Origin of the sequence: Pseudarthrobacter sp. R1, from assembly GCF_024494415.1 — a bacterium.
Classification (GTDB): domain Bacteria; phylum Actinomycetota; class Actinomycetes; order Actinomycetales; family Micrococcaceae; genus Arthrobacter.
The window spans coordinates 658,758-716,428 of record NZ_JAMKFI010000008.1; the positions used below are offsets into that span (position 1 = coordinate 658,758).

Sequence of the window (57,671 nt, forward strand, 5' to 3'; positions counted from 1 at the left end):
GTTCCCCTTCCACACCGGGAAATGCGGCGCCATCACGGCCCAAGCCTTGTCAGAAATTTCTTGCCTCGCTGCCATAAATCAAGCCTGACGGAAATCAGCCCTCAAAGGGTTTAGCAACACACCCTAGGCACGGACCTCCGGGGATCAGCGAAAACCGATCCTGGTGTGACATTGAACACTTCTACGTGCTGTAGAACTTGCTGGTTTCGACTTGGCGGGTACGAAGGGGCAAACTTGTAACCATGAGCCACACTTCTGCCGAATCTGTCACTAAAACCGAAGAATCAGCCGAGCAGTTTTTCACCCTCTGGACGGTCTTCAAGCGGTCAGAGGCGCTGGTCCGCAGCGCCGCTGCTGCCACGGACTTCGAGGCCCTGCTGGAACGGTTGGCCCAGGCCGGCGTGACGCACCGCGGCAGTTACGACGTTTCCGCCATGCGGGCAGATGCGGACGTGATGGTGTGGCTCCACGGGCCCAAACCCGAAGCCCTGCAGCAGGCAATCCGGGACATCCGCCGCAGCACCCTCTTCGCCGGGACCGAGATTGTCTGGTCCGCCATGGGCGTGCACCGCGAGGCTGAGTTCGCCAAGAACCACACCCCTGCCTACTCCCGCGGCGTTGCACCGGCAGAGTGGCTGTGCGTCTACCCGTTTGTCCGCTCCTACGAGTGGTACATCCTGCCCGAGGCCGAGCGCGGCAAGATGCTCCGCGACCACGGCCTGCTGGGCCGGGACTTCCCGCAGGTCATTTCCAATACTGTCTCCTCCTTCGCCCTCGGTGACTGGGAATGGATCCTGGGCCTGGAGGCGCCTGAGCTCGTGGACCTGGTGGACCTCATGCGCCACCTTCGCGCCACCGAAGCACGCAACCACGTCCGGGAAGAGATCCCGTTCTATACCGGTCGCCGCATCTCCGCGGAAGAAGTTGCAGAGGTGCTGGCATGAGCCCCCTCGAAGCACGCGATCCCGCCAGTGCGGTGGCCATTAACCCTGTGACAGAAGCCGGCCGCATGGCCCCCAAGAATTACGACGCCGTCCTCCTCGCCTCCTTCGGCGGCCCGGAAGGCCAGGAGGACGTCATTCCGTTCCTCCGCAACGTGACCCGCGGGCGCGGGATCCCGGACGAGCGGCTTGAGGAAGTCTCCCACCACTACCGTGCCAACGGCGGCATCAGCCCCATCAACCAGCAGAACCGCGAGCTGAAGGCGGCACTCGAGGCCGAGCTCGGCGCCCGGGGCATTGACCTTCCCGTGCTGTGGGGCAACCGCAACTGGGCCCCGTACATCCCGCAGACCCTGCAGGACGCGTACGACGCCGGGCACCGCCGCCTGCTGATGGTCACCACGAGTGCCTACTCCTGTTACTCCAGCTGCCGCCAGTACCGCGAAGACATTGGCATGGCGCTGACGGAGACCGGCCTGGACGGCCGGCTGGAAGTGGACAAGGTGCGCCAGTACTTCGACCACCCCGGCTTCGTGGAGCCCTTCATCGAGGGCACCGCCGCGGGCCTCGCGGAGGTCCGGGAAAAACTGGCAGCTGCAGGCACACCCGACGCGCCCGTCCAGATCCTGTTTGCCACGCACTCCATCCCGACCCGTGACGCAGACGCGGCAGGCCGGTCCGAGGGCGAACCCCGCGAATTCGAAGAGGGCTCCGCGTACGTTGCCCAGCACCTGGCCACCGCGGCCGCCGTCATCCAGCGGGTGGAAGAGGAATCAGGCCTTACCGCCCCCTGGTCGCTGGTGTACCAGTCCCGTTCCGGGGCCCCGCACGTGCCGTGGCTCGAGCCGGACATCAACGACGCCATTCAAGAGCTTGCGGGCAAGGGCGTCAAGGGAATCGTTATTGTGCCCCTCGGCTTCGTGAGCGACCACATGGAGGTTGTCTGGGACCTGGACACGGAAGCCCTGGAAACCTGCGCCAACCTGGGACTTGCAGCCACCCGCGTCCCCACTCCCGGCACCCACCGCACATTCGTCAACGGTCTGGTGGACCTGATCTCCGAGCGGACCGTGGCCAACAACATCAGCGACCGCCCGGCAGTGACCGCCCTTGGCCCCTGGTACGACGTCTGCCGCCCGGGATGCTGCGCGAACTTCCGTGGCGAGAAGCCAACCATCGCGGGGGCGGACACCACCGTGGGTACCGGCCATGATCCTTATCCGGCCGACGCGGCGGCCAACCAGCCAGGCACGGCCGGGGGAGCGCCGCAGCAGTGACAGTCCGCATCGGAACCCGCGCCAGCAAGCTGGCACTCACCCAGACGCAGCAAACCGCTGACCGGCTGGCCGCCGTCGGAGGCTTCCCGGTGGAACTCGTCCACATCAGGACCGACGGCGACGTCCTCACCGGCTCGTTGTCACAAATGGGCGGCACGGGCGTTTTTGTCGCCGCACTGCGCGATGCGCTGCTGCGCAATGAGTGCGACGTGGCCATCCATTCGCTCAAGGACCTGCCCACCGGCGCGGCAGTAGGCCTTAGCCTTGCCGCCACACCAAAGCGGGTGGACGTCCGCGATGTCCTCTGCGCCCGGGACGGGCTCAAACTTGCCGACCTCCCCTCCGGCGCCACCGTGGGGACCGGCTCGCCCCGCCGTGCGGCCCAACTGCGCACCGCCCGGCCTGACCTTGAAATCGTGGATATCCGCGGCAACGTTGACACCCGCCTGGGCAGGGTGCCCGGACTTCCGGGGAACGCGACGGACCAGGTGGTTGCGGGCAAGTCCTGCGACCTTGATGCCGTGGTTCTCGCGGCGGCAGGCCTGGAACGCATCGGCCGGCTGGATGCCGTCAGCGAGTTTCTCGAAACTGACGTTATGCTGCCCGCTGCCGGGCAGGGATCCCTCGCCATCGAATGCCGCACGGCCGACGCCCCGCCCAGGCCGGGCTCCGCAGAGGGTTCCAAGGATGTCCTTGCGCAGGCACTGGCCGCGCTGGACGATCCGGACACCCGGCTTGCCGTTACGGCTGAGCGGGCCCTGCTGGCCCGGCTCGAAGCCGGCTGCGCTGCACCGGTGGGCGCGTACGCCTTCCGGAAGGGCAGCATGCTCCACCTGGAAGCCGTGGTCTGCGCCGTGGACGGCACCGCTTCAGTCCGGGACAAGCGGGCAACCGACGGACTCACGGAAGTAGGGGCCACCCTGCTGGGCATCGAACTCGCCGAAGTCCTCCTCGCCGCAGGTGCCGCCGATATCGCAGACCTGCAGGCTTCCTGAGCCGGCCATGGGACTGCCTTTCCGCCGTGTCCAGGACCGCCCTCTTGGGGAGGGGTAGGGGTGGCGGACAGCACCGCCAAGGGAGCAACCGGGTCCGGGAGCGGGAAGCTGCTTAAAGGGGCCCGGGTACTGATTACCCGCAGCCCGGAACGCTCACTGCCCCTGGTAGCGGCACTTGAGGAGGCCGGCGCCGAGGCGCTCCTGCTGCCGCTGATCGACTTCGAACGTGCCGCGGACCAGCACTCCCTGGACGTGGCCTGCGATGCGCTCGGTGCCGGCGCGTTTGACTGGTTGATTATCAGCAGCGCAACCACGGTCCATGTGCTCACCGCCAAGGCAGCCGAACGGGGCCTCACGCTGCGCCAGTGGATTCCCGCCGCCACCCGGATCGCTGCGATCGGACCGGCCTGCCGGCGTCTCGTCGAAGCCGCCGGCCTGCCGGTGGATCTGATGCCCAGGGACGAACAGTCCGCTTCGGGACTGCTCGCGGTATGGCCCGCCAACACCGGCAAGGTACTTCTTCCCCAGGCGGACATCGCGCCGGGAAGACTCGCCGAAGGGCTGACGGCGGCAGGCAGCACCGTCACGGCAGTGACCGCCTACCGCACCGTGGACTATCCCGCGGCAGCGGAGCGCAGACTGGCCATACCGCTGGAGGATGCGGGACCTGGGCTGGGCACGCCGTCGTACTCCCTGCTGGCACCGGAAGCAGCCGCCGCCGAAATCGCGGCCGGGCGGATCCAGGCAGTAGTGGCCGCCTCGCCCAGCGCCGTCCGGCGAATCCGTGCGCTCTCGCCGCTGCACGGCTGCCGCCTGGTGGCGATCGGAAGGTCGACGGCGGCACAGGCCGCCGCCCTCGGCCTGCCTGTGGCTGCAATCGCCGGCGAGCCCACGCCACAAGGGCTGGTGGCCGCCGTCGAAACGGCACTTGGCACCGGTGGGAATTCCGGCCGGCAACCACCCTGACCTGCCGGAAAACCGCCAGCCGGAACTTCCGCCCACCCCTCGAACCCTTCCCAAGGACAAGACCATGACTTTTCCGAGCGACCGCCCCCGCCGCCTCCGCACCACTCCGGCCATGCGCCGGCTGACCGCTGAAACCCGGCTCGCGCCGGCCGAGCTGATCCTCCCGGCCTTCATGCGGGAAGGCCTCACCGAGCCCCACCCGATTACGTCGATGCCCGGAGTTGTCCAGCACACCACGGAGACGCTCAAGCGGGCTGCGGCAGAAGCTGTAGAGCTCGGCCTGGGCGGCATCATGCTGTTCGGCATCCCGGAGACCCGGGACGCCGAGGGCACCGCCTCCCTTGACCCCGACGGTGTCCTGAACAAGGCCATCCGGGATGTCCGCTCGGAGGTTGGCGACGACCTGGTGGTCATGAGCGATGTTTGCCTGGATGAATTCACCGACCACGGGCACTGCGGCGTACTGGACGCCGAGGGCTATGTGGACAACGACCGCACCGTTGAGATCTACGCCCGGATAGCAGTGGCCCAGGCCGACGCCGGTGCCCACATGCTGGGTCCGTCCGGCATGATGGACGGCCAGGTTGCCGCCATCCGCGCTGCCCTGGACCAGGCAGGGCACACCAGTACGTCCGTTATTGCCTACGCGGCGAAGTACGCCTCGGCCTTCTACGGCCCGTTCCGGGAAGCCGTCGATTCCCAGCTCAAGGGGGACCGGCGCACGTACCAGATGGACGCGGGCAACCGCACCGAAGCCCTTCGCGAGGTTGAACTGGACCTCGCCGAAGGGGCAGACGTGGTGATGGTGAAGCCGGCCATGAGCTACCTGGACATCCTCGCCGACGTGGCGGCGATGAGCCCGGTCCCCGTGGCGGCCTACCAGATCTCGGGGGAGTACGCCATGATCGAGGCTGCCGCCGCGAACGGCTGGATCGACCGGCGTGCGGCCATCACCGAATCCGTGCTCGGCATCCGCCGCGCCGGCGCCCACATGGTGCTGACGTACTGGGCAGCTGAACTGGCCGGCTGGCTGAAGGAGTCCCGATGAGCGAAATCCCGCCCCTTCCCACGGCCCCGGTGGCCGCGGACCGGATCCTGATCGGGCTGAACACCTTCGGCGACGTCGGCGAGAACCCGGACGGCAGCCCGCAGCCGCACGCCCAGGTGCTGCGCCAGCTGCTCGAACAGGCTGAGCTGGCGGACGCCGTCGGACTTCACGCCTTTGGTGTGGGCGAGCACCACCGGAAGGACTACGCGGTATCCGCGCCCGAGGTTTTCCTCGCTGCCGCTGCCGCCCGCACCACCAGGATCCGCCTCGGCTCCGCGGTCACGGTCCTGAGTTCGGATGATCCCATCCGGGTTTTCCAGCGGTTCTCCACCGTGGATGCCCTCTCGAACGGCCGCGCCGAGGTGATGCTGGGCCGGGGCTCCTTTGTTGAGTCCTTCCCGCTGTTCGGCTTGGACCTCGCAGACTATGAGGTCCTGTTTGAAGAGAAGCTGGAGCTGTTCGACAAGGTACGGGCGCAGAAGCCGGTGCACTGGGAAGGCCGCACCAGGCCGGCCCTTTCCGGCCTGAGCGTCTACCCGCCCCTGGAACGCCACCTGCTGCCCACCTGGATCGGCGTCGGGGGGACACCCGAATCGGTGCTTCGCTGCGCGCAGTACGGCTATCCGATCATCCTCGCGATTATCGGGGGGCAGCCGCGCTCGTTCCGGCCACTCGTGGACCTGTACCGGGAAGCCATCTCCAAGTACGGCCACCCGATGCAGCAGGTTGCCACCCATTCGCCCGGTCATGTGGCAGATACCGACGAACAGGCCCGGGAGGAACTCTTCCCGCACTGGCTGAAACTGCGAAACAAACTTGGGGCCGAGCGCGGCTGGGGACCTGCCGGAAGGGGGGAGTTCGATGCCCTGTGCGCTCCCGAGGGCGCCCTGTACGTAGGATCGCCGGAAACCGTGGCCCGGAAGATTGTCCTGCTCAAGCAGAACCTGGGCGTGGACCGCTTTGACCTCAAGTACAGCAACGGCCCCTTGCCGCACTCGGCCATGATGCGCTCCATTGAGCTCCTGGGGATGGCGGTGGCGCCCCGGGTGGCGGAATTGCTCGCATCTGAAGCGCCGGCTAACTGAGAGAATGGGAACCATGACTTCCAGCAATCCTCGCAACGAGGCACTATTCGACCGCGCCCGCCAGCTGATGCCGGGCGGAGTCAATTCTCCCGTGAGGGCCTTCGGGTCCGTGGGCGGGACTCCGCGCTTTATGGTTTCCGCCAAAGGCCCGTACCTGACGGACGCCGACGGCAAGGAATACGTGGACCTGGTCTGCTCCTGGGGCCCGGCGTTGCTGGGCCACGCACACCCGGCCGTGCTGGAGGCCGTTCACGCGGCCGTGGACCGCGGCCTTTCCTTTGGCGCCTCCACCCCTGACGAGGCGAACCTGGCGGCGATGGTCCAGGAACGTGTGCCGGCGGTCGAGCGGCTCCGGATGGTCTCCACCGGCACCGAGGCCACCATGACAGCCGTCCGCCTGGCCCGCGGCTTCACCGGCCGGAACCTGATCATCAAATTCGCGGGCTGCTACCACGGGCATCTGGACAGCCTCCTCGCGTCGGCGGGTTCGGGCGTGGCAACGCTCGCCCTGCCAGGCTCGGCTGGCGTCACCGAGGCCACCACAGCCGAAACCCTGGTGCTGCCGTATAACGACCTCACCGCCGTGAAGGAAGCCTTCGCCGCCCACGGACCCAACATCGCCGCCGTCATCACTGAAGCGGCGCCGGCCAACATGGGTGTGGTAACACCGGAGGACGGCTTCAACCTTGGCCTGTCCCGCATCACCCGCGAACACGGGGCGCTGCTCATCGTGGACGAGGTGCTCACCGGGTTCCGCACCGGCTACTCCGGGTACTGGGGCCTCACCGGCGGAGCACCGGACGCCGCTGAACCGTGGACGCCGGACCTGCTCACCTTCGGCAAGGTCATTGGCGGGGGAATGCCGACGGCGGCCCTCGGCGGACGTGCCGACATCATGGATCATCTTGCCCCCACCGGTCCGGTGTACCAGGCCGGGACGCTCTCCGGGAACCCGGTGGCGATGGCTGCGGGTGTTGCCACCCTGACGCACGCCACCCGGGACGTCTACTCCTTCATCGACGTCCGCTCGCTGGAGCTCTCCTCCGCCCTGTCCACCGCACTGGACGCCGCCGGGGTGGACCACTCAATCCAGTTCGCCGGGAACCTTTTCTCGGTGGCGTTCGGCACCTCGGCCAACGGCGTGCACAATTACGCCGACGCCCTGGCGCAGGAAAGCTTCCGCTACGCGCCGTTCTTCCACTCCATGCTGGAGTCGGGCGTCTACCTGCCGCCGTCTGTCTTCGAGGCCTGGTTCCTGTCCGCCGCGCACGACGACACAGCCATGAACCGCATCTTCGATGCGCTTCCGGCCGCAGCCAAGGCGGCAGCAGCCGCACAAGGCTAGTTCCGCCGTCGGGCGTTTCTTTTCCCGCTGGACATAAAAAATCCCCGGTTGCATGATGCAACCGGGGATTTCTTTGTGTGCCTATGCCAGGAGTTACAGAACGTCCGAGAGGAAGTTCTTCAGGCGGTCCGTGGCGGGGTCGCTGAAGATCTGCTGGGGAGGACCGGATTCCACCACAACGCCGGCGTCCATAAACGTCACCGTATCTGACACATTGCGGGAGAAGCCCATCTCGTGGGTCACCACCACCATGGTCATGCCGCCCTTCGCGAGGTCCGTCATGAGCGCCAGGACTCCCTTGACGAGCTCGGGATCCAGAGCGGACGTGGCCTCGTCAAAAAACATGACTTCCGGCTTCATGGCAAGTGCCCGCGCTATCGCCACGCGCTGCTGCTGGCCACCGGAAAGGTTTGCCGGGCGGGCGTCGGCCTTGTGTTTCAGGCCCACCAGGTCCAGCTGCTCCAGGGCCTCGGCGCGGGCCTGTTCCTGCGGCAGCTTACGCAGCTTCCTCAGGGCCAGGGACACGTTGTCCACCACCGTTTTGTGCGGAAACAGGTTGAACTGCTGGAACACCATGCCGATCCGCTGCCGGAGCTCGTCAGGGTTGTCCTTCAGGACCGAGCGGCCATCCAGGAGGATGTCGCCCTGGTCGGGCTCGATCAGCCGGTTCATCACGCGCAGCAGTGTGGACTTACCGGACCCCGAAGGGCCGATGACCGAGGCAGTGGTTCCCTTCTCCACGTGCAGGTCGATGCCGCGGAGAACGTGGTTGTGCCCAAACGATAGGTGCAGGTTCTTGCCGGTCAGGGTTCCGGACGCGAATTCCGTCATGCCTGTGCCCCCTTGCCGATAGGTGCTGCCAGCTCATCCGGTTCCTTCTTTTCCGGCTTGCCGGTACGGAGCCGGTTGTCGATGAAGTTCACGAAGTGGGTGAGCGGAACGGTCAGGATCAGATACAGCACACCTGCGGCCACCAGCGGAGAGAGATTGCCGGTGTTGGCCATGGCGTCATTTCCGATCCGGAAGATCTCCCGGTCCGAGGCAGCCAGGCCAAGCATGAACACCAGCGAGGAATCCTTCAACAGCGAGATGAACTGGTTCACCAGTGCGGGAAGGACCCGGCGGATGCCCTGCGGCACCACCACCAGGCGCATGGAACTGCCGTAGCTGAAGCCCAGCGCCCGGGATGCCTCCAACTGCCCCTTCTCCACGCTCTGGATGCCCGAACGGAAGATTTCACCGATGTAGGCTGCCGCGATGAGCGTCAAGGCCAGGATGCCCAGGGGGTACGGGTTCCGGGACCCGGTGATTTCCCGGGCGATGGGACTGAGCCCGATGCCGATGACCAGGATCACCAGGATGGCAGGGAGTCCACGGAAGATATCGGTGTAGATGCGCGCCACCCAGCGGGCCCCGGCGTTGCGGGAGATCCCCATCATTGCCAGGGCCAGCCCCAGCAGGGAACCCAGGACGCCGGAGGCCACAGCCAATATCAGGGTGTTGGGCAAACCGACCATAAGCAGGGCGGGAATGACTTTAGCCATTTCCTCCCAGTTGAAGAAGGTGTCAGCCAGTTGATCCAAGAGATCCATAGACTTTGCGGCTCAATCAGCTCTGGGGAACCGTGGCGGCCTTGCTGCCCGGCTTCCAGTCGCTGGGCATCTCGCGGTCCGGGTACCACTCCTTGGTCAGCTTGGACCAGGTTCCGTCAGCGATAACGGCGTCCAGGCCGGAATTCAACGCGTCGATCAGCGGCTGGTTGTCCTTGGCGACGGCGTAGGCAGTGAAGTTCTGCGTGTTGACGACGGACTCGGCGATGACGGTGCCGTCGCCTTCCTTCACCTGACCGGTGGCCTGCTGGGACGGGGCGACCCACGCGTCAACCTGGCCGTTGCGCACGTTGGCGTACACCGTGGCGTAATCCGGGAAACGGATCGGCTCAAGCTTCAGGGTGTTGGTGACATAGTCGTCCTGGACGGTGCCCTGGACGACGCCGATGCGGAGGTCGCCCGTGAGGTCAGCGAAGCCCTTGACGTCGCTGTCGGTCTTGGCAACGACTGCCATGAACCCGAAGTCGTAGCCGTTGGTGAATCCGACGTTCTGGCGGCGGGCGTCCGTGGTAGAGATGGAGGAGGAGCCGACGTCGAACTGCTTGGTGGAAACCTGGGAGAGGAGTGCCGAGAAGTCCGTGGCAACGAATTCGACCTCAAGGCCGAGCTTGCCGGCGATGGCGCGCAGCAGTTCGTTGTCGTAGCCGGTGAACTTGCCCGAAGGGTCAATGAAGATGTTCGGCGGGGCGTCCGAGAGGGTGCCCACCTCGAGCTTGCCTTCAGTGTTGAGGCCGAGCTTGGACTTGTCGATCTGATCGACCGGGGTGACGTCGGCGGTGGTGTACTTGTCCAGCGTCTGCTGGTCACTGCCGGCGAGTGCATCCGTGGGCGTTCCGGCGGGCTCGGCAGATCCTGAGCCGCATGCTGCGAGGGAAACCGCGAGGGCGAGTGCCACGGGAGCGGTTGTGAGCCACTTCATCGCTTTGATTTTCATCAGGTTGTCACTTTCATTGAGTCATAAGTCAACCGGGCCGCAAGGCTGCGCTGGTGGCGCCTGGCACCTGCCCGGTGCTGGTCAAGCAAGGCCAGGGCAGGGGTGACCGCAAAACTTTATTGTCTCACTTTGGAGTTTTCGGTCCGGATGGTGAAGAAGCGCGGATGAGACGTCACCTCTGGCGAACAAAATTCGGCCTTGGGATACTTCACCTGCCCAGCTGATGCTTGGCAGGGCCGTCGCAGCGAATCCCCGCAGCCTGAAAGCAAGCTGCCTTATGAAGCGATATGACTGTGAAATATATCTCGGAGCGGCAGGGCGGCCTGGGGGCTAGAAGCCGCCGGCACTGGCGTCCTGCGGCGGGAGCACGGGCCAGTCGCCTTCGATCACGGCTGTCGGCTTCGTTTTGCGGAGGTAGCCCTGGAAATCCGCAGCCTGGCTCACGGCCCAGTCCACCTGAAGCTGGTGCAGCTGGCTGGCAGGCATGCTCAGTTTCGGAAACTTCCCGGCCATGGCATCCAGGACCTTCAGGGTAGCCAGGGCGTCAGCGGCCGACGTATGGGCATTGTCCAGGACCACGCCGTACTCTTCGCACAATGCAGTCAGGGTTCGCTTGCCCTTGCGGTATCGGTCCACCTGCTTGTTCATGATGTAGGGGTCCAGGACCGGAAACCGGGTCAATTGCGGGACTCCATAGCGGGCCGACTCGGCTGCGAGCACGGTGAAATCGTAGCTCGCGTTGAACGCGATGACCGGCGTACCGTCGTCGAAAAGCGCCTGCAGCACTGCCGCGAGTTCCTTCGTCACCTCGTGGGCGGGCCTGCCCTCGCGCCTGGCCTGTTCAGTGGTGATGCCGTGCACATCACTGGCTTCGGTGGGTATCTCAACCCCTGGATCGGCCAGCCACTCATGTTCCTTGATGACCTCACCCTTGTGGTCTACAACAGTGACTGACGCCGTCACAATCCGGGCGGCACGCGAGTTGCGGCCGGTGGTTTCGAGGTCGAAAGCTGCTCGGGGAAGGGTGTTCCAGGTGCTCATACGTCCACGCTAACGGCGGCCACCGACAATTCCCGGGAGCGCCACTGCAGCTACATTGGATCAATGCGGATTGAGTATGTGGAGGCGGTACTGGCCATCGTGAGGCTGGTTCCGGCCGGGGCCGCAGTGTCATACGGGGACGTCGCTGAACTGCTGGGATCAGGCGGGCCAAGGCAGATCGGTGCCGTCATGAGCCACTACAGCAGCGGCGTTCCCTGGTGGCGGATCCTCAAGGCAAGCGGACACGCTCCAGAGGGACACGAAGTGAAAGCCCTCCGCTACTACCTCCAGGAAGGAACTCCCCTCACAGGGGACCACGAAGCCTACCTGCGGACGGGGGAGGGCTCATGGCGGGTGGACCTTTCCGCAGCACGATGGGCGCCGACACCTGAAGATTTTGAACAGATCGACGCGGTCTCCGGGGAGTTGGAGCGTCAGCTCCGTAAATTGTCGGTGGCTGATGATGGAATGTCGGCGTGACAGTAACAGTTCCCTTCACAGGTCCCCGCGACGAGTACCGGCAGGCATCAGCAGCCGGTCTTGAAGCCGAATTCGCTACAGCAGCCGGCGCATTGCACGACGGCGGGAGTGGGCACCCTGGCCAAGCCGGTTCTCCGGGCCTCAAACTGCTGCCGCCGCGGCGGCTCCACGCCGAAGCCCCGTCGCTGACCTCCGATCAGCAAGCCGCTGTGGACGTGCCACAAGGGTCCGGACCTGTCCTGGTACCGGGGGCGCCGGGCACGGGCAAATCCACTGTCCTGATCGAAGCCGCGGTCACGCGGGTGCTGCGGGACGGGGTTGACCCCGAGCGGATGCTCATCCTGGCCCCGACCAGGCTCGCGGCCGATTCCCTCCGCGACCGGTTCACGGCCCGGCTGGACAGAAGCCTGAGCACGACGCCGGCCCGGACCTGGGCGTCCTACGCCTTTGATGTCCTTCGGCGCGCCAAGGCCGAAGGAGTGCTGCCCCTCTCAAGGCCGCCGCGCCTCCTGTCCGGCCCGGAGCAGGACCTCATCATCAAGGAACTGCTCGAGGGCCACCGCCTGCCAGGGCTGGAGCTGCCGTGGCCTGACGACCTTGCGGGAGCCCTGGAGACGCGCGGCTTCCGGCAGGAAGTACGGCAGCTGTTCGACCGCGTTATCGAGTCCGGCCTGACCGCCACGGACCTCGCCCAGCTGGGCCGCCAGTGCGACCGGCCTGACTGGATTGCCGCCGCCGGGTTGTACGCGGAGTACCGTGACGTCCTGGACCTCAGGATGCCAGAGGCCTTTGATCCCGCGGGGATCATCACCGCGGCACGCCAGATCTTCCAGGACGTCCCGGAATTCCTGGCTGCAGAGCGCGAGCGCCTGCAGGTGATTGTCGTTGATGACGTGCAGGAGGCAAACCCTGCCGTCTTTGAGCTTCTGGCGGACATCGCCCGCGGGATGGACTGCTTCATTGCCTTCTCCCCGGACACGGTGGTCCAGGGCTTCCGGGGAGCCCGCCCGGATCTGGTGGCCGAACTGCCGCGCCTGCTGTCGCCGCACGCCCCCGCCCTTGAGCGGCCCCTGCGATACGCACACCGGCACACGCAGGCGTTGGCAACCGCGTGGCTGGGGGTTGCCGCACGTATTTCGCAGCGTGCCGGCGGGCAGTTGGCAAGGCAACTCGAGCAGCCGGCGGGGGACCGGGGGCAGGGAATGGTGGAAGCCCACCTCGTGCCGTCAGCAGTGCATGAACTCCGTTATGTGGCCCAGCGCATCCTGGACCAGCACATCAACCACGGGCGGGACCTGGCCGACATCGCGGTGATTGTGCGTAATGGAGGGCAGGTCAGCGAGCTGCAGCGTTACCTGTCCGGCCAGGGGATCCCGGTTCGCGTGCCTGTGGCCGAGTCGGCTGTCCGGGACGAAGTGGCGGTACGGCCCCTGCTCGACGCATTTGCGGTGGCCCTTGACCCCACCCTGCTGACCCCTGAAACAGCTGTATCCCTTTTGACCTCCCGCATCGGCGGTGCCACGTCCATTGAGCTGCGCCGGCTGCGGCAGTCGCTGAGGCGGGAAGAACTCCTGGGCGGCGGAGGCCGCACCAGTGATGCCTTGCTCGTTGAAGCCCTGCTCGAACCCGGGGCGCTGTCCTCCCTCGGCATGGAAGGCCGTGCGGCGCGGCGCACGGCAGGCATGATCCAGGCAGGGCGCAAAGCTGCCTTCAAGCCGGGTGCCAACGCCGAGTCCGTGCTGTGGGCCCTTTGGAATTCCACCGGTCTTTCCACTGCCTGGACGGAGACGGCTCTGTCCGGCGGGCCGCACGGTGCCCGGGCGGACCGCGACCTCGACGCCATGATGGCGCTTTTCCACACTGCCGAACGGTACGTAGACCAGATGCCCGGTGCCGGTCCGGAGCAGTTCCTTGAGTACCTGCTGAACCAGGAGCTCCCCATGGACACGCTGGCCGACCGCGCCCAGTTGGACGACGCCGTCGAACTGATGACTCCCGCCAGCGCAGCAGGGCGGGAATGGCCTGTGGTCCTGGTGGCCGGGCTCCAGGAAGGCGTGTGGCCGAACACGCGGCTACGCGGTGAACTCCTGGGCAGCACCCTCTACGCCGACGCAGTTGAGCACGGAGCACCTTACGCACTGCAGCGGGATCCGCTGAGCCGATTGCGGGACATCCGGTATGACGAACTGCGGAGCTTCTCCACGGCGGTGTCAAGGGCGCGGGAGCTCCTGATCTGCACTGCCGTCTCCTCAGAGGACGATCAGCCGTCCTCCTTCCTGGATTACGTCTCACCCCCCAGCCCGGACCAGGCGGGCCGGGAATTCACCCCGGTGGAGCGCCCCATGACCCTGCGTGCGCTGGTTGCCGAACTGCGGCAGTATTCGCAGCTCGACGGAAAGCACGCGGCTGAGGCGGAGGAAGCGGTCAGGGTCCTCGCCCGGCTCGCGGCTGCCGAGCCTGCCGTGGCCGGCGCGCATCCCGGAAGCTGGTGGGGGCTGCCACCGCTGACCTCGTCTGATCCCGTGGTTCCCCCCGGCGGAACAGTGTTTGTGTCGCCGTCGAAAGTTGAGACGGTCCAGAAGTCGCCGCTCGACTGGTTCGTACAGGCCGCAGGCGGCGAAGCGGCCACCGATTTCGCGAGGAGCCTGGGCACGCTGGTCCACAACATCGCACAGGAACTGCCGGATGCGTCAGGGGCAGAGTACGTCGCGGAACTGGTGCGCCGGTGGCCCGCGCTGGGGATGAAGGACAACTGGGAGGGAAGACTGGATTTCCAGCGTGCGGAGGCCATGGTCCGCAAGCTTGCCCAGTACGTGCTGGTTATGAGGAGCGAAGGCCGGAGCCTGCTGGGGGTCGAACAGGACTTCGAGGTGGCGCTCCCGGACGTGGCTGTGGACGACGGCACGGCCCGCGCGGCAGTCCTCCGCGGCCAGGTGGACCGCCTGGAAATCGACAGCGAGGGCAGGCTGGTCATCGTGGACCTCAAAACAGGAAAACGCCAGCCGGGTAAAGCAGAACTCTCCACGCATCCGCAGCTCGGCGCCTACCAGGCCGCAGTGCTCGCCGGCGGCTTCAGCGAAAGCCCCGGCGGGAGTACCCCTGCCGTTCCCGGCGGCGCAGTACTTGCCCAGCTTGGAACGGGAACAAAAAATCCAGGCATCCAGCAGCAGGATCCGCTTGACCCCCAGGAGAACTGGGCTTTGGACATGGTGAAGGAGGCCGCCACTGTGATGGCTGGCAGCGAATTCCTGGCACGGCACGATCCAGCGAAGGGAAGCCACGGCGGACACGGCTGCCGGCTCCCGGAAGTGTGTCCGTTGTGCGTACGGGGAAGGCAGGTCACCGAATGAGCGTGGAAGCAGCCGTGGCCGCACCGAACGTCCCTGAAGCCCGGTTCACGCCGGAAGAACTCTCCCTGCTGCTGGGCGAAAAGAACGTGCCCACGCGGGAACAGTCGGAAATCATCAGTTCGCCGCTGACTCCGCGGCTGGTCATCGCAGGCGCCGGTTCGGGCAAGACCGCCACCATGGCGGACCGCGTCGTCTGGCTGGTGGCCAATGGCTGGGTCCGGCCGGAGGAAGTCCTCGGCGTGACCTTCACCCGCAAGGCCGCCGGTGAGCTCGCGTCCCGGATCCGGGCGAAGCTGGCCGCCCTGCAACGGCTGGCCAGCCAGGACACTGCGCACCGGCTGTTCCCGGCACAGCTGGTCAGCAGCGACTCCCTCGAGCCCAAGGTGTCCACCTACCACTCCTTTGCCAGCGGCATCGTATCTGACTATGGACTGCGGCTGGGCGTGGAGCGGGACGTGGTCCTCCTCGGCGGAGCGCAGGCGTGGCAGCTGGCCAGTGAAGTGGTGGAGGCCTACGACGGCGAGTACGCACACTTCCGTTCTGCAAAATCCACCCTGGTGAAGGCGGTCATCCAGCTGGCCGGGGAATGCGCGGAGCACCTCCAGGAACCCGAGGACGTGGAAGCCTGGCTGATGGCACGGCTGTCCGAATTCGAAGCCCTGCCGTACCAGGCGGGCAAAAAGAAGAACCCGCCCCAGGCGGCGGCCGAGCTCGCCGGGATGCTGCGGACCAGGGCCAGCGTGGCGGACATGGTGGGCCGGTACGCGGCAGCGAAGCGGGCGCGGGGCGCCCTTGACTTCGGAGACCTTGTGGCGCTCGCGGCCAAGGTGGCGCAGGATGTCCCCTTGGCCGCACACATGGAACGGCAGCGGTACAAGGTGGTTCTGCTCGACGAATTCCAGGACACCTCCTACGCCCAGCTGGTGCTGTTCTCCCGGCTCTTCGGAGGCGGGCATGCGGTGACCGCAGTCGGCGACCCCAACCAGTCGATCTATGGATTCCGCGGAGCCTCGGCCGGACAGCTTTTCCACTTTGTCCGGGAATTCCCCGTAGCCAATGGTCCCGTCGGGGACGGAAAATGGGCTCCTGCCCCCACGTCTTACCTGACAACGGCCTGGCGGAACGGCCGGTCCATCCTGTCGGCAGCCAACGTTATGTCTGAATCCCTGGGCAAGGCAGCAGCCCAGCGGGGGCCTGCCGGCGGGGGAGGGGCGGCAGCAGCGGACGTGCCTCCGTTGCAGCCCAGCCCCGGCGCAGTTGAGGGGACGGTTGTGCTGGGGCGGTTCGGGACAGATGTCGATGAAGCGTCCGCACTCGCCGAGGACGTTCTGAAGTACCGGGTGACGGACTTTGAGCTCAAACCGGACGGAACGCCTGTACCGCCTGCCCTTGCCGTCCTCTGCCGCCGCCGCGCACAGATGGAGACCATCCGGCGCCAGTTTGAAGCCAGGGGAATCCCATACGAGATCGTCGGACTTGGCGGGCTCCTGGATACGCCCGAGATCGTGGACCTCGTGGCGACGCTGCGTGTGCTTGCCGACCCCGGACGCTCCGATTCCCTGATGCGCCTCCTGGCGGGCGCCCGCTGGCGCATCGGGCCGGCCGACCTGATGGCGCTGCGCGACTGGTCCAGCCAGCTGGCGCGCCGGCGCGGACACGTCGCCGAACGGTCCGTTGACGGTCAGCCGGACGACGACACCAGTGAAACCGTCCTCGAGAGCGACCTGACTGACGGTTCCAGCCTGGTGGAAGCCCTGGACTGGCTGCCCCGGGAGGGCTGGACGTCCGCCAACGGCAGGTCGCTCACCTCCGATGCCCGCAGCCGGCTTGCCCGGCTGTCGTCTGAACTGCGGCAACTCCGGAGCTACCTCGGGGATGACCTCACCACCTTGCTGGGCGAGGTGGAGCGGGCCATGCTGCTGGATATCGAAGTGGCCGCGCGGCCAGGCATCAGCATCCACCAGGCCCGCCGCAACCTTGACGCCTTCCAGGACGCCGCCGCGGGGTTCCTGCGCACCTCCCAGCGTGTGGACATCCTCGCGTTCCTGTCCTGGTTGGAAGCCGCCGCTGCTGAGGAAAACGGGTTGGAAGCGCCCGCCAGTGACGTGAACCGGGAGGCTGTGCAACTGCTGACAGTCCATGCGTCGAAGGGCCTGGAATGGGATGTGGTTTTTGTCCCCGGGCTCAATGCGGGCGCCTTCCCCAGCGACAGGGACTCCCGGTGGAGCAGCGGCTCAGCCGCCCTGCCCTGGCCGCTCCGGGGTGACCGTGCCGACCTTCCCCAGTGGGACCTCGACCAGCCGGACCAGAAGGGCTGGCTGGACGCCGAAAAGGAGTTCAAGTCGGCCGTCCAGGCCCACGGGGAGTCGGAGGAACGCCGTCTCGCCTACGTGGCCTACACCAGGGCCAAGCACGTCCTCTGGGCGTCCAGTCCTGCGTGGGTGGGATCCCGGGCAGGGCGTGCTGAAATGTCACCGTTCCTTTCCGGGCTCGAGGCACTCACCAAGGTGTCCGAGGGCGGGCAGCGGCCGGCTGCGACAGTCCACCCGGGGTCACTGGAGGAAGCGGCTCTACCCGAAAAGAGCCCGCTCACCCTTGAAACGGAAGTTGCCAACTGGCCGTATGACCCCCTTGAGGGGCCCGTGGATCCGCGCACCGGGAACCGCCTGCGCCTTTCCGGCGGACGGCGGCAGGCGATGGAAACAGCCGCTGCCCGGGTTCTTGCAGCCCTGGGAAACCGGGACAGGGACGCCGCTCCGGTCCTGCATCCACCCGAAGCATTTCCAGGGCAGGCCGGGCCGGGCAAGGAACTGACCGGGGTGGCACGGGGATGGGCCAGGGAGGCGGCGCTGCTGCTGGAACGGCGCACCAGGAGGAGCGCCGGGCGGGAAGTGCACCTGCCCGGCCACATCTCCGCATCCACCCTGGTGGAACTGCGGGAGGACCCCGCCGCGGTGCTTGGCAGGCTCCGCAGGCCCGTGCCACGGGAACCGGGCATGTCAGCCCGCAAGGGAACAGCGTTCCACGAATGGGTGGAGGAGTACTTCGGCGCCGCCGGCATGCTCGACCTCGGTGAAGCTCCGGGCTCGGATGACCACATTGATGCTGCCTACGACCTCGATGCCATGGTGGCAACTTTCAAGGCGTCTCCCTGGGCCGAACGGTCGCCCGCGTTCGTTGAGGTTCCGGTAGAGACCCGCGTTGGCGACGTCGTGGTGCGCGGGCGCATTGACGCGGTCTTCCGGGATGCCGACGGCCGGTGGGACCTGGTGGACTGGAAGACCGGACGGCGGCCGTCCGCGGCCCAGCTCAGGACCAAATCCGTGCAGCTTGCGGTGTACCGCCTGGCCTGGGCGCGGCTGAAGGGGGTACCTCTCGAGGAAGTGCGGGCGGCCTTCTTCTACGTCGCGGACAACGAGGTTGTGCGTCCCCACGACCTCGGTACAGCCGGCGAGCTGGAGGAGATTGTTGCGGCTGCCCTCAGTTCTTCGTGACGTCCACGATGGAGATGGCGGCGGTGGAGGTGTCGTCCAGTTCCTTCTTCTCCTCCGCGTCGGCCGGCCCAGCGGCCTGCCCACTGCCCATCGCCTGCCCACTGTCCCCCGCGGTGTCCTCTCCGCCAGCCTTAGCCGGGGGCTCCACCGGGATGGGAGTGACGTGGACCGCCGGCTGAACCGGGGCCGGAACCGGCAGCGGGACTACGGTAACGGACGGCCCGGAAGCTGAAGGACCGGCGTCGGCCGCCATGACCGCTGACACCTTCCCGGTGGCTGCGTGGGCACCCGTGCCACCGGCAGCGGACAAGCCGGCAGCCGGTGCGCCCGCGGCCGGCTGCGGCTCGACGCTGATCGGCTGCCCGCCGTGCTCTTCGATGTCCCGGGCAAGGGTTCCGAGCATCTCCTCTGCTTCTGAGATCATGCCGGGGTCATCCGAGGCGATCCCCTTCACCAGGTACTGGGCCAAGGCGAATTCGGCGGAAAGTGCTGCCCGGCGCAGGAGGTGGTTGTCCGGTGTGTCCCTGCGGCTGGCCGTGTAGGCGCCCAGTACCGCGTCCACGAAGTCCTGCTCATTGGAGGCAACAAGCCAGGCGAAATCGTCGGCGGGATCGCCGATCCTCAAGTCGGTCCAACCGGTGACCGCCGTTACGCGCTGGCCTTCCAACAGGAGGTTGTCCTCGTGAAGGTCTCCGTGGACTACGCTCGGGTTGAAGCGCCACAGGGATACGTCTTCCATGGCATGCTCCCAGCGGAGCAGCAGGGCGGGCGGGATTTTTCCCGTGGTGGCAGCCTGGTCAAGTTCATTCAGCCGCCGCTGCCGGAACTCGTTGGGGGTGTAGCTGGGCAGGTCGGCATTGCTGACCAGCGAATGGGGCAAGTCATGGATGGCGGCGAGGGCGACGCCGATCTCCCGGGCGAGGGCGTCCGGGCCTGCAGTCAGTTCCTCGACGCTGCGCGTGCTGCCGGCCAGATGCGAGTAGACAAACGTGCTTAGGGTACCCAGCCGCACGCTGCCGGCAACGGTGGGCATCAGGAAGGGCAGTTCGGCCCTGATGGCCGGGGCGAAGGCACGCAGCACGAGGAATTCCGTCTCAAGCCGGGCGCTTGCCTCGGCGTGCCGCGGTGAGCGCACGCGCCACCGCTTGCCCTCGGAATCGAGCAGCAGGGCGGAGTCGAAGTCCGCAGGGTCATCCGGGGCAGAGCTAACGGCCGTCGGGGTCAGTCCGGGGACTGCCGCGGTTGCAACGGCTGCCAGTTCAATCGGTTTTCTTCTCACCGTTCCACGGTAGATTGCGTGCAGTCCAAGACACCGGTCCAAGGACGGCGAGTCTTCAGATATAGTCCAAATCAGGGTAGGCAGGGGAGCCCGGCCACGGGGGCGTGCGCACCAAATATCAATTGTCGGTCCCAGTCAGTACGGTGGACACATGAGCCATACGGAGTCTGCAACACCGGTCCACCTGGGCAAGGCGGCCCGGCTGCCGGCGAACCACCTTATGGACACCGTACTCCCGGTGCCCCCTGCGCTCGTTGACCGCGGATCCGTCGCCCGGGCACAACCGGGATTGGTGGAGGAACTCCTCGCCACACCGGACACCGTGGCGGTTGTCCTCTCCGGCAGGCAGGGGCTGATCCATGCCGGCGGGCTCTTCACGACGGCGGCCCGGCCACTCCTCGAGGAACTGGCCGCCGCAGGTACCGCGCCCCAGCTGACGGTTTACCTTGGTTCCGCCCTGCCCGATTCGGACCTTGCGCCGGGTACCCAACTGCTGCTTTTCGTCCTGGCGGAAGCGGTGGAGCCTGGAACTGCCGGGATACCCTCGGATGCTTCATGGGCAGGATTCCGGGACGTTGCAGCCGGGCTCAGTCCAACCCATACTGCCCTTTTTGTTGAAGCCAGTGCCATTGCCAACTGGCATGCCACGCACACGCATTGTCCGCGCTGCGGTTCTCCCACGGACGTGGAAGCCGGGGGATGGGTGCGGCGCTGCCCGGCTGATTCGTCTGAACACTACCCGCGGACCGATCCCGCCATCATCGTTACCGTCGTGGGCCCGGACGGCCGCCTGCTCCTGGGCGGCGGCGGGGCCCGTGATGCCAGGAACTATTCAACCCTGGCGGGGTTCGTGGAACCGGGGGAATCCCTGGAACAGGCAGTGGTACGGGAAATCCATGAGGAAGTTGGAGTGAGGGTTGCTGCCTGCCAATACCTTGGCTCGCAGTCCTGGCCCTTTCCCGCCTCCCTTATGCTTGGATTTACCGCCGTCACCGAAGACGCCGAGGCAACGCCCGACGGCGTGGAGGTCACCAGGGCGCGCTGGTTCAGCCGGGAGGAACTCCAGGAGGCTGTGCTCAGCGGCGAGATCACCATCTCCAGCCGGCTGTCGATTGCCCGCTCCCTGATAGAGCACTGGTACGGCGGACGTATTCAGGACCGGGTTGGCGCCTGAAGCCCTACTTATCCATCAGACTCCAGCACGCGGTAGTCGAGACGAAAAAGCAGCAAAGTGACTACAGAAAATTTTGACGGCGCAGCGTCCCTGGAGGACCGGGTCCTGGGCGGCCTGGACGCCGAGCAGCGCGAGGTGGCCAGCACGCTCAACGGCCCGCTGTGCGTTCTCGCCGGCGCCGGCACGGGAAAGACGCGGGCCATCACCCACCGCATCGCCTACGGCGTGCACTCAGGTGTTTACACCCCCCAGCGGCTCCTGGCCGTGACCTTTACTGCCCGCGCAGCCGCGGAAATGCGCAGCCGGCTGCGGGACCTGGGCGCAGGCAACGTCCAGGCCCGGACCTTCCATGCAGCAGCACTGCGCCAGCTGCAGTTTTTCTGGCCGCAGGCTGTCGGCGGAACCCTGCCCAACCTGCTGGACCACAAGGCCCAGATGCTCGCCGAGGCAGCCCGGCGGCTTCGATTGAGCACTGACAGGGCCTCGATCCGCGACCTTGCTTCGGAAATCGAGTGGGCCAAAGTGTCCATGCTGACGCCCGCCAACTACCTGGAAAACGCGCAGGACCGCGGAGCCCCGGGCGGTTTCGACCTCACCGCCGTCGCCCGGGTCTTCCAGTCCTACGAGGATGTTAAGACGGACCGCAATGTCATCGACTTCGAGGACGTCCTCCTGATCACGGTGGGCATCCTGCAGGAGGACGAAAAGGTTGCCGCCACCGTCCGCGAGCAGTACCGGCACTTTGTGGTGGACGAGTACCAGGACGTTTCCCCGCTGCAGCAAAGGCTCCTTGAACTATGGCTGGGAGGCAGGGACGAACTGTGCGTTGTGGGGGATGCCAGCCAGACCATCTATTCGTTCACCGGGGCCTCCCCGAAGCACCTCCTGGAATTTAAGGCCCGTTATCCGCAAGCCAACGTGGTGAAACTGATCAGGGACTACCGCTCCACGCCCCAGGTGGTAAAGCTCGCCAACGATCTCCTCGCCGGCAGGCGGAGCAGCGGAGCCGCTGCTGACGCCGCCTGGGCCGCTCCGCTCCAGCTCGTGGCCCAGCGGCCGGCCGGGCCCGCCCCCCAGTTCACCGAGTGCTCGGACGATGAAGCGGAAGCCGCCACAGTGGCGCAAAAGATCAAGGCATTGCTCGACGCCGGCACTCCGGCCAGTGAGGTGGCTGTCCTGTTCCGCACCAACGGGCAGTCCGAGGCTTATGAACAGGCTCTTGCTGCCACCGGCATCGGCTACCAACTGCGCGGCGGAGAGCGCTTCTTTGCCCGCAAGGAAGTACGCGATGCCATCCTCCAGCTGCGGGCAGCCACCCGGGCGGTCTCGGCGGAGTCGCCGGAACCGCTGGGCCAGCTGGTCCGGGACATTGTCGCTTCCCTCGGCTATACCGAGGCAGCACCCCATAACGGCGGTGCGCTTCGTGAACGTTGGGAGTCCCTCGCGGCACTGGTGGCCCTCGCAGACGAACTCGTCCAGACCCGGGGACCGGAGTTTGGCCTGGCCGACTTTGTGAACGAACTCCAGGAGCGTTCGCTGGCCCAGCATGCACCCACAGTGCAGGGCGTGACCCTCGCCTCGCTGCACGCGGCCAAGGGCCTGGAATGGGACGCCGTGTTCCTGGTGGGACTCAGCGAAGGCTTGATGCCCATCTCCTTTGCCGACTCTCCGGAATCCGTGGACGAGGAGCGGCGGCTCCTCTACGTAGGGATCACCCGCGCCCGCGAACACCTCTCACTGTCCTGGTCCACGGCCCGCACTCCCGGCGGCCGGGCCAACCGCAAACCCTCCAGGTTCCTTGACGGCCTGCGCCCGGATTCCGTTGCCGGCTCAAATATCAGGGGCAAGGGGCCCGCGCCCCGCCGCAAGGCAGCCGCCCCGGCTGTCTGCAGGGTCTGCGGCAGCATGCTGGCCACCGGTGCGGAACGCAAGGTGGGGCGGTGCAACGCCTGCCCGCCGAGCTACGAGGAACAGACCTTTGACGCCCTGCGGACCTGGCGGCGCGAGGTGGCCCTCGCCGCCGACGTTCCCGCCTTCGTGGTGTTCACCGACGCAACGCTCACGGCCATTGCCGAAGCCCGCCCGGCCTCCCTGGAAGAACTTGCGGCGCTTGCCGGAGTGGGACCGTCGAAGCTGGAACGCTACGGCGAAGACGTTCTGCGGGTCCTGGTGGAAAGCACCTCGCTGTGATCACTACCGAGGGCGGCGCCCCGGTAGAGGTGCGGCGCTCCGCCCGCCGGACCCGGACTGTCGCCGCCTTCTGGGAGAACGGGACAGCCGTGGTAGCCATCCCGGCGCGGTTCACAGCAGCCCAGGAAAAGGAATGGGTCCAGCGGATGCTGGCCAAGCTGCACCGGCAGGGGGAACGGCGCGCAGCTTCCGGCCGGAAGCGCCCTGCCTCGGACGCCGCCCTGGCTGCCCACGCGGTCCGGCTCTCCGAACGGTACCTCAGCGGAAAGGCCGTGCCGGCGTCGGTGCGCTGGGTCAGCAACCAGAACTCACGGTGGGGTTCGGCCACCCCGGCGGACGGCACTATCCGTCTCTCGGACAAGCTCCGCCCCATGCCCCAGTGGGTCATCGATTATGTACTGCTCCATGAACTCGCCCACCTCCTGGTGGCCAGCCACAATGCGGCGTTCTGGAAGCTGCTGGCGGCCTACCCGGAGACCGCGCGGGCGAAGGCATTCCTGGAAGGGGTTTCCTTCGCCATGGCCCGCGGCCTTCCGGGCAGCGAAACGGGGGACGGAACCGGTGCCGTCCGTCCCGGCGGGGAGCGGTGGGCGGACGACGCCGACTAGGCGGGCTTAGCTTTTAGGCCCGCCGTCCTGCCCCTCAGCATCCGGATCCTCGGCCGGCTTCCCGTCCTGTCCGCCGTCGGCGTCTTCGTTTCCGCTGGAGGGGGAGTCGTCAAACCCGCCGCTCAGCAATTTCTGCAGGGCGTCGTCCACCTCGGTGTCGCTGGCTTCCGCCAGTTTCCGGCGTCCACTGAACCCGCGGGGATCGTCGAGGTCCTCGGCGGTGGGCAGCAGGTCGGGGTGGTGCCAGATTGCGTCACGGCCTTCAATGCCGCGTTCTTCTTTCAGCGTGGCCCACAGTGTGGCGGCATCCCGCAGCCGGCGGGGGCGCAACTCCAAACCAACCAGCGAAGCGAAGGCGTGCTCCGCCGGACCGCCGGTGGCACGGCGGCGGCGAACGGTTTCGCGAAGAGCGCCCGCTGACGGAAGGACCTTTTCCGTGGCCGCAGCAGTAAGTTCGTCCACCCACCCTTCCACCAGGGCGAGCGCCGTTTCCAGTTTCTCAAGCGCCTGGTCCTGGGCGGGCGTCCGCTGGGGCATAAATACGCCCTGCGACAGGGCTTCCTGGATGCCCTCGGGATTGCCGGGATCAAGATCCCGCGCCAGTTCCTCAATGCGGGAGGTATCGATATGGATGCCCCGAGCGTAGGCCTCGATGGCGCCAAGCAGGTGGCCCCGCAGCCACGGAACCTGGACAAAGAGCCGGGCGTGGGCAGCTTCCCGAACAGCGAGGAAAAGCCGGATGTCGTTCTCGGTCAGGGAGAGCCCTTCTCCGAAAGCAGCGACGTTGAGGGGCAGCAGGGCCATCTCAAGATCGGCGAGGGGCACTCCGATGTCGGTGGAGCTGACCACATCCGTGGAGAGGGCGCCGATGGCCTGCCCCAGCTGCATCCCGAAAATGGCGCCGCCCATGTTTTGAAGCATGGACGAGGCTCCGCCCATCATGGACTTCATCTCCTCCGGCATCTGCTCGGTCATTGCGGAGGAGAGCGCATTGGCGATGCTGTTGGCGACCGGCTCGGTCAGCCTCTTCCAGGTGCCAAGGGTTGCCTCCACCCACTCCGCCCGGGACCATGCCCGGCCGATCAGCCCGGTGGCGGGAAGATCCGTGACGGGGTCGAGCCACAGTTCGGCGAGCCGCAGGGCCTCGTCCACTTCGCGGGACTGCTGTGAGGTGACCGATGGATCCGCGCTGCCGGCCGCGACCCGCCGCGCATTCTCATGGGCCAGCTTCCAGTTCACCGGGCCCTCGGACGGCGCGCTCATCATGGCCTGGACCTGGGAGAACATCTGGGCCAAGAGGTTGGGGTCGTCGGGGAGGCCGGCAGCCTTTGCGAGCTCGGCAGGGTCGAAATTCTCCATCCCCTTGCCGCCCATCAGGTTTTGCAGCATCTCTGTCAACGGGTCCTTGGGGGTGTCGTCGCCGTTGGACGGATTAAGTGGGTTGGAGGTCATGATCCCGCCGATCGTCGGTGTGACTGTTGATCAACCTTCACGGTACCCCGGTGGTGGACGGCTGTCTGCCGGAGTGCGTTACCGTTCGCTGTAGGCAAAGAACTGCGCCTGCCGGCACCGCGTAGTGTTGGTTCAGTGACTACAACCCGTGGCGGCCACCCATCCGAGGACCACGCTGCCGAGCTCCCTTCCGGTCCCTGGCACGGGGAATCAGGCGGCCCTGAAGCCGGCGCGCCAACAGGTGCCACAGGCTCTACGCCAACGGCCGGCACTGCGCCGTTCCCCGGCGGCCCGCCGCGCCGGGACAGGAAAGTCTCGGCCATGATGTTGGCCGGAATAACGGCCCTGGGACTCGGAATCGCGGTGGGCACCCTGCCGGTCCCCTACGTCGTCGAAACACCCGGCCCCACCTACAACACGCTGGGCCAGAGCCAGGGAAGCCCGGTCATCAAAGTCACCGGCCGGGAAACCTATCCGGCAGCGGGCAACCTCGACCTGACCACCGTCTACGTGAGCGGCGGCCCGAACAGTCCCGTGAGCGTCCTGGGCGCTTTCTCTGCCTGGCTCGACCCGTCAAAAGCCGTGTACCCCGAGGAATTGATCTACCCCACCGGCACAACGAAGGAGGAGGCCGCAGAACAGAGCTCAGTGGCCATGACCACGTCGCAGGAGAATGCTGTGGCCTCGGCCCTCAACGAGCTGGATATTCCGTTTGGGCAGCAGCTTCAGGCAGCAGAGCTCTCCGGGGATTCTGCCGCCGCCGGAAAAATCGAGCCGGGGGATATCCTCAAGACCATCAACGGCAAGGAGATCACCTCCCTGGCCGTCATCCAGGAGGAACTGGCAGCAGGCAAGGGCGCGGCTGCCACGGTGGTGGTGGAACGCGAGGGCCAACAGGTCACGCAGGTGATTACCCCTAAAGACAACGGTGCGGGGCGCTTCATCCTGGGTGTCATGCTCAAGTACCTGTTCACGTTCCCCTTCGACGTGGAGATTTCGCTCGAAAAAGTCGGGGGCCCCAGCGCGGGACTGATGTTCTCACTCGGCATCATCGACACAGTCACTCCGGGGGACCTCACCGGAGGAAAGCACGTGGCCGGCACCGGAACCATAACCCCGGACGGTCTGGTGGGGCCCATAGGCGGCATCGGGCAGAAGATGCAGGGTGCAAGGTCCGGGGGAGCCAGGCTCTTCCTCGCTCCCGCTGCCAACTGCGGGGAAGTGGTGGGCAATATTCCCGACGGTCTCCAAGTGGTCAGGGTTGAGAACCTCGCGGAGGCCCGCCGCGCCGTCGAGCTTGCCGGTTCCGGCGGGGACACATCCGGCCTGCCGGCGTGCACAAGCAACTAGACTGGGCAGGAACTAAGCATTACTGCCACTCGTGGCAATTAAGACGGACGAAACCAGCGTTTGACCGGTAAGTACGTCGCTCGCACGCACGCTTCGAATATTCTGACGACCAGCTATGAGGTACCGAGTTTGTCCCGTCCCGCCAGCACCATGTCCACAGGTAAACCCCCTTCAAGACGCGGCGCGCTGACGCCCACCCTGATCGTTGTTGCCCTGGTAGTTGTGGGCTTCATTTTCTTTGCCAACGTCTGGACCGATGTCCTCTGGTACCGGCAGCTCGGCTTCATCGAAGTTTTCATCACCGAGAACCTGGCGCGGATCGGGATCTTCGCTGCCGGGTTCGCCATCATGTTCCTTGCGGTCTTCTACGCTATCCGCATTGCCTACCAGTCCCGGCCGGTCTACGCCCCGGACTCGGAAATCCGCGACAACCTCAACCGCTACCAGGCACAGCTGGAACCTGTCCGCCGGGTGGTCATGGTGGGCCTGCCGGTCCTCTTCGGCCTCTTCGCCGGAAGCGCCGCATCCAGCCAGTGGCAGAAGGTCCTTCTTTTCTTCAACCAGGAACCCTTCGGAAAGTCGGATCCGGAATTCAATCTGGACATCAGCTTCTACCTGATGACGCTGCCGTTCCTCGGCTTCGTGACCGGGTTCCTGATCAGCGTTGTGGTCATTGCCGGCATTGCGGGCATCCTGACCCATTACCTCTACGGCAGTATCCGGCTGATGGAACGGGGTGTCTTCACCAGCCGCGCGGCCCAGATCCACATCGCCGTGACGGGTGCCGCCTTCCTGGTCCTCCTGGGCATCAACTTCTGGCTGGACCGCTATTCGGCCGTCCAGAGCAACAGCGGACGCTGGGCCGGCGCCCTGTACACGGACGTGAACGCCGTCATTCCCACCAAGTCCATCCTGGCCGTGGCCGCAGCACTTGTCGCCATCCTGTTCATCGTGGCCGCCGTTATCGGCCGCTGGCGCCTGCCCGTGATCGGCACGGCGATGCTCGTCATTACGTCCATCCTGGCCGGCGGCGTTTATCCCTGGGTGATCCAGCAGTTCCAGGTACGCCCCTCGGAAGAGACGCTGGAGAAGGAGTTCATCCAGCGCAACATCGACAACACGCGTGCCGCCTACGGACTGGATGCCATCCAGGTGGACCGTTACGATGCCACCAACACCGCGAGCACCGGCGCGCTGGCGCCCGATGCCCAGACCACGGCAAACATCAGGCTGCTGGACCCGAACCTGATCTCGGATGCGTTCTCGCAGCTTGAACAGTACCGCCCGTACTACCGGTTCCCGGAGTCCCTCAACGTTGACCGCTATGAAGTGGACGGCCAGATTCAGGACACCGTCATCGCTGTCCGCGAGCTGAACCCCACCAACGTGCAGACAAACCAGCAGGGCTGGCTCAACCAGCACGTTGTGTACACCCACGGCTACGGCGTGGTGGCAGCAAAGGGCAACAAGTTCACCGTTGACGGCAAGCCGGAGTTCCTGCAGTCAGGCATTCCGTCCACGGGTGTGCTGGGGGATGACTCCAGCTATGAGCCGCGGATCTACTTTGGTGAATACTCGCCGGACTACTCAATCGTGGGCGCACCGGACGGCGCGCCTGCCCGCGAGCAGGACAGGCCGTCAGGCGAGGGAGAGACCCAGTACACCTTCGAAGGCAACGGCGGACCCAACGTCGGCACCTTCTTCAACAGGGTGCTGTACTCCATCAAGTTCCAGTCTTCGGACCTGCTGCTCTCGGACGGCGTCAACCCGGAATCGCAGATCCTGTACGAACGCAATCCCCGTGAGCGCGTAGAGAAGGTGGCCCCCTACCTGACCGTGGACGGCAATGCCTACCCTGCGGTAGTTGACGGCCGGGTGAAGTGGATTGTAGACGGCTACACCACCAGCCAGTACTACCCATACTCCCAGCAGGAGCAGCTCTCGGACGCCACGGCCGATTCCCAGACCACTTCCGGCCGTGCAGTCGCCCTGCCCAACAGCACCGTCAACTACATCCGGAACTCTGTGAAGGCCACGGTCGATGCCTACGACGGCTCGGTCACCCTGTACGCCTGGGACGACCAGGACCCGCTGCTGAAGTCCTGGCAGAAAGTGTTCCCCACTTCGCTGAAGCCCTTTTCGGAAATGTCCGGCGATGTCATGAGCCACGTCCGTTACCCCGAGGACCTCTTTAAGGTCCAGCGCCAGCTGCTGGGCGAGTACCACGTGACGGACCCGTCCAGCTTCTACCAGACGAAGGACGCCTGGAGTGTGCCGAACGACCCCACGGTTGATTCGACGAACGACGTCAAGCAGCCGCCGTTCTACATGTCGCTGCAAATGCCGGACCAGGATCAGCCTGCTTTCCAGCTGACGTCGTCGTTCATTCCGCAGATCGTCAACGGGAACGCGCGAAACGTCCTCTACGGCTTCCTGGCCGCCGACTCCGACGCCGGCAACCAGGCGGGTGTAAAGGCAGAGAGCTACGGCAAGCTGCGGCTGCTGCAGATTCCGCCGGAGATCCAGGTCCCCGGTCCGGGCCAGGCCCAGAACAAGTTCAACTCCGATCCCACGGTTTCGCAGGCCCTTAACCTGCTCCGCCAGGGTGCCTCTGACGTCCTGAACGGCAACCTGCTCACGCTCCCGGTAGGCGGAGGCATCCTCTACGTCCAGCCGGTGTACCTCAAGTCCACCGGTGAGACGTCCTACCCCACGCTGCAGCGCGTCCTGGTGGCCTTCGGCGACAAGGTTGGGTTCGCCCCAACCCTTGACGAAGCCCTCAAGCAGCTCTTCGGCGGAGACTCGGGAGCCGCTGCGGGCGACTCCGGCAACAACGGCAAGACACCCTCAGACCCTGCTGCGCCGGCCGCGCCGGGCGGAGCGGATGCCAAGGCGGAACTGCGGGCGGCGCTGGATGAGGCAAACGCCGCCATCCAGGCGGGACAGGCGGCCCTGGCTGCCGGTGACTTCGCAGCCTACGGTGAGGCGCAGAAGCGTATCTCGGCCGCCCTCCAGCGGGCCCTGGATGCGGAGAACAAAATCCCCGTTGCCATTCCCGAGGCAACTCCGGCTCCGGCCTCCACGGCGACAACTGAAGCCACGCCTTCGCCGTCGCCCAGCAACTGATCACCTTATAGCTGATCACGACGGCGGCACCCGGCACCCGGCACCCGGCACCCGTTCCACCTGGAGCGGGTGCCGGACCGGCGAGACGGAGATCACGCCTTCCCGATTTGGCCTGCTGTTCACCGGCCGGTAAAGTAGTTCTTGCGACGCGGGGTGGAGCAGTTCGGTAGCTCGCTGGGCTCATAACCCAGAGGTCACAGGTTCAAATCCTGTCCCCGCAACTGACGGAAGTCCCGGACGCTGGAAACAGTGTCCGGGACTTTTTGCTTTAAGCCTTGAGCCCGGGTTTCGGGACGGAAAGGGCACTGAAGAGGTCGTGTAAAAACCCGCCGCCGAAATAAGGTAGTGTTGATTCTGCGACGCGGGGTGGAGCAGTTCGGTAGCTCGCTGGGCTCATAACCCAGAGGTCACAGGTTCAAATCCTGTCCCCGCAACCATGAGAAGGCCCCGACCGGCAGACAAGCCGGGCGGGGCCTTCTTTTTCCTTGAATGCCGGTAGTTCCTAGTATTCTCTTTCGCAGAGCCTCACGCATTGTGAGCACTTCGCCAGTCATTCTCGAGAGGAATGTTGCTCGATGTCCACACCCACGAAGAAGCCCGGCACTGCCGCGGGCAAGCGGTCCCGACTCTATTGGGGTGTGCCCGCGGTCCTTGCGGCGCTGGTCCTCGTGGTATTGATCGCCAAGTGGCTCATGGGCCTCCCCGCCGGCGCCTCCTTCGTGGCGGACTATCCGGGGCATTCGGAGCTGCCGGCTGGGGCGCCCGAGGGTTTCCCTGCCTGGCTCGCCTGGCAGCACTTCCTGAACGCGTTCTTCCTCCTGCTGATCATCCGGACCGGATGGCAGGTGCGGACCACCACGCGCCCCAGCGGCCACTGGACCCGCAACAACAAGGGCCTGATCAAGACGAAGAACCCGCCCACCAAGATCAGCCTTGAGCTCTGGTTCCACCTCACGCTGGACGCCTTGTGGATCCTCAACGGCCTGGTGTTCGCGGTCCTGCTGTTTGCCACCGGGCAGTGGATGCGCATCGTTCCCACCAGCTGGGACGTCTTCCCCAATGCGCTCTCGGCCGCCCTGCAATACGCCTCCCTGAACTGGCCCACCGAGAACGGCTGGGTGAACTACAACGCGCTCCAGCTGCTTTCCTACTTCGTGACGGTCTTCATCGCGGCGCCATTGGCCTTCATTACGGGTCTCCGGATGTCGTCCGCGTGGCCGAAGAAGGCCACCGGCCTCAACAAGGCCTACCCGATTGAATGGGCCCGGGCCGTCCACTTCCCGGTGATGATCTACTTTGTTGCCTTCATCGTGGTGCACGTCTTCCTGGTGCTCGCCACAGGGGCGCTGCGCAACCTCAACCACATGTACGGAGTACGGGACGACGACGGCTGGTTCGGGTTCTGGGTTTTCCTCGCCTCGGTTGTGGTCATGGTGGCGGCCTGGTTCCTGGCCCGCCCCATCTTCCTGCGGCCGATAGCGTCCCTGATGGGCAAGGTCAGCCGGTAATACGCCGCAGGCCAATATCCCGCAGGGCGCCACAGCCTTTTAGTCCTTGAGCCTGCTGTAGGTCTCCAGTGCCCTCTCCCGGGACTCCGGCAACCCAACGAGCGGCGCCGGGTACCCGGCGACGTCGGAGGCTTTCCACGGCTCGTGGATGGTTTTACCGTCGAGGCCGGCAAGTTCCGGGATGTACTGGCGCAGGTAGCCGCCAGCGGGATCGAATTTCCTGCTCTGCGTCACCGGGTTGAAGATGCGGAAGTATGGGGACGCGTCGGCTCCGGAGCCGGCCACCCACTGCCAGTTGGCGGGGTTGCTCGCGGCATCCGCGTCCACGAGGGTGTCCCAGAACCACTGCTCGCCGATGCGCCAGTCCGCCAGGAGATTCTTAACCAGGAATGAAGCGGCCGCCATCCGCACGCGGTTATGCATCCAGCCTGTCTGCCACAGCTGCCGCATCCCGGCGTCAACGAGGGGATAACCCGTGCGGCCCTGTTGCCAGGCCTTCAGCTCGCCACTGCTGAGCTGCTCCCACTCAAAGCGGTCAAACTCGGGGCGGTAGTTGCGGGTGGCGAGTTCGGGGTTGTTGTACAGAAGGTGCCAGCAGAATTCCCGCCAGCCGAGCTCTGAACGGAAAATTCCGACGTCGGCCGGTATCTTGCGCGGGAACCGTTCCCGGATCTCGCGCCACACCCTGAACGGGCTGACCTCGCCGAAGCGCAGGTGCGGGGACAGGCGGCTGGTACCCTCCACCCCTGGTACGTTGCGGCCGGTGCCGTAATCTTCGGCCGGTCCGTCCAAAAAATCAGCCAAGCGGCGCAGGGCGCCCTTTTCGCCCGGCTCCCAGGTGTCTGCAAGGCCGCCGCTCCAGTCGGGGGAGCGGGGCAGGAGGTTCCAGCTGTCCAGGTCCTCACCGGTAGGAAGTGCTCCTCCTCCTGTCAGGGCAGGGGAGGGAAGCTGGAGCGGTACCTCGTGCGGATCCCGCACGTCGCCGTGGGCAAGGCATGCACGCCAGAAGGGCGTGAACACCTTGTAGGGTCCGCCGGCGCCGGTGCGGATGGTCCAGGGCTCGAACAGGAGGTTTGCCTGGTGGCTGGATGCGTGAACGCCGTTGCCGCCGGCCCAGGCCTTCACCTCGGCATCGACGGTGCGCTCCGGCAGTCCGTAACGCCGGTTCCAGAAGAGGTGCGTAACAGCCGTTTCGCCGGCCAGTTCCTTGATCACAGCTGCCGCCGGCCCGCGGCGAAGCAGGAGGCGCGAACCTTTGTTTTCCAGGGAGGGGGCCAGCGCTGCCAGGGAATGGTGAAGCCACCACCGGGTTGCTCCACCCAGCGGCCGGATCCCCGCCGACTCCTCGTCCAGAATAAAGACGACGGTCAGGGGCAGGCCCAGCGCTGCCGCCTCTGTCAGCGCAGGGTTATCGTCCAGCCGGAGGTCGTCGCGCAGCCAGACGAGGGACGTTGCGTCAGAGGAAGCCATGCCACCACGCTACACACCCCCGGCATCAGGAAGGCCGGGGCAGCGGCCCCGGCCTTCCTGCTGTGCTACTGGGGAGGCTCCTCCTGCCCGCTAGTCAGAGCTTGTCGTAGTCGATTTCGGTCGCGGTGGACTCGTCGGAGCTGGCAGAGCCGGCGGCGCCGATGGCAGGCTTTGAGGTGCCACCCGACTTCAGGGCAGCCAGGCGTGCCTCGATCTCCACCTGCTCACCGAGGTCTTCAAGCTGGTTGAACTGCGCGTCCAGGCTCGACGAGGCGAGTTCCTGCTGCCCGCGGACCTTGGCTTCTTCGCGGCGGATCTTCTCTTCAAAGCGGCCCACTTCACTGGTGGGGTCCATGATGTCGATGCTCTTGATGGCGTCGTGGACCTGTGCCTGGGCAGCTGCGGTCTTGGAACGGGCAACCAGTTCGTTGCGCTTGCTGGTCAGCTGGTTGAGCTTGCCCTTCATCTGGTCCAGGCCGGTCTTCAGCTTGTCCACCACTTCGCGCTGCGACATGATGCTCGGTTCCGCACCCTTGGCCTCGTTCTCAGCGGCCATTTGGCGCTGCAGGGCCACCTTGGCGAGGTTGTCGAACTTTTCGGCGTCAGACACGTTGCCGCTGGCGCGGTATTCATCAGCCTTGCGGGACGCGGCGAGGGCCTTGTTTCCCCAGTCGCGAGAGTTCTTGACGTCCTCGTTGTAATCGTCCTCGAGCATCCGGAGGTTGCCGATGGTCTGCGCGACGGCTGACTCCGCCTCGGCGATGTTGTTGGTGTAGTCCCGGACCATCTGGTCCAGCATCTTCTGCGGATCCTCAGCGTTATCCAGCAAGGAGTTGATGTTCGCCTTTGCCAGCTGCGCGACTCGACCGAAAATGGACTGTTTAACCATGGTGTTACCTTTCGTCCTGCTCTGTGTTGACCACTGAAATCAGTGAACGTTTTTGTACTGCGCCTGGGCGCCAGGCCAATGGGCTCAAGTGCCGTTCCGGCCAGGGATGATGCCGGGCGGGTTAGAAGTCTCCACCGCCGCCGGAGTCTCCGCCCCAGCCGCCCGTGTCTCCTCCGCCGCCGAAATCGCCGCCGCCCCATCCACCACCGTCGCTGTGGCCGCCGCCCCAGCCGCCGCCACCGCCTCCGTTGAGGATGGAGTTGATCAGGATGCCGCCGAGGATGGCGCCTCCCAGCCCGCCTCCGCCGCCTCCGCCGAACATGCCGCCGCGGCCGTAGCCCTGGTTGGCGTAGCCGTCGAAGTGGTCAACATCGGCCTGTGCCAGCTGGGCTGCCTGCGCCGCCAGTGCGTGCGCCTGCTGGGCGTAAGTAAGGGCTGTCACCGGATCAGTGCGTGCGATGGACAGGGCGTAATCCAGGTTGCGCTGCGACTCTGCCAGCCGGGTGCGTGCTTCCGTTCCCACGCCGCCGCGGCGGGCAGTGATGTAGTCGGAGGTAGCACTGATCTGGGCCTGGGCGGACATGATGGTCTGCTGAAGTGATGCCTGGGCCCGGCGCGCCTGTTCCTGCTGGTCCCTGATGCCGCTGAGTGACTGGTCGAGCGACTGGTGTGCCGTTTCGACGCGCTGCAGGGTGGCGATGGGATCGATCTTCCCGCCCTGGATCTCTGACTTGACCTGTGCCAGTGCAGCTTCAACGGCCGCCACCGGTCCGGCGAGCTCGGGATTCGCGCCGGACTGGATCATGGCCCGTGCCTGGGCAAGGTCCTGGGACGTGTCAACTACTGCCGCATCAAGGCCGCTTCGGGCCTCATCCAGGCTGGACGAAACTTTGGCGATTGCATCGATGAGGACGTTTGTCTGGTGCAGGCTCTCTTCTGCGGCCCGGACAGCAACGGCGGCTAGGCTTCCTTCGCCTTGAGCCAGCTTCTGCTCCGCAGTGGCGGAGGCGTTCTGGACGAAGGCGAGCCGTTCCTTGGCCTGCAGGATATTGTCCGAAACCTGTGCCAGTGCGCTCTCCGCGTACTTGGCCCGCAGCGCGGTGAGGGACTGCTCAGCGCTGGCGATCTTCGAATCCGCTTCACGGGCCCCGGCGTTGACGGCTGCCAATGCCCGCGGGGCGTTCTTCTCAAGTTCGCGGAGGGAATCGAAGTCCGCCTTCTGCTCCTGGAGCGAGGCGAGTGCGGCTTCCGAACGGCGGATAATTTCGCCCAGCCACGTACGCTGCTGTTCTTCGGTGTCGGGGATGTGGTCGTCCAGCTGCTGCTGCAGCTTGAACGATTCCGTCATGTGGCCTTTGGCTTCCTCCAGCGCCTTGGTGAAGTTGCCGACGGCGGAATCACCGTACTGTGCCTGGGCGAACAGCAGTTCCTGCTCGCTGGACTTGATCGCGTCGTCGGCCTCGATAAGGAGGGATCCACTCTTGCGGCGAAGCTCCTCTACGCTCAGGGAAGCCAGTGGATCGACTTCGGCACCCTGCGGACCGTAACTCGCGCTGGATGCCTGGGCAGCAGCCTTCTTGCGCTTGTTCCGGAAGTACAGGTAGGCGCCCGCACCGCCTGCGGCAACCACGCCGGTTCCCACCAGTACGGCTGCCCCGGCACCGTCACCGGAAGGGACGTTGCCACTGCCGCCTCCGGCAGCATCGCCGATTGCCGCAGCAGCGTTAATTGCTGCCTGGGCGTAGTTGTCATTAGCCAGCTGCGGACCAATGGCCTTGCTCTTGATGTTCTCGAGTTGGGCCGCGGTGATCTTGCTGCCGCCCTTATTCAGGACGTACTGCCGGGTATCGGTGGCGACCGCGAAGATCAAGGCGTTAGGTCCGAGGCTCGCCTTTTCGGCTACGGCGTCCGTCCATGCTTCCCGATCAGCCGGGTTCTCGAACTTCTTGACCGTAACGACGTGGAGCACGGTCGCGTGGTCAGTGCCGAGCTTCTTGATGGCTTCCTGTACTTCGCCCTTTTGGGAACCCAGGACACCGGCGGAATCGACTATCTTTGATGCCGGATCCAATGTCACCGGATCCTCTGCCCACGCGGCCGCGGCGGGAACCGCCAGCAGGCCGGTAAGGCCGATCACGGCGAGAATACGTATGAACTTTGACCGCATGTGCAACCCTTCAGCACGCCTGACACCGATTCGGGACGAACCGGTCGTCTCAGAATGCAGCAGCGCCCCCACGCATGTGTGTAGCCGCAGGTCGCTGTGGCAATCATCTTGATTCTATGGTGCACCCCACAGGCCGTCCATCGAGTCGAATATGCCACCAGCGAAACGTCGCGGGAAGCGCCAAAACAGTCCTCGGAGAAGTCCACAGCAAGCTCTCAGCAAACATCCGAGCTTGTTACAGGGAGGGAGTCCATAGTTAATTCAGACGAGGATGAAAGGAAGTCCCATGACTGAGAACCAAACCCCCGGTGCCGCTCCGGAGGGCCGCGGCCCGGGGCGGCAGGATTCCTGGCAGCAGCACCCAACGCAGCCGGGGAACGATCCTGGCGAGGTTCAGGATGCGGATAGCACGGCCGCCCCGCGTTCCACGGAGCATGCACCTAATGGGGCTCCCGGTCCGCGCCAGTATCCGACTGAACAGCTGGACCAGACGAACCCGGGGGATAACCCCACCCAAGAGCTTCCGGGAGCGCGGCCGGCGTACCCGCAGCGCCAGCCCTATCCCCAGCGCCAGCCCTATCCGCAGCGCCAGCCGTTCTATGGGCAGGCTGCTTATGGCCAGCCTTCTGGCCAGCCCGCACACAATGAACCCCACGAATCCCAGCCCCACGACGGCTACTACGGCCAGAGCCAGCACCACGCCCCCGGCGGTCATCCGGGACTGGCTCCGAATCCGAAGGATGCCCCCCGCAAGAAGGCGTCATTTGGCGTCGGGACCCTGGTGGCCAGCATCCTCGCGGCCGGCCTGGTGGGCGGCGGCGTAGCGACCGTTGCGGGCGGCGAGGCCTTTGACAGCCCGGGCTCCGCTGCCATTACCAGCAGCAACGGCCAGCCCGGAACGGTCATCGTCAACAACCAGGACGATGTAAATGCCATAACGGCTGCCGCCCTGAAGGCATCACCGAGCGTGGTGACCATCAGCGCTTCAAGCAACGGCGCCGGCGGTACAGGTTCAGGCATCGTCCTGGACGACCAGGGCAATATCCTCACCAACACGCACGTGGTCACGCTGGACGGACAGACGGCCAACGCCGCCCTTGAAGTCCGCACCAGCGATGGCAGGGTGGTCACCGCCAAGCTGGTTGGTACCGACCCGCTGTCAGACCTTGCCGTCATCAAGGTGGACAACGCTTCAGGCCTCACCCCTGCCACCCTGGGCGACTCCGGCAGGCTCAACGTCGGGGACACCGCCATTGCCATCGGCTCGCCGCTGGGCCTGACCGGAACGGTGACGGATGGCATCGTCTCCACGCTCAACAGGACCATCAGCGTCGCCTCAGCCGCAGCCCCTGAAGAGGGCGACAACGCCGAGGGCAACGACGAAGGCGGGTTCCAGTTTGCGCCTCCGGACGGCGGCCAGAGCCAGCAATCGGCGGCACAGGGCCAGATCTCCATCAACGTGATCCAGACGGACGCCGCCATCAACCCCGGCAATTCAGGTGGCGCCCTGGTGAACAGCAGCGGCGAGATCATTGGCGTCAACGTGGCCATCGCATCGGCCGGATCCGGCTCGCTGTCCTCCTCGAGCGGCAACATCGGAGTGGGCTTCAGCATCCCCATCAACCACGCCAAGCGGGTGGCCAACGAGATCATCGAGACGGGCAAGGCCTCGCACGGACAGTTGGGTGTCAGCGTCAAGCCGAAGGGCACAAGCGCGTCCTCAGAGTTCTCGGTGGGCGCGGACGTCGCCACCGTGGAACCGGACTCGGCAGCCTCTAAGGCAGGAATCAGGGTGGGTGACGTGATCACAAGGTTTAACGACCTTGCAGTCGGTGAACCCGAGCAACTGACCGCGGCTGTCCGTGAGCAGCCCGGCGGTTCCAAAGTGAAGATCACCGTACTGCGCAACGGCCAGGAACAGACGTTCGACGTCACGCTGGGCACCGCAGCGAGCTAGGTGCCGTACGCGGCGCCAACCGCGCAGCAGCAGTACGACGGCGGCGTCCCCACCTTCGGGAGGGGGCGTCGCCGTCGTTGTTTCCACCCCGTGGGGGAAGGCCGGCACCGGCGTCAAGGGAGTGCTGACACAGGCGTTAACGCAAGACGGCGCACGGGTGCGCCTATATGGTTAGCTAGGAGCTACCCGTACGCCGGGCATTCCGCGGCCATGACCCTACCCGGCTGGCTGTCCACAAGCATGGAAGGCTGCTGTCGATACAGTGGAAAAGACATTGAAGATCATCGTCCTGGTCAAGCATGTACCGGACGCCCAGTTCGACCGTCACCTCAACGGGGAGGGCTACACGACGGACCGTGATGAAAGCATCCTGTCCGAGCTGGACGAATATGCCCTCGAGGCGGCACTGCAGCTCGCCGAGGCTCGCGGCGGCAGCAAGGCGGGCAACCAGGTCATCGCACTGAGCATGGGCCCCGCCGGTGCGGTCAACTCGGTCAAGAAGTCCCTTCAGATGGGCGCCACCGAGGGCGTGCACCTGACCGACGATGCCCTGGCGGGCTCCGACGCGGCCGCCACGTCACTGGCACTTTCGGCAGCTGTCCGCTACCTGGGCCAGGATGCGCCCGTGGACCTGATCATCACCGGTATGGCCTCCACCGACGGCGAGACCTCCCTGGTCCCCGCGCAGCTGGCCGAACGCCTTGGCCTTCCCCAGGTCACGTTCGCTTCGTCCCTGGAGGTGGACGGCGGCCGCCTCGTGGCACGCCGCGACGCGGACACGAGCTCGGAAACCGTCGAGGCAGCCCTCCCGGCGCTGGTGTCAGTGACGGATCAGATCAACGAGCCGCGGTACCCCAACTTCAAGGGCATCATCGCCGCCAAGCGCAAGTCCATCACCACCCTGTCCCTCGCCGACATTGGAGTGGAACCCGCCCAGGTGGGGCACGCCGGTTCGTGGACCACAGTTACCAATGCCGAGGAACGGCCGCCGCGCACCGCCGGCACCATCATCACCGACGAAGGCGACGCCGGCATCAAGCTGGTTGACTTCCTGGCCGCCCAGAAGCTGCTCTAAGAGGGAACATCGACATGGCAAAAGTACTTGTTTTCATTGACAACCCCGGCAACTCGCTCAAGAAGAGCAGCCTTGAGCTGCTGACGCTGGCACGTTCCCTTGGGGAAAGCGTTGTTGCCCTGAACGGGGAACTGCACAACGACGTAGCAGCTGCTTTCGGCGAGTACGGGGTCAGCGCTGTCCTTCGCCCCTCCGCGCAGGACCTGGACGACTACCTCGTGGCACCCAAGGCCGCTTACCTTGCTGCCGCAGCGCAGAGCACCGGGGCCACCACCGTGCTGCTCGACAACTCTCCGGAGGGCAAGGAAATTGCCGCCCGCCTGGGAATCCGCCTCAACGCCGGTGTTATCACCGACGTTGTCGCCGTGGATCCTGACGGAACAGCCCACAAGTCGGTCCTCGCCGGTTCCTATAACACCGCGTGCAAAACCACCACACCCGTGTCCGTGCTGACCCTCAAAGCCAACAACGTGGTCCCGGAGCCGGCTGCCGCACCGAGCACGCCGGAAACCGGCACGGTTGACGTTCCGGTGGGCAGCACTGAAGCCGCGGCCCGGATCACGGCCCGCGAGCAGAAGGTTGCCAGCGGCCGCCCGGACCTTACCGACGCCCGGATCGTAGTGGCAGGCGGACGCGGCCTCGACGGCGACTTCGGGCCCGTGGAGGAACTCGCAGACGCACTGGGAGCGGCCGTGGGAGCCTCACGCGCAGCCACCGACGCCGGCTGGATCAGCCACGACGCCCAGGTGGGACAGACCGGCAAGACCGTTTCCCCGCAGCTGTACATCTCGGCAGGTATCTCCGGTGCCATCCAGCAGAAGGCCGGCATGCAGACCGCAAAGGTCATTGTCGCGGTGAACAAGGACGCCGAATCCCCAGTGTTCGAGATCGCGGACTTCGGCGTTGTCGGAGACCTCTTCGATGTCCTCCCGCAAGCCACTGCAGAGATCAAGAAGCGCAAAGGCTGATTATTGACTGCCTACACTTTGCAGGCGGAGAGCCCGTTCAATCCGGCCACGGACCGGATTGGACGGGTGCTCTGTTTTGCGGCCCACCCGGACGACATTGATTTCGGTGCTGCCGGCACCATCGCGGCCTGGACGGCGGCAGGGGTGCAGGTCAGCTACTGCATCATGACCGACGGCGACGCGGGCGGCTTCGACCCGGCACACCGTGCGGACATCATTGCCATGCGCGACGCCGAACAGCGCCGCGCTGCCGAACTGGTGGGGGTGACCGACATCCACTACCTCCATCAGCGTGACGGCTACCTCGAACCCTCGCACGAGGTGATGCGTGGAGTGGTGAAGCTCATCCGCGAAATTCGTCCCGACGTCGTACTTGCCATGCATCCGGAACGGAACTGGCGGCGGATCCAGAAAAGCCATCCGGACCACCTCGCCGTGGGGGAGGCCGTGACACGCGCGGTTTATCCGGCCCTGGAGAATCCGTTTGCCTACCCTGAACTCGCCGAGGCAGGGCTGGAGGCGTACAAGCTTCCGTGGCTGTGGCTGTACGCGGGGCCGGACGAACGGGAAAACCACTTCGTTGATGTCACCGCGCACGTGGGCGCCAAACTCGAGGCCATCCATGTACACGTCAGCCAGCACCCGGACGTCGAAGCCATGGAATCAGCCGTACGCCAGGGCATGCACGCGAATGCTGCCCGTGCCGGACTTCCCGCCGGGCACAGCGCTGAAGCGTTCCACGTAGTAGCGGTCAACGGACCCGGAACCATAGCCGGTTTCTAGGGAACCGGCGTTCCCGAACACAAAAAGGCGCCCCACGGCTTTCCTTCCGGATGCCGCTGGGCGCCTTTGTGATGCTTCGCCGGGCCGGTGCTAGGCGTCCAAGGCGGCTGCGGCGACGGTGGGCAGGGTGGGGGACTCGGAGCCGCCGACGGGCTCGACAGTGATCCCGAGCGCTGCCGCAGAGGAGATGCCCTCCACTACTGCGGGTTTGGAGAGCGCTTCCGCGTCCATCAGCCCCTGCGAGACAGGTGCTGACCCGTCCTTGGGAATCAGCCACATCTGGTAAACCTTGCCCTCGGGCGGGGCAGGAACGTCCTTCATCCTGACAACGGCTGCATCCTCGGACGAGGAAATCTGGACGGTGGCAGTACCGCCGCCGGCAACGTCCACTGAGGCCTCCCGCAGGTCCCCTGCCCGGACCACCTGGTTCAGGGGGTCGTTCTGGTCCGCAATGTAGGAGCCCACGCCAACTCCGCCCAGGGCTATCGCTGCTGCCGCTGCGATTCCGGCGAGCCAGCGGCGGGCTCCGGCCGGCTGGCGTCGTTCCTCACTGCGCCGTTCCTCCCGGCGCTGCCGTGCCCGGGCCAGTTCGTCATTGGAATCCTCCCCGGCACCCGCGAAGGAGGCGGAGCCGGCGGAAGGAGCGACGCCCGAATCCCGGCGCGCGTCCTGGACAGGCAATTGGGCGGGCAACTGGGCGGCGATCCGGTCGAAAAGGTCAGCCGGCGGTTCTTCCTCCGCCTTGAACGTGCGCGTGAGGGTTTCCCTGGATTGGCGGACGCGTTCGTCGAAGGAGTCCCGTTCCGCCGCCGGAGCCGTTGAAATGTACTGCTCGATGGTACGGCGTTCCTCATCCGTCACTGCATCCAGGGCGTACAGTTCGGCCAGGTCAACGGCGCGGCCGGAGGCGAGGTCAGCAGAGACGGTATCGCCGAAGGCGCCAGAGCGGCCGCCGCGTCCGTTATTCATTTCGGTCATTTCAACTCACCCCCAGGCAGGTCTTTAAGCGGATTAGTCCGTCGCGGATGCGGGACTTGATGGTGGGAACCGCGGCGTTCAGGCGTTCTGCGACTTCGCGGTAGGTGAGCCCGCCGTAGTAGGCGAGGCGAACCGATTCCTGCTGTGTCTCCGTCAGCGTGCCAAGACACCGCACCACAGCCTCTGCTTCGAGCCTGCTTCCCACTTCGTCGGAGACACTGTCGTGGTCGATGTCCTGGGTGCTGGCACCGTAGCGGGCTTCACGGTCGGTGGCCGACTGGGCCGACCGGACCTTGTCCACAGCACGCCGGTGCGAAATGGTCATGAGCCACGCCAGCGGGCTGCCGGCGGCCGGATCGAACTTGGCCGCGCTTTGCCAGACCTGCAGGAATACCTCCTGCGTGGTGTCCTCGCTGAGTTCAGCATCCACGAGAACCCTGCGCGCCATACCGTAGACGCGCCGGGACGTGAGTCGGTAAAACTCCGCGAATGCCGTGCGGTCGCCGTCGGCTGTCTGCTGCAGCAGGGCAACAAGTCGCTGGTTGACGTCGGCCGGCGTTTCCGCCACCGTGGCCGGAGCCTCGGAATGAGGCGCGTTGGGAGTTTCCATCACTACCAAGCATAAGTCTCCAGGAGATGAATCCTTAGCAGTGCCGCCGGGGATGCGGTGAGCTGACCTGGAACCTTCCCGGAGAAGTGTCACCTGCCGCTCCTTAATCGCTGTGGAATGTTCTCAGGAGTTATTCGGCGCAGCTGCGGAGGTGGATGGGCCGGGGCCGATATTGTTTAGCCGCGCATTCCGGCAGCATCCTTCCGGCCGGGTGAAGCAGACCAAAGCAGACCCGCGGCCTTAGATCCGCGCGCCGGCAAATCCCTGCTGGCGCCAGGCTTCGTAGACGGCGATGGAAGCGGCGTTGGCGAGGTTGAGCGAGCGCAGGGCGGGCAGCATGGGCAGCCGAACGGTGGCAGTGACGTGGGAATCCGTTTTCAGTTCCGGTGGCAGGCCAACGGATTCCCGGCCAAACATCAGGACATCGCCCGGCTGGTAAGCGATGTCCGCGTAGCTGGCGGTTCCGTCCGACGTAAAGGCATAAACGCGTTCCGGTTGGAGGTGCTGCCAGGCGTCGTCAATGCTCCGGTGAACGGTGACGACGGCGAGGTCATGGTAATCCAGGCCGGCCCGGCGGAGTTTCGCGTCCGAAAAGTCGAATCCCAAGGGCTCCACCAGATGAAGTTCAGCGCCGGTGATGGCGGCCAGGCGGATGGCGTTGCCGGTATTGCCGGGGATTTCGGGGGCGTGGAAGAGGATGCGGAACACCATCCCATCCTAGTCAACGCCGTCAGTGCATGCCGCCCAGCAACCTGGCCAGTACAGGAACGTTGACAGTGTTGGGAGCCGGACCGGACGCGAGGAACTCCTTCAGGCCCCGGACCATGCCCGCGGCATTCACAATCCGGACGGTCTCCAGTGCGCCGGCCGAACGGCGATGCTGGTCGATCACCGGCTCGTGAAGATTCCCGCCCGGGCTGTGCACCACCGTCCAGCCGGTGACGTTCAACTCCGGAAAGATGTCCTGCATGGCACGGACTATGTGCGCCAGCTGCGGCGGGGCAACCGAGCGTCCGCCGTGGTTCAGGGTCCTGCCGTCCCAGGCATAGGCGCCCTTGGGCAAAAGCATGGAGCCGATCAGCGCCAGCCGGTAGCCGGACAGCACGGCGTGGTCGATGTGGCTGTTGTCCGCCGGAGACTGGAGCCCGTTGATGAGCCGCGCCGCCGGGATGACGGGGAGTACCTGGCGGGTCAGGAGCTGGACGGTGCGCATCTCGCGCTGGATCCGCGCTTCGGCCCCGAAGATCCCGCGCTTCCGCGGCATGCCGTGAATCTGCTGACGTGCCTCAGCCAGCGGGATCAGGGGAACTACGTCACCGTCCGCTGGACCGTAGGGCGGAACGTAGACCGGAGGGTCTCCGGCAGTGTTGCGGCTGCCGCCGGTCCTGTGCACGGTGGCCGAAGCCCGGCTGCCCGCCGGCGGTGCATCAAAGTGCGGCTCCGAATCCTGGTTTTCCCCGGCGGTGCCGGCTGCGTAGGAGCGGTCGTAGGCTTTCCGGCGTTGTGGATCAATCAGGGTTTCGTAGGCGCTGGTTACCCGGCGGAAAGCGGCAGCGTCCCCGCCGTGGTCGGGGTGGGCAACCCGGGCGGCGCGCCGATAGGCCACCTTAATTTCCTTCTCGGTGGCGGTGACTGCCACACGAAGCACCTGATAATGCGAGCTGCTCTCGGTCAAGCACTCATCCTTCTGTCGGTATGGCCAGTCCGCGGGGGCAGCCCTGTCGGCCCAGCATATCGGCCCTTGCCCTGACAACGATCGTGCCGGCGTTCAGGTTTCCCCGGTCGCCCTCCTGTTGCCCATTCGGACAGTCGGGGACGCGTTTAGACTCTTGGGGATGGCGGCCGCGGGGGCCGGGCAGGGAATGTAGTGGGGTGCGCATGCAAAAGCCGACGACGGCGGGCCGGGCCCATAGGGTTCGTGCGGGAAGAGTGCCGCTGGCCGCTGCCGTGCTCGGCGCAGTGTTGACCGGGGGCTGCAGTGTTGGCGTTCCTGACCCTGCGGCGCCGGAACCCGTGGAAAGCGTCCCGGTAGTTGCCACGCCCACCATCACTCCGGGCCATGACGCCGAGGCAGTGGCGGCGCAGGACCTGCCCTTCTCCGCCGGCGGCATCCTGGCCCCTGGAGTACCGGTGGGGATCTCGGACGGACTGAAGGACGCGCCCGGCTGGAAAATGGTGAAGGACGCTGTTGCCGGCGAAAGCCAATATCTGAAGGCGGATGGCTGCCTGGTGGCCGCAAAGGTCCGGACAAACCAATCCGTGCTGGCCAGGGGCGGGGACCACGAGTCCACTGTGGCTCTGTTCCAGTACCTGGATCCCACGATCCTGCCGGACTACCTCAAAGCCGGGACGCTGCGGTGGGGAGGGGATGACTCCTCCCCGGGCCGCGCGGTTGACGTGCTGGTCCTGGAACAGGCTGCGGCGGCCGGAGGCAGGGCGACAGCGGTGCTGGCCAGGCTTTTTGGAACTGCGGAATCATCGGTCTACGTTTCCGTGTCATGCCCGGACCCCGCATCCCTGGCCGCGGCACGCGGTGACGTGGCCAGGTTCCTGCCGGTGCTGCCGCCTTCGGCCTAGCTGCCGGAGGGCTTGTCGGTCCACCGGGACAGCCGGTTGAGGGCCAGGGCTCCGACGAGCAGCCCAAAATCACGAAGTGCCACGTCGAAGAAGGCTCCGAGCAGCAGCAGGTTGAGGATGATTCCGCCCAGCCAGGCGGCCACGAGGAGCGACCCGAACTGCGGACGGACCGCTACGGCGATGCCGGCAATAATTTCCACCACTCCGACGACGTACATCAGGGTTTGGGCGGGCAATGGCACCAGGGCCGTGGCTTGCGGCGCGAGGTACATGGTCCAGTCCGCGAGGATATTCGTGAACTTATCCAGTCCGAAGACGATGGGTGCGACGGTAAAAACGGTCCGCAGCAACAGGAAGGCCTGCCGCGCCGGGGCCTTGGTCGTGGTGGCGTTGGCGCGCAGTGCTGATGTGGTTTTCACAGCTGACTCCTTCTAAAAGTAGGTTCTGCTATTTTAGAGTTTAGGAGGATCTATAATCAAGACATCTTGACTTTGGATTGGTGGGCAATGAGCAGACTTTCCTGGGCGGGCCGGATGGCGGCCCTCGCCTCCCTTGGTGATGAAAAGCGCCGCCAGCTTTTTGAGCTCGTGGCGGCTTCCCCGGGGGCCGTAGGCCGGGACGAGGTGGCCGGTGCCACCGGAATTCCCCGCAGCACGGTCTCCTTTCACCTGGACCGGCTGGTTCAGGACGGCCTGCTGGCGGTTGAGTTCCACAAGCCGCCGGGGAAGTCGGGACCGGGCTCGGGCCGCCCGGCCAAAATGTACCGGCCGGTGGCAGGTGAAATCGGGGCGTCAGTGCCGGACCGGAACTACGACCTCGCCGGCGAACTAATGGCAGCAGCGATCGAGCGGTCCACCGCCGGAGGTGAGCCAGTCGCCGATTCCCTGCCCGCCGAGTCATTCCGGAAGGGCTGCTCCCTCGCTGAAACGGCGGAGACCCTGGAGGACTTCCTCGTGCAGTCCGGCTACCGCCCCGAGCCGGATGGCGACGGCGGTTTCCTCCTGCCAAACTGCCCTTTCCACCGCCTTTCCGACGGGCATCCGGGGGTGGTGTGCACCATGAACGGTGCGTTCCTGAGGGGCGCCGCAAGCCGCTTCGACACCTCCCCGGACCGCGTCGCACCTGCCGACCTGCCCGGCCACTGCTGTGCCAGGATCACGCCGCCAGCCTAAATTCGCCACATGCTGGGGCCGGACCTGTGGGGGCAGGACGGCTAGAATTACAGGGTGCCCGTTTACCTCGACCATGCAGCCACCACCCCTCTTTCTCCCGAGGCGTTGGCTGCCCTGACGCGTGAACTTGCCCGCACCGGAAATCCGTCCTCTCTTCACGGCTCCGGCCGCAGGGCACGCCGCACCGTGGAAGATGCACGGGAAGCCCTCGCCGCAGCGGCAGGCGCCCATCCCTCCGAGGTGATCTTTACGTCCGGCGGCACCGAATCGGACAACCTTGCCGTCAAGGGCCTCTACTGGTCCCGGCTCGGCGAAAACCCCGCAAGACGGCGCGTCCTGTGCTCCGCCGTCGAGCACCATGCAGTGATGGACACGGTGGAGTGGCTGGAGCGGCACGAGGACGCCGAGGTCACCTGGCTTCCGGTGGACGGCGACGGGTTGGTGGACCTGGCGTTCCTGGAGGCTGAGCTTTCCCGTGACCCGGACACCATCGCCCTGGTGACCGTGATGTGGGCGAACAATGAGGTGGGTACCATCCAGCCCGTCGAGCGCGTGGTGGAACTGGCGCATGCGGTGGGTGTTCCCGTCCACTCCGATGCGGTCCAGGCGTTCGGATCGCTGCCGGTTAATTTCAAGGCATCAGGCCTGGATGCCATGTCCGTCTCCGGGCACAAGATTGGCGGACCTGTAGGGGTGGGCGCCCTGCTGCTGGGAAGGTCAGTGAAACTCACGCCGGTCCAGCACGGCGGAGGCCAGGAGCGGGACGTCCGCTCAGGCACACTGGACACCGCCTCGATCGCAGCCTTCGCCGCGGCGGCCCAAACCGCCGTCGCGAACCTCGGCACTGAATCGGAGCGTATCGCCACACTCCGCGACCGCCTGATCGACGGCGTCCGCGGGCAGGTGCCGGAAGCAGTCCTGCGCGGTGCACCCGCCGCCGGCAGGCTCCCCGGCAACGCCCACTTCACCTTCCCCGGCTGCGAAGGGGACTCCCTGCTGTTCCTCCTGGACCTGGCCGGAGTGGAATCATCCACCGGGTCGGCCTGCACCGCGGGCGTGCCGCGGCCCTCGCACGTGCTGCTCGCGATGGGACTGGACGAGGAAACAGCGCGCGGCGCCCAGCGCTTCACCTTGGGACACTCCTCGAAGGCAGAGGACGTCGATGCGCTGCTGGCCGCCCTTCCCAATGCCTACGCGCGGGCGCGGCAGGCCGGAATGGCCGGCCACGAGTCCTCCATCCAGACGGCCGGTACCGTTGCCCGGCAAGGTTCGGGCGCTCGCTGACCGTGCATTTGCCAGAGGCCGTAGAATAGATAGGCCAAGTTCGTTTCCCGGGACCCTGCCTGCGTTTTCGGCAGCACGTCCAGCCAGCACCGTCCGGCACCACACGGCCAAGAACCGCCAAACACCCCCAAAAGAAAGCCAATATGCGAGTCCTAGCAGCAATGAGCGGCGGAGTTGATTCCGCCGTCGCCGCCGCCCGCGCCGTCGAGGCGGGGCACGACGTCGTCGGGGTCCACCTGGCGCTCTCCCGCATGCCCGGCACACTGCGGACCGGAAGCCGTGGCTGCTGCACCATCGAGGACTCCCGGGACGCCTGGCGCGCCTGCGACGTCCTGGGCATTCCCTACTACGTCTGGGACTTCTCTGAGCGCTTCAAAGAGGACGTTGTCCAGGACTTCATCGACGAATACGCCGCAGGCCGCACCCCCAACCCGTGCATGCGCTGCAACGAGCGGATCAAGTTCGCGGCGCTGCTGGAAAAGGCCATCGCCCTGGGCTTCGATGCCGTCTGCACCGGACACTATGCCAAGGTCATCGAGGACGCCGACGGCAACCGCGAACTGCACCGCGCCGCTGACTGGGCGAAGGACCAGAGCTACGTCCTGGGCGTCCTGACGCACGAGCAGCTCAAGCACTCCATGTTCCCGCTGGCCGACACGCCCTCCAAGGCTGAAGTGCGCGCGGAAGCTGAACGCCGCGGACTCTCCGTGGCCAACAAGCCCGACAGCCACGACATCTGCTTCATCCCCGACGGCGACACCGCCGGCTGGCTCGCCGAAAAGATCGACATGACCACCGGCGACATCGTGGACGAAACCGGTGCCAAGGTGGGGGAGCACCCCGGTGCCAACGCCTTCACAGTGGGCCAGCGCCGCGGCCTGAAACTTGGCACCCCCGCCGCCGACGGCAAGCCCCGGTTTGTCCTTGAGATCCGGCCCAAGGAAAACAAGGTGGTGGTGGGTCCCGAAGCCCTGCTGGCCATCGACGAAATCAGGGGCATCAAGGTGTCCTGGGCCGGCCTGCCCATTGCGGAAGTGGAAACGGGCCAGGACTTCGACTGCTACGCCCAGGTCCGGGCGCACGGCGACCCCGTCCCCGCGACGGCCCGGATGGAAGCCCAGGAAGAAGGCTCCGGCGCTGAATTGGTGGTTCGGCTGAACACGCCGCTGCGCGGCGTCGCCCCCGGGCAGACCGTGGTCCTTTACCAAGGCAGCCGGGTACTGGGCCAGGCCACCATCGACGCCGCACGCTCACTCCAGCGCGCCGCGCTCTAGACCATTCATTCCAGACACCGCCCAGATTCAACCGGGGCGGTGTTCTTCGTTGTGCCGCCCGCAACTGAGAGCATTGCATCATTCAGGTAAATTTTGTGTCTCAACTCACAAAATGGCCCGTGTTGGGGGTTGACTCTCTGATTGAATCTAGGCATCAGCACAGCGCGCTCCTGCCCATGCAAAGCCATCCTGCAGCGACCGGCGGGGCGCGTACTCATCGAACAGAAAGTTCACAGATGACGAAGAGCATCAAGGCACTGCACGGCGCGATCGCGCTGGCAGGCATTTCCGCACTCGCATTGACTGCCTGCACGGGCCCCTCAGGCGGCGGCGGAACCTCTACCGGCGATGCCGGCGGCGGGGCCATCACCTACGGAACCACTGACAAGGTCGTCACGCTGGATCCCGCCGGTTCCTACGATGGCGGCTCGTTTATGGTGATGAACCAGATCTATCCCTTCCTGCTCAACTACAAGCCCGGCACCGCCGAGGCCACCCCGGACATCGCTGAATCGGCTTCCTTCACCAGCCCCACCGAATTCACGGTGAAGCTCAAACCGGACCTGAAGTTCGCCAACGGCCACACCCTTGACTCCTCCGACGTCGTTTTCTCGTTCAACCGCGTGAAGGCCATCGACGATCCCAACGGCCCCGCTTCGCTCCTGGCCAATATGGAGAAAATCGAAGCGACGGACCCCACCACCGTGGTGTTCACCCTCGCTGCCGGAAACGACCAGGTGTTCCCTGGCGTCCTCGCCTCCAACCCGGGACCCATTGTGGACGAGGAAGTCTTCCCCGCGGACAAGATCATGGACGATGACGCCATCATCGCCGCGAAGCCTTTTGCCGGCCAGTACACGATCGAAAGCTACAAGAAGAACGAACTGGTCAGCTTCAAGCCCAACCCGGACTACCAGGGGATGCTGGGCGCAGCGGCCAACGACGGCGCCACGCTCAAGCACTACGCGGACCCGAACAACCTGAAACTCGACGTCCAGCAGGGCAACATCGATGTTGCAGGCCGCATCCTCACGGCAACCGACGTGGCCGACCTGGAAAAGGACTCCAAGGTCAAGGTCCACAAGGGCCCAGGCGGGGAACTGCGCTACATGGTCTTCAACTTCGACACCATGCCGTTCGGCGCGAAGACTCCCGAAGCCGATCCCGCGAAGTCGCTGGCCGTGCGCCAGGCCATCGCGCACCTCGTTGACCGCGACGTCATCGCCTCCCAGGTCTTCAAAAACACCTACACTCCCGTCTATTCCTACGTCCCCAAGGAATTCGAGGGGGCCGCGGAGCCGCTGAAGAGCCTTTACGGTGACGGCAGCGGCAAGCCCAGCCTGGACAAGGCAAAGAAGGTCCTGGCCGACGCCGGCATCACCTCCCCGGTTGACCTCAAGCTGCAGTACACGGACCGGTACGGCACGTCCGCCGCCGATGAGTACGCCCTCGTTAAGGAACAGCTTGAGAAGTCCGGCCTCTTCACCGTGGACCTCAAGTCCACGGAGTGGACCACTTACACCAAGGAGCGCCGCGCGGATGCCTACCCGGTGTACCAGCTTGGCTGGTTCCCGGACTACTCGGATGCGGACAACTACCTGACCCCGTTCTTCATCCCCGGCAACTTCCTCGGCAACCACTACGAAAACGCTGCCGTAACGGACATCGTCAAGAAGCAGCTGGTAACCACGGACAAGGCGGAGCGGAGCGAACTGCTCGGCCAGGCCCAGGAAGCAATCGCCAAGGATCTCTCCACGCTGCCGCTGCTGCAGGGTGCCCAGGTGATGGTGGCCGGAACGGATGTCCAGGGAGTCGAAAAGACCCTGGACGCATCGTTCAAGACCCGTCTTGGCGTGATGTCCAAGTAGGTCCAGCGACCATCCGGTTCTGACCGCACACGGGGCGGGACGTGATGCGCCTACAGCCAGGTGCACGTGTCCCGCCCCGTCTGCTGGTCACGGTTGCTGCACTCCTGCCGGAGCCGCAGCGCCGGCAACGACAACTTTAGGTACCCATGACAACACTTATTGACGCGCCCCCAAGCGACGCGGACGGCCTCCTCCCGGCCGCCAAAAAATCTTCCGGCGGGGGACTTGGCCAGTACATTCTGGTCCGCTTCCTGCTAATCTTCCCCACGATCTTCATCCTGGTGACCATGGTCTTCTTCCTGATGAGGATTACCGGTGACCCCATAACTGCGGCCATGGGCGGGCGGCTGCCTGCCGACCAGCTTCAGGAGCGCATCCAGGCTGCCGGCTACGACCGGCCCCTCCTGGTCCAATACTTCGAATACCTCGGCCAGCTGGCCACGGGCAACTTTGGCCGCACCCTCACGGACAACCGGGCCGTCGTCGAAATGCTCTCAACCTATGGCTCAGCAACACTGGAGCTGACCATCAACGCACTGCTCGTCGCCCTCCTGGTGGGCATCCCGCTCGGCATGGTCGCGGCGCACCGCCGGGACAAGGCTCCCGACGCCGTCCTGCGGGTCTTCGCCATTCTTTGCTACGCCACTCCCGTGTTCTTCGCGGGCATGCTGCTGAAGCTGACCTTCTCAGTGTGGTTGGGCTGGCTGCCGGTTGCCGGCAGGGCCAAAACATCCAGCGAACTCGCCCTGACCTCCCTGGAAGCCCCCACCGGGATCTACTGGCTGGACGCGCTCCGAAGCGGAAACATGGCAGCGCTCAGCGACGTCATGGCCCATGCTGTCCTGCCCGCCGTGGCGCTGGGGCTCCTGACGGCCGGGATCTTCCTGCGCCTTGTTCGGACCAACGTCATCGGCACCTTGGGCAGGGATTACGTGGAGGCCGGCCGGTCCAGGGGAGTGAGCGAATACCGCCTGGTCACCAAGCATGCCTACAAGCCCGCCCTGATCCCGATTATCACCGTGATGGGGCTGCAGATCGCCGTGATGCTCGGCGGCGCGGTACTGACCGAAATTACGTTTGAGTGGAAGGGCCTGGGATTCCAGCTGGCCAACTACCTCACGGCACGCGACTTCGTAGCGGTCCAGGGCATCGTGGTGCTGCTCGCCATCATCGTCGCCTTGACCAACTTCATCGTGGACATTATCGCCGCGCTGATCGATCCCCGCGTGAGGTACTGACATGAGCATTCCAGCCGTTCCCGTCCCGATGGAAAGTCCGCGGGCGCCCTGGTACCGGCGCCTGCCGGTCGTCTCGCATTTCAACAAAAGCGTTGGCCTCCAGCGCGGCATGCTGGTGGCAGGCCTGATCCTGACCGGCGCTTTTGTCCTGACGGCGCTCTTCGCCCCGCTGCTGGCGCCCTACGGCTTCTCCCAGCTGTCCGACGCCGACGGCAACTTCCCCACTCAGCAGGCCCCGGGCGGCAAGCACCTTTTGGGCACAACGGTAGGGGGCTATGACGTCCTGTCGCGGGTGATCTGGGGTGCGCAGACCGCCATCCTGGTGATCGTCGTCGCCGTGGTCATGTCCATCGTCGTCGGCGTCGTCCTGGGCTTGGTCAGCGGATACCTGGGCGGGTGGCTCGACCGGATCCTGGTGGTCATCGCCGACGCCGTCTACGCCTTTCCGTCGCTGCTGGTGGCCATCGTGATGGCCATCGTTATCAGCGGGGGCCAGTCCAGCCTCATCGGCGGCATCTTCGCCGCCGGCACCGCCATCACGCTGGTATTCATTCCGCAGTATTTCCGCGTCATTCGGGCCGAGACTGTCAGGTTGAAGGCCGAGCCGTTCGTGGAGTCCGCAAAAGTGGTGGGCGCCTCCAACATCCGCATCATGAGCCGCCACATCTACCGCAATGCCACGCGCACCTTGCCGCTGATCTTCACGCTAAATGCCTCCGAAGCCATCCTCATCCTGGCCGGACTGGGGTTCCTTGGTTTCGGCATCGAACCCAGCTCGGCCGCCGAATGGGGCTTCGACCTCAAAAAGGCGCTCGCCGACACCACCTCCGGGATCTGGTGGACCGGCATGTTCCCCGGCCTGGCCATCGTGGTCACGGTAGTGGGCCTGACCCTGGTGGGCGAGAGCATCAACGACCTGAATGATCCGCGCCTGCGCGGCCGCAAGAGCACAGGGGGCAGCTCCCCGGCGCCGGTGGACACCGCCGCCATCGCAACAGAAGTGAGGGCATCATGACCGTCAATAACGACCCGCTGTCCGGGCGGGATCGCGGCCGCCCGGTTCTTGACATCGACCACCTCCGGGTCACTTTCGCCACCGACGGCGGTCCCGTCCATGCCGTCAAGGACGTCAGCCTGGAGGTGCGGAAAGGCGAAGTGCTCGCCATCGTGGGGGAGTCCGGGTCCGGCAAGACAGTCACCGCCAAGACCATCCTGGGCCTGCTTCCGGAAACGGCCAGCAGCTCAGGTGCGGTGGTGATCAACGGGGCTGACGTGATCAGTGTCAGTGCCGCCCGCCTCCGCCAGATCCGCGGCCGCGACGTGGCCATGGTTTTCCAGGAACCCTCCACGGCGCTGAACCCGGTATTCACCGTGGGCTGGCAGATCGCCGAAGGCATCCGAGCCCACACCGGCAGCGGAGGAAAGCGGGTTTCTGCCAAGGAAGCCAAGTCCCGGGCCGTTGAAGCGCTGCGCAAGGTGGGCATCCCCGATCCGGAACACCGCGTCAACTATTACCCGCACCAGTTCTCCGGAGGACAGAAGCAGCGGGTGGTGATCGCCGCGGCCCTGGCACTGAATCCCGGCCTGATTGTTGCCGACGAACCCACCACCGCGCTGGACGTCACGGTCCAGGCAGAGATCCTGGAACTGCTCCGGGACCTGCGGGACAAGTACGGCACGTCCATTGTGCTCATCACCCACAACATGGGCGTGGTGGCGGACCTCGCCGACCGCGTGGTGGTGATGTACCAGGGGGACGTCGTCGAGGAGGCGCTCGCACGCACCCTGTTTGCCGAACCGCGGCAGGACTACACCCGAAAGCTGCTCGCCGCAGTACCGCACCTCGGGCACAACTCTGCGTCGCAAGGACTTACCGCCCGGGCGCACCAGGATGAGGAAGTCCTGGTGGAAGCCAATAACCTGACCATCGAGTACCCGGGCAGGCTCGGAACACCGGCATTCAAGGCCGTGGACCGGGTCAGCTTCACCCTGTCCCGGGGCGAAGTGTTCGGACTGGTGGGGGAGTCCGGTTCCGGCAAGACCACCATCGGACGGGCCATCGCGGGCCTGAACAGGACCACCGGGGGCAGCCTCCGAGTGATGGGATACGAGATGCTGAACCTTCGGGAGCGGACCTTCAAACCGCTCCGGAAGGACATCGGCTTTGTATTCCAGGACCCTGCCGCTTCCTTCAACCCGCAACTGACCATCGGGGACTGCATCGCCGAACCCATGGTCATCCATACGAAGCCAAGCCCGGCGCAGGCGCGCAAACGCGTCGGCGAGCTGCTCGAATCAGTCCAGCTGCCGGCGTCGTACGCAGGACGGTACCCGCATGAGCTGTCCGGCGGCCAGCGCCAGCGCGCTTCCCTGGCCCGGGCCCTCAGCCTTAACCCGCGGCTGCTGATAGCTGACGAGCCGACGTCGGCCCTGGACGTTTCAGTGCAGGCCAAGGTCCTGGAGCTGTTCAAGGACATCCAGCAGGAGTTCGGCTTCGCCTGCCTCTTCATCAGCCACGACCTCGCCGTTGTGGACATCCTCTCCTCCTGGGTGGGCGTCCTCTACAAGGGGAGGCTGCTGGAGCAGGGCATCGGAAGCCAGGTGATGGGAAACCCGCAGCATGACTACACGCGGCGGCTCATCGCCTCCCTTCCCGTACCGGATCCGCAGGAACAGGCGAGGCGGCGGGAAGAAAACCGGGCACTGCTCGGGATCTGAAGCCCTGGGCCTTGGGTGAGCGCCGGTGCCCGATACCGGCACCGGCGCTTAACACCCGGTCGAAACAGGAGCCCTCCCATAGACTTGAACCATGACGCAGCACAACCTCCACGCTCCTGACTCCGATGACTACGACCCCTCCGCCAGTTCCCTGGCCGGCCAGGTGGACAACTCGGTGATGGCTGAGCTGCTGTCCATCCGCTCCAGCATCGACAACATCGACGCCACGCTGGTCTACCTCCTGGCTGAGCGCTTCAAGGCAACCCAGAAAGTCGGGTTCCTCAAGGCCACCCACCGGCTGCCCGCAGGCGACCCGGGGCGTGAAGCTGCCCAAATTGCCCGGCTGCGCAGGCTGGCCGAAGACGCCCATCTGGATCCTGCCTTCGCGGAAAAGTTCCTGAATTTCATCATCGGCGAGGTCATCCGGCATCACGAAGCGATCGCCGAAGACCATGAGGCCGCCTCGGGGCAGCACCCGCAGGCATCAGCACTCGCGTGAGGACCGGAGAACGGCACGAAGCCGGGTCCGGCGCAACACGCGGGAACGAGGCACCGCCGCGGGAGGTAACGGCCACCGGACTTGGGCCCTGGCCCGGCGAGGACCCGGTGGAGGCGGCAAAGATCATCCGGGGCGAGCTGGGCAGCCCCCATCTGCCATTCCTTGCCGAACTGCCGGACCGGGGCGTGGGGTCGGATGCCCTGGGCCGCACCGCTTGCCTCCTTGAGGAGTTGGCCGTGGACGTCCAGCCCTATGGTTGGCGGCTCGTGGACCGGCCCGGCAAGGACTTACGCCGCGCTGCCTCGGCCCTTGCCACTGACATCAACGTCCTGGCTGATGTGGCCGGTGCCGAGGAGAAGCCGGCTGCGGAGGTCAAGGTCCAGTTGGTGGGTCCGCTAAGCCTTGCGGCCGGCCTCCACCTGCACAACGGCGAGCGCGCCCTCATGGACTACGGCGCCCGGCGGGATCTCGCAGCTTCCCTGGCTGCCGGCGTCGGCCCGTATCTTTCCCGGGTCTCGGCAGCGGTTCCCGGTGCCCGGCTGGTGGTACAGGTGGATGAGCCTGACATCGCAGCCGTCCTGGCCGGCACCATTCCCACGTCCAGCGGGTACCGCACGTTGCGTGCAGTTGCAGCCTCCGAGGCGCGGGAGTCTTGGCGTATTGTCCTGGACGCTTTGCGGGCCGCCGGCGCCGCCGAGATCGTTATTGCCGTTCCCGAAATTGAAGCGCCATTCGAACAGATCCTCGCGGCCGGAGCCGACGGCATTGCTGTTCCACTGAAGGCGCTGACTGCCCGGCAATGGGAGCAGCTGGCCGGAGCCGTGGAAGCGGACAAACGCCTGTGGATCGGGGCGCTGGACGTAGCGGGGAACTCCCTGCCCAGGGTGGCTGACAGCGTCGAGGCGGTATGGCGCCCGTGGCGGCAGCTCGGCCTGCCGGCAACTGCCATCAGTACGGTACGCGTCACGCCCTCTGCAGGACTTGCCGGCCGCAGCCCGGCTGAGGCTACGGCGGTCCTGGGCCGGATCACGCAGGTCGCCGATGGGCTGAACCAACTGGCACAGGGCTAGGAGCGTCAGACTCGGTTTTCCCAGCGGTCCGGCTGCGCGTACCGCGGCAGGAAGCTCTGTGCTGCGCTCCGGCCAGTGTATGCACGCAGCCTGTAGTCGAAGCTGCCGGCATAGACCAGCACCAGGCCGATCTGGGGCTGAATCACCTTGACCTGGATGTGGTGCTTTCCGTTGCCGCCTTCAGCCGGGTCCCACCACTGTTCAGCGTAGGCTTTGGCGTCCAGGGCGGCAGGAAGGGGGATGCGGAGGGGGCCAAGAAAAAGCCTCGAAGCTTCGGAAACGCCGCGGAGCCGCCCCTGCGCTGTCACGCTCCGGTTCAGGTCCGTCACCAGCCGCCGGTACCTCCCCACGTAGTCAACCAGCCGGGACGCCCCGTTGTGGCTGGCCAGGCTGGTGGTGTCCTGGAAGATGCGGGTACGCCCCGGGAAGCGGATTTCCCGCCGCGCCGTAAGGCTGGAACGGCCAAAGGGATCCTGGTGCGCGTGGTTTTCGATCCGGAACGGAATGTTCTCCCCGTACTCCGGAAAAAACGCTTCCTCCCCGCCGGCCAGCCGCAGCAGCGGACGCAGCCAGTCCTGGCGGCAGCCCACGACGTCGAACGTGCCCTCGCCCACGCCGTACTGGCCGCTGCCCGGCACCAGGGCAAAGTACTCCTGCAGTTCGGGCTGCAGCCGGCTGAAGTCCGAACCCAGGGCCTGCTGGTAGATCGGTACGTTCATGGGGACCTCCTCGTGAGGGCACGGACAGCGATAGGGACTTCACAATCTACCTGCAGCCTTGAGCCTGATGTACATATCCGCCAGCTGTGGCGGGAGCTCCTGCGGCTCGGCATCCACCACTTCCACGCCATGGTGCCGGAGCTCGGCGGTGACTGCTGCGCGCTGCAAAAGCGCGCGTTCGGCGGCGGCGGCGCGGAAGACACCGGTGGCACTGTCACGTTCCCGCAGCATCGTCCCGAGCTGGGGGTCCCGGACGGCCGCCACCACCACCACGTGCTGGCGGGCCAGTTGCACCGCAGTGGGAATAAGGCCCTCCTCCGGCGCGCCGCCCTCCAGGGAGGTCAGCAGCACCACCAGGGACCGGTGGGCGGACACGGCCCGCACCTGCCCCGGGATCGCGGACCAGTCCAGTTCGATGAGTTCGGCTTCCAGCGGGGCCATCGCCTGGACCAGTTGGCCCAGGAGATTGCCCTGCCCGGCAGATCCCGCCCTGGCCCGCGTCCGGCGGTCAAAGGCCAGGAAGTCCACCCGGTCTCCACCCCTTTCCGCAAGGACTCCCAGCAGGAGGGCCGCTTCCATGCCGGTATCCAGGCGGGGCTCGTCGTCGATCCTTGCTGCCGAGGTCCTGGACGTGTCCAGAACCATCACGACGCGCCGGTCGCGTTCCGGCCGCCAGGTGCGCACCACTACGGCAGACCGGCGGGCCGTAGCCCGCCAGTCAATGGATCGGACGTCGTCGCCGCGGACGTAGTCACGCAGGGAATCAAACTCGGTGCCGGCACCCCTGATCTGGACGGCGGCCTTGCCGTCGAGCTCGCGGAGCTTACGCAGTTTGGATGGCAGGTGCCGCCGGGAATGAAAAGGAGGCAGGACCCGCAGTACGCCGGGGCAGTCGATGGTCCGCTGGCGGGCTGCCAGCAGCAATGGTCCGTAGGAGCGGACGGTGACGTGGGGGGCCTTGAGGTCTCCGCGCCTGGCAGGCTGCAGCCGCACACTGGTCCGCCGGCCTTCGCCAGCCGGTACGTTGATGTCCTGGACTGGATTTTGTGCGCCGGCGGAGGGCTGCCACGCATCACGTACTGTCCCGCGCAACCGGCGCCGT

At 65.8% G+C, this 57,671-nt stretch carries 46 protein-coding genes and 2 tRNA genes (1 of these 48 only partly in view); 32 read left to right on the forward strand and 16 right to left on the reverse strand.

Annotated features, from left to right (window positions below; genetic code table 11):
- Positions 1–242: 242 nt before the first annotated feature.
- From hemQ to hemL, 7 genes are all read left to right on the forward strand, one after another.
- Entirely contained in the window at positions 243–944 is a 702-nt protein-coding gene (gene hemQ, locus M8J71_RS13930) for a hydrogen peroxide-dependent heme synthase (RefSeq protein WP_163162208.1), read from the forward strand.
- Entirely contained in the window at positions 941–2,218 is a 1,278-nt protein-coding gene (locus M8J71_RS13935; RefSeq protein WP_256248449.1) for a ferrochelatase, read from the forward strand. The genes hemQ and M8J71_RS13935 overlap by 4 nt, the downstream gene beginning before the upstream one ends.
- Positions 2,215–3,213, forward strand: coding sequence for a hydroxymethylbilane synthase (gene hemC / locus M8J71_RS13940; protein WP_256248450.1), 999 nt, complete (start codon positions 2,215–2,217; stop codon positions 3,211–3,213). Before M8J71_RS13935 ends, hemC begins: the two co-directional genes overlap by 4 nt.
- A 60-nt stretch (positions 3,214–3,273) precedes the next feature.
- The gene (locus tag M8J71_RS13945; RefSeq protein WP_256248451.1) at positions 3,274–4,179 is read left to right on the forward strand and encodes a uroporphyrinogen-III synthase; all 906 of its coding nucleotides are present in this window, start codon (positions 3,274–3,276) and stop codon (positions 4,177–4,179) included.
- Positions 4,180–4,243: 64 nt separating this feature from the next.
- On the forward strand, positions 4,244–5,227 hold the full coding sequence (hemB, locus tag M8J71_RS13950; protein ID WP_256248452.1) for a porphobilinogen synthase: 984 nt from the start codon (positions 4,244–4,246) through the stop codon (positions 5,225–5,227).
- Positions 5,224–6,312 carry an LLM class flavin-dependent oxidoreductase gene (locus M8J71_RS13955; RefSeq protein ID WP_256248453.1) on the forward strand — a complete coding sequence of 363 codons (1,089 nt, stop codon included), beginning with the start codon at positions 5,224–5,226 and terminating at the stop codon, positions 6,310–6,312. Before hemB ends, M8J71_RS13955 begins: the two co-directional genes overlap by 4 nt.
- Positions 6,313–6,325: 13 nt before the next feature.
- Positions 6,326–7,657 carry a glutamate-1-semialdehyde 2,1-aminomutase gene (gene hemL, locus M8J71_RS13960; protein ID WP_256248454.1) on the forward strand — a complete coding sequence of 444 codons (1,332 nt, stop codon included), beginning with the start codon at positions 6,326–6,328 and terminating at the stop codon, positions 7,655–7,657.
- Positions 7,658–7,750: 93 nt separating this feature from the next.
- Here the strand turns inward: hemL and M8J71_RS13965 are convergent, their stop codons facing one another.
- From M8J71_RS13965 to M8J71_RS13980, 4 genes are all read right to left on the reverse strand, one after another.
- The gene (locus M8J71_RS13965) at positions 7,751–8,488 is read right to left on the reverse strand and encodes an amino acid ABC transporter ATP-binding protein (protein WP_163162219.1); all 738 of its coding nucleotides are present in this window, start codon (positions 8,486–8,488) and stop codon (positions 7,751–7,753) included.
- On the reverse strand, positions 8,485–9,249 hold the full coding sequence (locus M8J71_RS13970; protein ID WP_163162221.1) for an amino acid ABC transporter permease: 765 nt from the start codon (positions 9,247–9,249) through the stop codon (positions 8,485–8,487). The genes M8J71_RS13965 and M8J71_RS13970 overlap by 4 nt, the downstream gene beginning before the upstream one ends.
- Positions 9,250–9,265: 16 nt before the next feature.
- Positions 9,266–10,201, reverse strand: coding sequence for an ABC transporter substrate-binding protein (locus tag M8J71_RS13975; protein ID WP_256248455.1), 936 nt, complete (start codon positions 10,199–10,201; stop codon positions 9,266–9,268).
- Positions 10,202–10,531: 330 nt separating this feature from the next.
- Complete coding sequence (locus M8J71_RS13980; protein ID WP_256248456.1) at positions 10,532–11,242, reverse strand: 3'-5' exonuclease; 711 nt, start codon at positions 11,240–11,242, stop codon at positions 10,532–10,534.
- Positions 11,243–11,305: 63 nt separating this feature from the next.
- Between M8J71_RS13980 and M8J71_RS13985 the strand changes: the two genes are divergently transcribed.
- The 3 genes from M8J71_RS13985 to M8J71_RS13995 all read left to right on the forward strand — a co-directional run bounded on the left by M8J71_RS13985 (position 11,306) and on the right by M8J71_RS13995 (position 18,566).
- Complete coding sequence (locus M8J71_RS13985) at positions 11,306–11,722, forward strand: MGMT family protein (RefSeq protein ID WP_256248457.1); 417 nt, start codon at positions 11,306–11,308, stop codon at positions 11,720–11,722.
- 92 nt (positions 11,723–11,814) lie between these two features.
- The gene (locus M8J71_RS13990; RefSeq protein WP_305479574.1) at positions 11,815–15,072 is read left to right on the forward strand and encodes an ATP-dependent helicase; all 3,258 of its coding nucleotides are present in this window, start codon (positions 11,815–11,817) and stop codon (positions 15,070–15,072) included.
- Positions 15,069–18,566 carry an ATP-dependent helicase gene (locus M8J71_RS13995; RefSeq protein WP_256248459.1) on the forward strand — a complete coding sequence of 1,166 codons (3,498 nt, stop codon included), beginning with the start codon at positions 15,069–15,071 and terminating at the stop codon, positions 18,564–18,566. The genes M8J71_RS13990 and M8J71_RS13995 overlap by 4 nt, the downstream gene beginning before the upstream one ends.
- Here M8J71_RS13995 and M8J71_RS14000 read toward each other — a convergent pair.
- Positions 18,553–19,845, reverse strand: a complete 1,293-nt coding sequence (locus M8J71_RS14000) for a macrolide 2'-phosphotransferase (RefSeq protein WP_256248460.1) — start codon at positions 19,843–19,845, stop codon at positions 18,553–18,555. The genes M8J71_RS13995 and M8J71_RS14000 overlap by 14 nt on opposite strands.
- A 151-nt stretch (positions 19,846–19,996) precedes the next feature.
- Between M8J71_RS14000 and nudC the strand changes: the two genes are divergently transcribed.
- The 3 genes from nudC to M8J71_RS14015 are packed head-to-tail and all read left to right on the forward strand — an operon-like array spanning position 19,997 to position 23,817.
- On the forward strand, positions 19,997–21,019 hold the full coding sequence (gene nudC, locus M8J71_RS14005; RefSeq protein ID WP_256248461.1) for an NAD(+) diphosphatase: 1,023 nt from the start codon (positions 19,997–19,999) through the stop codon (positions 21,017–21,019).
- A gap of 57 nt (positions 21,020–21,076) precedes the next feature.
- Entirely contained in the window at positions 21,077–23,209 is a 2,133-nt protein-coding gene (locus tag M8J71_RS14010; RefSeq protein ID WP_256248462.1) for an ATP-dependent DNA helicase UvrD2, read from the forward strand.
- A complete protein-coding gene (locus tag M8J71_RS14015; protein WP_256248463.1) occupies positions 23,206–23,817 on the forward strand; it encodes a M48 family metallopeptidase in 612 nt (203 codons plus the stop codon). Before M8J71_RS14010 ends, M8J71_RS14015 begins: the two co-directional genes overlap by 4 nt.
- 6 nt (positions 23,818–23,823) lie before the next feature.
- Here M8J71_RS14015 and M8J71_RS14020 read toward each other — a convergent pair whose 3' ends face one another.
- Positions 23,824–25,269, reverse strand: a complete 1,446-nt coding sequence (locus tag M8J71_RS14020; protein WP_256248464.1) for a zinc-dependent metalloprotease — start codon at positions 25,267–25,269, stop codon at positions 23,824–23,826.
- 135 nt (positions 25,270–25,404) lie between these two features.
- Here M8J71_RS14020 and M8J71_RS14025 point away from each other — a divergent pair, with 135 nt between their 5' ends.
- The 5 genes from M8J71_RS14025 to M8J71_RS14045 all read left to right on the forward strand — a co-directional run bounded on the left by M8J71_RS14025 (position 25,405) and on the right by M8J71_RS14045 (position 31,253).
- Positions 25,405–26,619 carry a YlbL family protein gene (locus M8J71_RS14025; RefSeq protein WP_256248465.1) on the forward strand — a complete coding sequence of 405 codons (1,215 nt, stop codon included), beginning with the start codon at positions 25,405–25,407 and terminating at the stop codon, positions 26,617–26,619.
- A 150-nt stretch (positions 26,620–26,769) separates the two neighbouring features.
- Entirely contained in the window at positions 26,770–29,745 is a 2,976-nt protein-coding gene (locus M8J71_RS14030) for a UPF0182 family membrane protein (protein ID WP_256248466.1), read from the forward strand.
- A 147-nt stretch (positions 29,746–29,892) separates the two neighbouring features.
- A tRNA-Met gene (locus M8J71_RS14035) sits at positions 29,893–29,966 on the forward strand.
- A 139-nt stretch (positions 29,967–30,105) separates the two neighbouring features.
- Positions 30,106–30,182: transfer RNA gene (locus M8J71_RS14040), tRNA-Met, on the forward strand.
- Positions 30,183–30,320: 138 nt separating this feature from the next.
- On the forward strand, positions 30,321–31,253 hold the full coding sequence (locus tag M8J71_RS14045; RefSeq protein ID WP_256248467.1) for a cytochrome b/b6 domain-containing protein: 933 nt from the start codon (positions 30,321–30,323) through the stop codon (positions 31,251–31,253).
- Positions 31,254–31,292: 39 nt separating this feature from the next.
- Here M8J71_RS14045 and M8J71_RS14050 read toward each other — a convergent pair whose 3' ends face one another.
- From M8J71_RS14050 to M8J71_RS14060, 3 genes are all read right to left on the reverse strand, one after another.
- Entirely contained in the window at positions 31,293–32,723 is a 1,431-nt protein-coding gene (locus M8J71_RS14050; RefSeq protein ID WP_256248468.1) for a cryptochrome/photolyase family protein, read from the reverse strand.
- Between the two features lie 94 nt (positions 32,724–32,817).
- Complete coding sequence (locus tag M8J71_RS14055) at positions 32,818–33,612, reverse strand: PspA/IM30 family protein (RefSeq protein ID WP_256248469.1); 795 nt, start codon at positions 33,610–33,612, stop codon at positions 32,818–32,820.
- Positions 33,613–33,733: 121 nt separating this feature from the next.
- Positions 33,734–35,779 (reverse strand): TPM domain-containing protein, encoded by a 2,046-nt coding sequence (locus M8J71_RS14060; protein ID WP_256248470.1) that lies wholly within the window; start codon positions 35,777–35,779, stop codon positions 33,734–33,736.
- Between the two features lie 286 nt (positions 35,780–36,065).
- Between M8J71_RS14060 and M8J71_RS14065 the strand changes: the two genes are divergently transcribed.
- The 4 genes from M8J71_RS14065 (at position 36,066) to M8J71_RS14080 (ending at position 40,562) form a co-directional block, all read left to right on the forward strand.
- Positions 36,066–37,736, forward strand: coding sequence for a trypsin-like peptidase domain-containing protein (locus M8J71_RS14065; RefSeq protein WP_256248471.1), 1,671 nt, complete (start codon positions 36,066–36,068; stop codon positions 37,734–37,736).
- 274 nt (positions 37,737–38,010) lie between these two features.
- Complete coding sequence (locus M8J71_RS14070) at positions 38,011–38,811, forward strand: electron transfer flavoprotein subunit beta/FixA family protein (protein WP_256248996.1); 801 nt, start codon at positions 38,011–38,013, stop codon at positions 38,809–38,811.
- Positions 38,812–38,825: 14 nt separating this feature from the next.
- Positions 38,826–39,779 (forward strand): electron transfer flavoprotein subunit alpha/FixB family protein, encoded by a 954-nt coding sequence (locus M8J71_RS14075; RefSeq protein WP_256248472.1) that lies wholly within the window; start codon positions 38,826–38,828, stop codon positions 39,777–39,779.
- Between the two features lie 3 nt (positions 39,780–39,782).
- Positions 39,783–40,562, forward strand: coding sequence for a PIG-L deacetylase family protein (locus M8J71_RS14080; protein WP_256248473.1), 780 nt, complete (start codon positions 39,783–39,785; stop codon positions 40,560–40,562).
- Positions 40,563–40,652: 90 nt separating this feature from the next.
- On the opposite strand, the gene M8J71_RS14085 is transcribed toward M8J71_RS14080, so the two are convergent.
- The 4 genes from M8J71_RS14085 to M8J71_RS14100 all read right to left on the reverse strand — a co-directional run bounded on the left by M8J71_RS14085 (position 40,653) and on the right by M8J71_RS14100 (position 43,825).
- Positions 40,653–41,531, reverse strand: coding sequence for an anti-sigma factor (locus M8J71_RS14085; protein ID WP_374114846.1), 879 nt, complete (start codon positions 41,529–41,531; stop codon positions 40,653–40,655).
- Positions 41,532–41,541: 10 nt separating this feature from the next.
- Positions 41,542–42,150 (reverse strand): ECF RNA polymerase sigma factor SigK, encoded by a 609-nt coding sequence (sigK, locus tag M8J71_RS14090; RefSeq protein WP_256248475.1) that lies wholly within the window; start codon positions 42,148–42,150, stop codon positions 41,542–41,544.
- A 240-nt stretch (positions 42,151–42,390) separates the two neighbouring features.
- A complete protein-coding gene (locus M8J71_RS14095; RefSeq protein ID WP_163162896.1) occupies positions 42,391–42,858 on the reverse strand; it encodes a tRNA (cytidine(34)-2'-O)-methyltransferase in 468 nt (155 codons plus the stop codon).
- Between the two features lie 22 nt (positions 42,859–42,880).
- Positions 42,881–43,825 (reverse strand): J domain-containing protein, encoded by a 945-nt coding sequence (locus M8J71_RS14100; RefSeq protein ID WP_256248476.1) that lies wholly within the window; start codon positions 43,823–43,825, stop codon positions 42,881–42,883.
- Between the two features lie 254 nt (positions 43,826–44,079).
- Here M8J71_RS14100 and M8J71_RS14105 point away from each other — a divergent pair, with 254 nt between their 5' ends.
- The gene (locus M8J71_RS14105) at positions 44,080–44,727 is read left to right on the forward strand and encodes a hypothetical protein (protein ID WP_256248477.1); all 648 of its coding nucleotides are present in this window, start codon (positions 44,080–44,082) and stop codon (positions 44,725–44,727) included.
- Here M8J71_RS14105 and M8J71_RS14110 read toward each other — a convergent pair.
- On the reverse strand, positions 44,724–45,146 hold the full coding sequence (locus tag M8J71_RS14110; protein ID WP_256248478.1) for a hypothetical protein: 423 nt from the start codon (positions 45,144–45,146) through the stop codon (positions 44,724–44,726). The genes M8J71_RS14105 and M8J71_RS14110 overlap by 4 nt on opposite strands.
- A gap of 87 nt (positions 45,147–45,233) precedes the next feature.
- Between M8J71_RS14110 and M8J71_RS14115 the strand changes: the two genes are divergently transcribed.
- The 9 genes from M8J71_RS14115 to M8J71_RS14155 all read left to right on the forward strand — a co-directional run bounded on the left by M8J71_RS14115 (position 45,234) and on the right by M8J71_RS14155 (position 55,850).
- Positions 45,234–45,899 (forward strand): helix-turn-helix transcriptional regulator, encoded by a 666-nt coding sequence (locus M8J71_RS14115; RefSeq protein ID WP_256248479.1) that lies wholly within the window; start codon positions 45,234–45,236, stop codon positions 45,897–45,899.
- A gap of 54 nt (positions 45,900–45,953) precedes the next feature.
- Positions 45,954–47,183, forward strand: coding sequence for a cysteine desulfurase family protein (locus M8J71_RS14120; protein WP_256248480.1), 1,230 nt, complete (start codon positions 45,954–45,956; stop codon positions 47,181–47,183).
- Positions 47,184–47,326: 143 nt separating this feature from the next.
- Entirely contained in the window at positions 47,327–48,457 is a 1,131-nt protein-coding gene (mnmA, locus tag M8J71_RS14125) for a tRNA 2-thiouridine(34) synthase MnmA (protein ID WP_256248481.1), read from the forward strand.
- 236 nt (positions 48,458–48,693) lie between these two features.
- A complete protein-coding gene (locus tag M8J71_RS14130) occupies positions 48,694–50,325 on the forward strand; it encodes an ABC transporter substrate-binding protein (RefSeq protein WP_256248482.1) in 1,632 nt (543 codons plus the stop codon).
- A gap of 146 nt (positions 50,326–50,471) precedes the next feature.
- Positions 50,472–51,563, forward strand: a complete 1,092-nt coding sequence (locus tag M8J71_RS14135) for an ABC transporter permease (RefSeq protein ID WP_256248483.1) — start codon at positions 50,472–50,474, stop codon at positions 51,561–51,563.
- Position 51,564: 1 nt separating this feature from the next.
- Complete coding sequence (locus M8J71_RS14140) at positions 51,565–52,578, forward strand: ABC transporter permease (protein ID WP_256248484.1); 1,014 nt, start codon at positions 51,565–51,567, stop codon at positions 52,576–52,578.
- A complete protein-coding gene (locus M8J71_RS14145) occupies positions 52,575–54,281 on the forward strand; it encodes an ABC transporter ATP-binding protein (RefSeq protein ID WP_256248485.1) in 1,707 nt (568 codons plus the stop codon). Before M8J71_RS14140 ends, M8J71_RS14145 begins: the two co-directional genes overlap by 4 nt.
- A gap of 91 nt (positions 54,282–54,372) precedes the next feature.
- Complete coding sequence (locus M8J71_RS14150; RefSeq protein ID WP_256248486.1) at positions 54,373–54,780, forward strand: chorismate mutase; 408 nt, start codon at positions 54,373–54,375, stop codon at positions 54,778–54,780.
- Positions 54,777–55,850: a hypothetical protein gene (locus M8J71_RS14155; protein ID WP_256248487.1), complete on the forward strand. Its 1,074-nt coding sequence runs from the start codon at positions 54,777–54,779 to the stop codon at positions 55,848–55,850. Before M8J71_RS14150 ends, M8J71_RS14155 begins: the two co-directional genes overlap by 4 nt.
- 5 nt (positions 55,851–55,855) lie before the next feature.
- Here M8J71_RS14155 and M8J71_RS14160 read toward each other — a convergent pair whose 3' ends face one another.
- Both M8J71_RS14160 and M8J71_RS14165 read right to left on the reverse strand, forming a co-directional pair.
- On the reverse strand, positions 55,856–56,569 hold the full coding sequence (locus tag M8J71_RS14160) for a DUF4166 domain-containing protein (RefSeq protein WP_256248488.1): 714 nt from the start codon (positions 56,567–56,569) through the stop codon (positions 55,856–55,858).
- A gap of 39 nt (positions 56,570–56,608) precedes the next feature.
- Positions 56,609–57,671, reverse strand: partial view of a DUF58 domain-containing protein gene (locus M8J71_RS14165; RefSeq protein WP_256248489.1) — the 3' portion only. It continues 230 nt past the right edge of the window; only the last 1,063 of its 1,293 coding nucleotides appear in the window; the start codon falls outside the window, past its right edge; it ends in the stop codon at positions 56,609–56,611.

Coding starts and splice junctions, on each gene's coding strand:
- hemQ (WP_163162208.1), top strand. CDS start 243: ATGAGCCACACTTCTGCCGAATCTGTCACTAAAACCGAAGAATCAGCC.
- M8J71_RS13935 (WP_256248449.1), top strand. CDS start 941: ATGAGCCCCCTCGAAGCACGCGATCCCGCCAGTGCGGTGGCCATTAAC.
- hemB (WP_256248452.1), top strand. CDS start 4,244: ATGACTTTTCCGAGCGACCGCCCCCGCCGCCTCCGCACCACTCCGGCC.
- M8J71_RS13955 (WP_256248453.1), top strand. CDS start 5,224: ATGAGCGAAATCCCGCCCCTTCCCACGGCCCCGGTGGCCGCGGACCGG.
- hemL (WP_256248454.1), top strand. CDS start 6,326: ATGACTTCCAGCAATCCTCGCAACGAGGCACTATTCGACCGCGCCCGC.
- M8J71_RS13965 (WP_163162219.1), bottom strand. CDS start 8,488: ATGACGGAATTCGCGTCCGGAACCCTGACCGGCAAGAACCTGCACCTA.
- M8J71_RS13970 (WP_163162221.1), bottom strand. CDS start 9,249: ATGGATCTCTTGGATCAACTGGCTGACACCTTCTTCAACTGGGAGGAA.
- M8J71_RS13975 (WP_256248455.1), bottom strand. CDS start 10,201: ATGAAAATCAAAGCGATGAAGTGGCTCACAACCGCTCCCGTGGCACTC.
- M8J71_RS13980 (WP_256248456.1), bottom strand. CDS start 11,242: ATGAGCACCTGGAACACCCTTCCCCGAGCAGCTTTCGACCTCGAAACC.
- M8J71_RS13985 (WP_256248457.1), top strand. CDS start 11,306: ATGCGGATTGAGTATGTGGAGGCGGTACTGGCCATCGTGAGGCTGGTT.
- M8J71_RS13995 (WP_256248459.1), top strand. CDS start 15,069: ATGAGCGTGGAAGCAGCCGTGGCCGCACCGAACGTCCCTGAAGCCCGG.
- nudC (WP_256248461.1), top strand. CDS start 19,997: ATGAGCCATACGGAGTCTGCAACACCGGTCCACCTGGGCAAGGCGGCC.
- M8J71_RS14020 (WP_256248464.1), bottom strand. CDS start 25,269: ATGACCTCCAACCCACTTAATCCGTCCAACGGCGACGACACCCCCAAG.
- M8J71_RS14030 (WP_256248466.1), top strand. CDS start 26,770: ATGTCCACAGGTAAACCCCCTTCAAGACGCGGCGCGCTGACGCCCACC.
- M8J71_RS14045 (WP_256248467.1), top strand. CDS start 30,321: ATGTCCACACCCACGAAGAAGCCCGGCACTGCCGCGGGCAAGCGGTCC.
- M8J71_RS14050 (WP_256248468.1), bottom strand. CDS start 32,723: ATGGCTTCCTCTGACGCAACGTCCCTCGTCTGGCTGCGCGACGACCTC.
- M8J71_RS14055 (WP_256248469.1), bottom strand. CDS start 33,612: ATGGTTAAACAGTCCATTTTCGGTCGAGTCGCGCAGCTGGCAAAGGCG.
- M8J71_RS14060 (WP_256248470.1), bottom strand. CDS start 35,779: ATGCGGTCAAAGTTCATACGTATTCTCGCCGTGATCGGCCTTACCGGC.
- M8J71_RS14065 (WP_256248471.1), top strand. CDS start 36,066: ATGACTGAGAACCAAACCCCCGGTGCCGCTCCGGAGGGCCGCGGCCCG.
- M8J71_RS14075 (WP_256248472.1), top strand. CDS start 38,826: ATGGCAAAAGTACTTGTTTTCATTGACAACCCCGGCAACTCGCTCAAG.
- M8J71_RS14085 (WP_374114846.1), bottom strand. CDS start 41,531: ATGAATAACGGACGCGGCGGCCGCTCTGGCGCCTTCGGCGATACCGTC.
- sigK (WP_256248475.1), bottom strand. CDS start 42,150: ATGGAAACTCCCAACGCGCCTCATTCCGAGGCTCCGGCCACGGTGGCG.
- M8J71_RS14115 (WP_256248479.1), top strand. CDS start 45,234: ATGAGCAGACTTTCCTGGGCGGGCCGGATGGCGGCCCTCGCCTCCCTT.
- mnmA (WP_256248481.1), top strand. CDS start 47,327: ATGCGAGTCCTAGCAGCAATGAGCGGCGGAGTTGATTCCGCCGTCGCC.
- M8J71_RS14130 (WP_256248482.1), top strand. CDS start 48,694: ATGACGAAGAGCATCAAGGCACTGCACGGCGCGATCGCGCTGGCAGGC.
- M8J71_RS14135 (WP_256248483.1), top strand. CDS start 50,472: ATGACAACACTTATTGACGCGCCCCCAAGCGACGCGGACGGCCTCCTC.
- M8J71_RS14140 (WP_256248484.1), top strand. CDS start 51,565: ATGAGCATTCCAGCCGTTCCCGTCCCGATGGAAAGTCCGCGGGCGCCC.
- M8J71_RS14145 (WP_256248485.1), top strand. CDS start 52,575: ATGACCGTCAATAACGACCCGCTGTCCGGGCGGGATCGCGGCCGCCCG.
- M8J71_RS14150 (WP_256248486.1), top strand. CDS start 54,373: ATGACGCAGCACAACCTCCACGCTCCTGACTCCGATGACTACGACCCC.
- M8J71_RS14160 (WP_256248488.1), bottom strand. CDS start 56,569: ATGAACGTACCGATCTACCAGCAGGCCCTGGGTTCGGACTTCAGCCGG.